The organism is Streptomyces sp. NPDC013157, assembly GCF_042899865.1.
Lineage (GTDB): Bacteria > Actinomycetota > Actinomycetes > Streptomycetales > Streptomycetaceae > Streptomyces.
Genome location: NZ_JBIBAK010000021.1, coordinates 133,685 through 191,355 on the forward strand (window position 1 = coordinate 133,685; position 57,671 = coordinate 191,355).

47 protein-coding genes, 1 tRNA gene and 1 pseudogene (2 of these 49 running past the window's edge) are annotated in these 57,671 nt (G+C 71.3%); 20 read left to right on the plus strand and 29 right to left on the minus strand.

Annotation, left to right across the window (positions count from 1 at the left end; genetic code table 11):
- The 9 genes from ACFY6U_RS44250 to bldG form a co-directional block, all read right to left on the minus strand.
- On the minus strand, window positions 1-1,071 hold the 5' portion of the coding sequence (locus ACFY6U_RS44250; RefSeq protein ID WP_390047668.1) for a DNA polymerase III subunit delta'. 135 nt of this gene lie to the left of the window's left edge; 1,071 of the gene's 1,206 nt are visible here — the first part of the coding sequence; the start codon lies at window positions 1,069-1,071; its stop codon lies off the left edge, out of view.
- Between the two features lie 174 nt (window positions 1,072-1,245).
- On the minus strand, window positions 1,246-4,488 hold the full coding sequence (tmk, locus tag ACFY6U_RS44255) for a dTMP kinase (protein ID WP_390047669.1): 3,243 nt from the start codon (window positions 4,486-4,488) through the stop codon (window positions 1,246-1,248).
- A gap of 188 nt (window positions 4,489-4,676) precedes the next feature.
- On the minus strand, window positions 4,677-7,511 hold the full coding sequence (gene topA / locus ACFY6U_RS44260) for a type I DNA topoisomerase (protein ID WP_390047671.1): 2,835 nt from the start codon (window positions 7,509-7,511) through the stop codon (window positions 4,677-4,679).
- Window positions 7,512-7,767: 256 nt separating this feature from the next.
- Window positions 7,768-7,965 carry a hypothetical protein gene (locus ACFY6U_RS44265; protein WP_390047673.1) on the minus strand — a complete coding sequence of 66 codons (198 nt, stop codon included), beginning with the start codon at window positions 7,963-7,965 and terminating at the stop codon, window positions 7,768-7,770.
- 290 nt (window positions 7,966-8,255) lie between these two features.
- Window positions 8,256-9,785, minus strand: a complete 1,530-nt coding sequence (locus tag ACFY6U_RS44270; protein ID WP_390047675.1) for a methyltransferase — start codon at window positions 9,783-9,785, stop codon at window positions 8,256-8,258.
- Between the two features lie 147 nt (window positions 9,786-9,932).
- Window positions 9,933-10,589, minus strand: coding sequence for a small secreted protein (locus ACFY6U_RS44275; protein ID WP_390047677.1), 657 nt, complete (start codon window positions 10,587-10,589; stop codon window positions 9,933-9,935).
- A 280-nt stretch (window positions 10,590-10,869) separates the two neighbouring features.
- Window positions 10,870-13,281 carry a sodium-translocating pyrophosphatase gene (locus tag ACFY6U_RS44280; protein ID WP_390047679.1) on the minus strand — a complete coding sequence of 804 codons (2,412 nt, stop codon included), beginning with the start codon at window positions 13,279-13,281 and terminating at the stop codon, window positions 10,870-10,872.
- 349 nt (window positions 13,282-13,630) lie between these two features.
- Window positions 13,631-14,065, minus strand: coding sequence for an ATP-binding protein (locus ACFY6U_RS44285; RefSeq protein ID WP_390047681.1), 435 nt, complete (start codon window positions 14,063-14,065; stop codon window positions 13,631-13,633).
- 249 nt (window positions 14,066-14,314) lie between these two features.
- Entirely contained in the window at window positions 14,315-14,656 is a 342-nt protein-coding gene (bldG, locus tag ACFY6U_RS44290) for an anti-sigma factor antagonist BldG (protein WP_010986038.1), read from the minus strand.
- A 162-nt stretch (window positions 14,657-14,818) separates the two neighbouring features.
- Between bldG and ACFY6U_RS44295 the strand changes: the two genes are divergently transcribed.
- On the plus strand, window positions 14,819-17,191 hold the full coding sequence (locus tag ACFY6U_RS44295; protein ID WP_390047683.1) for a DEAD/DEAH box helicase: 2,373 nt from the start codon (window positions 14,819-14,821) through the stop codon (window positions 17,189-17,191).
- On the opposite strand, the gene ACFY6U_RS44300 is transcribed toward ACFY6U_RS44295, so the two are convergent.
- The 7 genes from ACFY6U_RS44300 to ssd form a co-directional block, all read right to left on the minus strand.
- Window positions 17,157-17,699, minus strand: coding sequence for an Rv3654c family TadE-like protein (locus ACFY6U_RS44300; protein WP_390047685.1), 543 nt, complete (start codon window positions 17,697-17,699; stop codon window positions 17,157-17,159). The genes ACFY6U_RS44295 and ACFY6U_RS44300 overlap by 35 nt on opposite strands.
- Window positions 17,696-18,025 carry a TadE family type IV pilus minor pilin gene (locus ACFY6U_RS44305; RefSeq protein WP_390047687.1) on the minus strand — a complete coding sequence of 110 codons (330 nt, stop codon included), beginning with the start codon at window positions 18,023-18,025 and terminating at the stop codon, window positions 17,696-17,698. The genes ACFY6U_RS44300 and ACFY6U_RS44305 overlap by 4 nt, the downstream gene beginning before the upstream one ends.
- A gap of 28 nt (window positions 18,026-18,053) precedes the next feature.
- Window positions 18,054-18,242 carry a DUF4244 domain-containing protein gene (locus ACFY6U_RS44310; protein WP_361286157.1) on the minus strand — a complete coding sequence of 63 codons (189 nt, stop codon included), beginning with the start codon at window positions 18,240-18,242 and terminating at the stop codon, window positions 18,054-18,056.
- A gap of 65 nt (window positions 18,243-18,307) precedes the next feature.
- Window positions 18,308-19,096 carry a type II secretion system F family protein gene (locus ACFY6U_RS44315; protein ID WP_390047689.1) on the minus strand — a complete coding sequence of 263 codons (789 nt, stop codon included), beginning with the start codon at window positions 19,094-19,096 and terminating at the stop codon, window positions 18,308-18,310.
- Window positions 19,093-19,953 carry a type II secretion system F family protein gene (locus ACFY6U_RS44320; protein ID WP_390047691.1) on the minus strand — a complete coding sequence of 287 codons (861 nt, stop codon included), beginning with the start codon at window positions 19,951-19,953 and terminating at the stop codon, window positions 19,093-19,095. Before ACFY6U_RS44320 ends, ACFY6U_RS44315 begins: the two co-directional genes overlap by 4 nt.
- Before the next feature lie 52 nt (window positions 19,954-20,005).
- Complete coding sequence (locus ACFY6U_RS44325) at window positions 20,006-21,187, minus strand: TadA family conjugal transfer-associated ATPase (RefSeq protein ID WP_390047693.1); 1,182 nt, start codon at window positions 21,185-21,187, stop codon at window positions 20,006-20,008.
- On the minus strand, window positions 21,184-22,284 hold the full coding sequence (gene ssd / locus ACFY6U_RS44330) for a septum site-determining protein Ssd (protein ID WP_351498960.1): 1,101 nt from the start codon (window positions 22,282-22,284) through the stop codon (window positions 21,184-21,186). The genes ACFY6U_RS44325 and ssd overlap by 4 nt, the downstream gene beginning before the upstream one ends.
- A gap of 582 nt (window positions 22,285-22,866) precedes the next feature.
- On the opposite strand from ssd, the gene ACFY6U_RS44335 reads away from it, so the two are divergent.
- Window positions 22,867-23,691, plus strand: a complete 825-nt coding sequence (locus ACFY6U_RS44335) for an HAD family hydrolase (protein WP_390047695.1) — start codon at window positions 22,867-22,869, stop codon at window positions 23,689-23,691.
- A 390-nt stretch (window positions 23,692-24,081) separates the two neighbouring features.
- Here the strand turns inward: ACFY6U_RS44335 and ACFY6U_RS44340 are convergent, their stop codons facing one another.
- On the minus strand, window positions 24,082-24,906 hold the full coding sequence (locus tag ACFY6U_RS44340; protein WP_390047697.1) for an oxidoreductase: 825 nt from the start codon (window positions 24,904-24,906) through the stop codon (window positions 24,082-24,084).
- A gap of 100 nt (window positions 24,907-25,006) precedes the next feature.
- On the opposite strand from ACFY6U_RS44340, the gene ACFY6U_RS44345 reads away from it, so the two are divergent.
- Window positions 25,007-25,987: an ATP-binding protein gene (locus ACFY6U_RS44345; protein WP_390047699.1), complete on the plus strand. Its 981-nt coding sequence runs from the start codon at window positions 25,007-25,009 to the stop codon at window positions 25,985-25,987.
- Between the two features lie 25 nt (window positions 25,988-26,012).
- On the opposite strand, the gene ACFY6U_RS44350 is transcribed toward ACFY6U_RS44345, so the two are convergent.
- A complete protein-coding gene (locus ACFY6U_RS44350; protein WP_390047701.1) occupies window positions 26,013-27,275 on the minus strand; it encodes a hypothetical protein in 1,263 nt (420 codons plus the stop codon).
- A gap of 281 nt (window positions 27,276-27,556) precedes the next feature.
- Between ACFY6U_RS44350 and ACFY6U_RS44355 the strand changes: the two genes are divergently transcribed.
- The 6 genes and pseudogenes from ACFY6U_RS44355 to ACFY6U_RS44380 all read left to right on the plus strand — a co-directional run bounded on the left by ACFY6U_RS44355 (window position 27,557) and on the right by ACFY6U_RS44380 (window position 35,558).
- Window positions 27,557-29,911, plus strand: coding sequence for a SulP family inorganic anion transporter (locus ACFY6U_RS44355; RefSeq protein ID WP_390047703.1), 2,355 nt, complete (start codon window positions 27,557-27,559; stop codon window positions 29,909-29,911).
- A 238-nt stretch (window positions 29,912-30,149) separates the two neighbouring features.
- Window positions 30,150-32,108, plus strand: a complete 1,959-nt coding sequence (gene acs, locus ACFY6U_RS44360; RefSeq protein ID WP_351498948.1) for an acetate--CoA ligase — start codon at window positions 30,150-30,152, stop codon at window positions 32,106-32,108.
- A 192-nt stretch (window positions 32,109-32,300) separates the two neighbouring features.
- Window positions 32,301-33,752: pseudogene (gene nhaA, locus ACFY6U_RS44365) on the plus strand (Na+/H+ antiporter NhaA).
- A gap of 93 nt (window positions 33,753-33,845) precedes the next feature.
- Window positions 33,846-34,334, plus strand: coding sequence for a phage holin family protein (locus ACFY6U_RS44370; protein ID WP_390047705.1), 489 nt, complete (start codon window positions 33,846-33,848; stop codon window positions 34,332-34,334).
- Window positions 34,331-35,251 (plus strand): alpha/beta fold hydrolase, encoded by a 921-nt coding sequence (locus ACFY6U_RS44375; protein ID WP_390047707.1) that lies wholly within the window; start codon window positions 34,331-34,333, stop codon window positions 35,249-35,251. Before ACFY6U_RS44370 ends, ACFY6U_RS44375 begins: the two co-directional genes overlap by 4 nt.
- 127 nt (window positions 35,252-35,378) lie before the next feature.
- Complete coding sequence (locus ACFY6U_RS44380) at window positions 35,379-35,558, plus strand: hypothetical protein (protein WP_293998863.1); 180 nt, start codon at window positions 35,379-35,381, stop codon at window positions 35,556-35,558.
- Between the two features lie 24 nt (window positions 35,559-35,582).
- On the opposite strand, the gene ACFY6U_RS44385 is transcribed toward ACFY6U_RS44380, so the two are convergent.
- From ACFY6U_RS44385 to nth, 3 genes are all read right to left on the minus strand, one after another.
- Complete coding sequence (locus ACFY6U_RS44385) at window positions 35,583-36,782, minus strand: MarP family serine protease (protein ID WP_390047709.1); 1,200 nt, start codon at window positions 36,780-36,782, stop codon at window positions 35,583-35,585.
- Between the two features lie 13 nt (window positions 36,783-36,795).
- Window positions 36,796-37,503 carry an NUDIX hydrolase gene (locus ACFY6U_RS44390; RefSeq protein ID WP_390047711.1) on the minus strand — a complete coding sequence of 236 codons (708 nt, stop codon included), beginning with the start codon at window positions 37,501-37,503 and terminating at the stop codon, window positions 36,796-36,798.
- A gap of 97 nt (window positions 37,504-37,600) precedes the next feature.
- Entirely contained in the window at window positions 37,601-38,641 is a 1,041-nt protein-coding gene (nth, locus tag ACFY6U_RS44395; protein WP_390047713.1) for an endonuclease III, read from the minus strand.
- A 276-nt stretch (window positions 38,642-38,917) separates the two neighbouring features.
- Between nth and ACFY6U_RS44400 the strand changes: the two genes are divergently transcribed.
- Both ACFY6U_RS44400 and ACFY6U_RS44405 read left to right on the plus strand, forming a co-directional pair.
- Window positions 38,918-39,592 (plus strand): Crp/Fnr family transcriptional regulator, encoded by a 675-nt coding sequence (locus tag ACFY6U_RS44400; protein ID WP_018547939.1) that lies wholly within the window; start codon window positions 38,918-38,920, stop codon window positions 39,590-39,592.
- A gap of 91 nt (window positions 39,593-39,683) precedes the next feature.
- Window positions 39,684-40,514: a nucleotidyltransferase domain-containing protein gene (locus ACFY6U_RS44405; protein ID WP_390047715.1), complete on the plus strand. Its 831-nt coding sequence runs from the start codon at window positions 39,684-39,686 to the stop codon at window positions 40,512-40,514.
- Between the two features lie 62 nt (window positions 40,515-40,576).
- On the opposite strand, the gene ACFY6U_RS44410 is transcribed toward ACFY6U_RS44405, so the two are convergent.
- Genes ACFY6U_RS44410 through ACFY6U_RS44425 form a run of 4 tightly spaced genes read right to left on the minus strand, consistent with a single transcriptional unit; the run spans window position 40,577 to window position 42,968 of the window.
- Window positions 40,577-41,419 carry an MBL fold metallo-hydrolase gene (locus tag ACFY6U_RS44410; protein ID WP_390047717.1) on the minus strand — a complete coding sequence of 281 codons (843 nt, stop codon included), beginning with the start codon at window positions 41,417-41,419 and terminating at the stop codon, window positions 40,577-40,579.
- 2 nt (window positions 41,420-41,421) lie between these two features.
- A complete protein-coding gene (locus ACFY6U_RS44415) occupies window positions 41,422-42,297 on the minus strand; it encodes an NUDIX hydrolase (protein ID WP_390047719.1) in 876 nt (291 codons plus the stop codon).
- 51 nt (window positions 42,298-42,348) lie between these two features.
- Window positions 42,349-42,813 (minus strand): RidA family protein, encoded by a 465-nt coding sequence (locus ACFY6U_RS44420; RefSeq protein ID WP_390047721.1) that lies wholly within the window; start codon window positions 42,811-42,813, stop codon window positions 42,349-42,351.
- Window positions 42,813-42,968 carry a DUF4177 domain-containing protein gene (locus ACFY6U_RS44425; RefSeq protein ID WP_181806301.1) on the minus strand — a complete coding sequence of 52 codons (156 nt, stop codon included), beginning with the start codon at window positions 42,966-42,968 and terminating at the stop codon, window positions 42,813-42,815. The genes ACFY6U_RS44420 and ACFY6U_RS44425 overlap by 1 nt, the downstream gene beginning before the upstream one ends.
- 107 nt (window positions 42,969-43,075) lie before the next feature.
- Here ACFY6U_RS44425 and ACFY6U_RS44430 point away from each other — a divergent pair, with 107 nt between their 5' ends.
- Window positions 43,076-44,053: an ArsA family ATPase gene (locus tag ACFY6U_RS44430; protein WP_390047723.1), complete on the plus strand. Its 978-nt coding sequence runs from the start codon at window positions 43,076-43,078 to the stop codon at window positions 44,051-44,053.
- Window positions 44,050-45,441 carry an ArsA family ATPase gene (locus tag ACFY6U_RS44435; RefSeq protein WP_390047725.1) on the plus strand — a complete coding sequence of 464 codons (1,392 nt, stop codon included), beginning with the start codon at window positions 44,050-44,052 and terminating at the stop codon, window positions 45,439-45,441. Before ACFY6U_RS44430 ends, ACFY6U_RS44435 begins: the two co-directional genes overlap by 4 nt.
- Window positions 45,442-45,463: 22 nt before the next feature.
- On the opposite strand, the gene wblA is transcribed toward ACFY6U_RS44435, so the two are convergent.
- Window positions 45,464-45,802: a transcriptional regulator WblA gene (gene wblA, locus ACFY6U_RS44440; protein WP_132856581.1), complete on the minus strand. Its 339-nt coding sequence runs from the start codon at window positions 45,800-45,802 to the stop codon at window positions 45,464-45,466.
- Window positions 45,803-46,340: 538 nt separating this feature from the next.
- On the opposite strand from wblA, the gene ACFY6U_RS44445 reads away from it, so the two are divergent.
- On the plus strand, window positions 46,341-48,623 hold the full coding sequence (locus ACFY6U_RS44445) for a transglycosylase domain-containing protein (RefSeq protein ID WP_390047727.1): 2,283 nt from the start codon (window positions 46,341-46,343) through the stop codon (window positions 48,621-48,623).
- Window positions 48,624-48,720: 97 nt separating this feature from the next.
- Here ACFY6U_RS44445 and ACFY6U_RS44450 read toward each other — a convergent pair whose 3' ends face one another.
- On the minus strand, window positions 48,721-49,188 hold the full coding sequence (locus ACFY6U_RS44450) for a GatB/YqeY domain-containing protein (protein ID WP_351960854.1): 468 nt from the start codon (window positions 49,186-49,188) through the stop codon (window positions 48,721-48,723).
- 103 nt (window positions 49,189-49,291) lie between these two features.
- Between ACFY6U_RS44450 and ACFY6U_RS44455 the strand changes: the two genes are divergently transcribed.
- The 3 genes from ACFY6U_RS44455 to ACFY6U_RS44465 all read left to right on the plus strand — a co-directional run bounded on the left by ACFY6U_RS44455 (window position 49,292) and on the right by ACFY6U_RS44465 (window position 51,238).
- Complete coding sequence (locus ACFY6U_RS44455) at window positions 49,292-50,218, plus strand: metallophosphoesterase (protein ID WP_390047729.1); 927 nt, start codon at window positions 49,292-49,294, stop codon at window positions 50,216-50,218.
- Window positions 50,219-50,328: 110 nt separating this feature from the next.
- Window positions 50,329-51,090, plus strand: a complete 762-nt coding sequence (locus ACFY6U_RS44460) for a Pr6Pr family membrane protein (protein ID WP_390047731.1) — start codon at window positions 50,329-50,331, stop codon at window positions 51,088-51,090.
- Between the two features lie 74 nt (window positions 51,091-51,164).
- Window positions 51,165-51,238, plus strand: a tRNA-Pro gene (locus ACFY6U_RS44465).
- 336 nt (window positions 51,239-51,574) lie between these two features.
- On the opposite strand, the gene ACFY6U_RS44470 is transcribed toward ACFY6U_RS44465, so the two are convergent.
- Both ACFY6U_RS44470 and ACFY6U_RS44475 read right to left on the minus strand, forming a co-directional pair.
- Window positions 51,575-52,315 (minus strand): TIGR03943 family putative permease subunit, encoded by a 741-nt coding sequence (locus ACFY6U_RS44470; RefSeq protein ID WP_390047733.1) that lies wholly within the window; start codon window positions 52,313-52,315, stop codon window positions 51,575-51,577.
- Window positions 52,312-53,232, minus strand: a complete 921-nt coding sequence (locus ACFY6U_RS44475) for a permease (protein ID WP_390047735.1) — start codon at window positions 53,230-53,232, stop codon at window positions 52,312-52,314. The genes ACFY6U_RS44470 and ACFY6U_RS44475 overlap by 4 nt, the downstream gene beginning before the upstream one ends.
- Before the next feature lie 537 nt (window positions 53,233-53,769).
- On the opposite strand from ACFY6U_RS44475, the gene ACFY6U_RS44480 reads away from it, so the two are divergent.
- The 3 genes from ACFY6U_RS44480 to ACFY6U_RS44490 all read left to right on the plus strand — a co-directional run.
- A complete protein-coding gene (locus ACFY6U_RS44480; protein ID WP_390047737.1) occupies window positions 53,770-54,882 on the plus strand; it encodes a 3-hydroxyacyl-CoA dehydrogenase NAD-binding domain-containing protein in 1,113 nt (370 codons plus the stop codon).
- A 78-nt stretch (window positions 54,883-54,960) separates the two neighbouring features.
- Window positions 54,961-55,833, plus strand: coding sequence for a 3-hydroxyacyl-CoA dehydrogenase (locus ACFY6U_RS44485; RefSeq protein WP_390047738.1), 873 nt, complete (start codon window positions 54,961-54,963; stop codon window positions 55,831-55,833).
- A 392-nt stretch (window positions 55,834-56,225) separates the two neighbouring features.
- Window positions 56,226-57,671, plus strand: the 5' portion of a protein-coding gene (locus ACFY6U_RS44490) for a long-chain fatty acid--CoA ligase (protein WP_390047740.1). The gene runs 57 nt beyond the window's last position; the window shows 1,446 of its 1,503 coding nt (coding positions 1-1,446); it begins with the start codon at window positions 56,226-56,228; its stop codon lies beyond the right edge, outside the window.

Consider the following 57,671-nt stretch of genomic DNA (forward strand, 5'->3'; position numbering starts at 1 on the left):
TCGCTCCAGGGAGTCCTCGGCGTCCGCGTTGGCGATAGCGACCCTGGAGCCCAGCTGGATCGCGAGGACGTCGCGGTAGAAGCCGGTCAGGTCGGTGAGGGCGACGTCGAGGCTGTCGCGCTGGGTCCTCGTGCGGCGGCGCTTCTGCATGTCCTCCAGGTCCTTCATCACACCCGCCGTACCCCGCGGCAGACGCCCGCCCTGGGCCGCGCCGAGCGCCGCCTTCAGCTCCTCGGTCTCCTTGCCGTCCATCTCCTCGGCGAGCTGCTTGGCGTCCTCCGCCGCCGCGTCCACCAGCTCCTGGGCGGCCTTCAGGCACGCGCCGATCTCGTCCAGCCGCAGCGGCAGCTTCAGTACGGCCGCGCGGCGCTCCCGGGCGGCCGGGTCGGTGGCCAGTCGGCGGGCCCGATCGACGTGTCCCTGGGTGGCGCGGGCGGCGGCCGCGGCCAGCTGGGGCTCGATGCCCTCGCGCCGCACGAGCATGTCGGCGACCGCGTCCACCGAGGGCGTGCGCAGGTTCAGGTGGCGGCAGCGGGAGCGGATCGTGGGCAGCACGTCCTCCAGCGAGGGCGCGCAGAGCAGCCAGACCGTGCGGGGGGCGGGCTCCTCCACGGCCTTGAGGACGGCGTTGGCCGACTTCTCGTTCAGCCGCTCGGCGTCCTCGACCAGGATGATCTGCCAGCGGCCGGTCGCCGGGGCCGTGTACGACTTGCGGACCGTGTCGCGCATGTCCTTGACCAGGATCTCGGCGCCGACGGCGGCGACCGTGTTGACGTCCGCGTGGGTGCCGACCAGCGCGGTGTGGCAGCCGTCGCAGAAGCCGCAGCCGGGGGCGCCGCCCAGGGCGCGGTCGGGGCTCACGCACTGGAGGGCGGCGGCGAAGGCCCGCGCCGTCTGGTTGCGGCCGGCGCCGGGCGGGCCGGTGAACAGCCAGGCGTGCGTCATCTTCGACGCCTCCGGCGGCGGCTGGTCGGTCGCGGCGGCGGTGACGAGGGCGTCGGCGTCCCGGGCGGCGGCGGTGAGCACCTCACTCACCCGCTCCTGCCCGACGAGGTCGTCCCACACGGTCATGGGTCACGCCGCCCTTTCGCCATACGTACCGGTTCGAGGATTCCGGTGGTCCGGACTGCGCCGGTTCCGTGGTCCGGTCTCCATTGTGCGGGTGCCCACTGACAACGGCGGGGGCGCACCGGCCGGACCCCGACCCGCACCGCCCCCGCCGCACCCGAGCTTCCGGCCGCGCTGTCAGCCGCGCCGACCGCGACCCCGGCGGCCCCGCTCGTCGTCGTACCCCGGCTCCTCGTAGGACCCCAGCAGTTCGTCCGCCAGCGAGGGCAGGTCGTCCAGCGGGGTCTCCTCGGCCCAGTCGGGCCGGGGGCGCCGGCGCCGGGCGGGGCCGTCGGCGCCGGCGTCCGCGTCCACGTCGACCTGGGGCATCTCGCGGGTGCGGTCCTCGGAGCCGTCGGGGTTCCCGCCCGCCCGCTCGTCCCGGAAGAAGCCGGGCGGCATCCGGTCCGCCGGGGCGTCGGTGGGCGCCTCGGCGTCGTCACGCACGGGCGGCAGGACGGCGGTCTCGTCGGCCGCGCCCACGGGAGGCAGCACCGCTGTCTCGTCGACGGCGCCCGGCGGCACCGGCGGCAGCACCGCTGTCTCGTCGGCCGCCCCCGCAGGCCGCACCGGCGGCTGCGGCAGCTCCGCGGTCACCTCGGCGTCGGACTCCTGGGCCGCGGGCGCCTGCTCGTCCCGCACCGGGCGGAGCACCTTCGTCTCGTCGTCCCGGGCGGCCGGCTGCACCACCGGCGTCGGCATGGTCGTCGCCTCCGGTGTGACGCCGGGAGCCGTCGGCTGCCGTGCGGCGGACTGCTGGGCGGCCACGTCGGCCGCTGCCGCCGCCTCCGCCGCGGCGCGCCGGGCCTGCTCGGCCTTGAGCAGGGCCTCCTCGGCCTTGCGCTGCTTCTCCAGGCGTCGTTCCTCGGCCTCGGCGCGCAGCCGGGCCTCCTCCTCGGCCTGCCTGCGGCGCTGTTCCTCCTCGGCCTTGCGGCGGGCCTCGGCCTCCGCGCGGGCCTTCTCCTCGGCGAGCAGCCGGGCCTGCTCCTCCTCGGCCCGCTTACGCGCTTCCTCGGCCCGCAGCCGGGCCTCCTCCGCCTGCCGTTCGGCCTCGCGGCGCTGCGCCTCCTCCAGCTCGCGGCGCTTGCGCTCCTCCTCCTCGGCACGGAGCTTGGCGAGCTGTTCCTGGCGCTCGCGCTCCAGGCGCTCCTCCTCGGCCTTGCGCGCGGCCTCTTCCTCGGCCTTGCGGCGGGCTTCCTCCTCGGCCTTCTTGCGTGCCTCCTCGGCGGCCTTGATCTCGGCCTCGGACAGCGGCAGCACGGTGTCGAGCCGGGCCCGGATGACGGTGGTGACCGACTCGGGCTCCTGACCGGCGTCGACCACCAGGTAACGGCCGGGGTCGGAGGCGGCGAGGGTGAGGAAACCGGCCCGTACGCGCGCGTGGAACTCGGCGGGCTCGGACTCCAGCCGGTCGGGCGCCTCGGTGAACCGCTCGCGGGCGGTCTCCGGGTCCACGTCCAGCAGGACGGTCAGGTGCGGGACGAGTCCGGCGGTCGCCCAGCGGTTGATGCGGGCGACCTCGGTCGGTGACAGGTCACGACCCGCGCCCTGGTAGGCGACGGAGGAGTCGATGTACCGGTCGGAGATGACGACCGCGCCCCGCTCCAGGGCGGGACGGACGACGGTGTCGACGTGCTCCGCGCGATCGGCGGCGTAGAGCAGGGCCTCCGCGCGGTGCGACAGACCGGCGGACGAGACGTCGAGCAGGATCGAGCGGAGCCGCTTGCCGACCGGCGTGGCGCCCGGCTCGCGCGTGAGGACGACCTCGTGGCCCTTGGCGCGGATCCACTCGGCGAGGGCCTCGGCCTGGGTGGACTTGCCGGCGCCGTCGCCGCCCTCCAGGGCGATGAAGAAGCCGTTGGCCGTGGGTGCCTGCGCCGGGTCGTCGCCGCCGAGCAGCGCGTCCCGCAGGTCGTGGCGGAGCGGTACGCCCGCGCGGTCGTCGACCTTGGCGAGCACCAGGGCAGCGACCGGCAGCAGCAGCGCGCCGACCAGCATCAGCGTGAACGCGGCGCCGCCGTGCGCGAACACGAACTTGCCGTTCTCCAGGCGGTGCGGTCCGATCAGCGCGGCCACCAGGGGGGCGATCAGCGCGCCGAGAGCTATGGCGACCCGGACCACCGCGTGCAGGTGCTCGGTCGTCCGTGCCCGGCGGGAGTCCTCGGTCTCCTGGTCGAGCAGGGTGTGCCCGGTGTTGGCGGCCACACCCGCGCCGATGCCGGCCAGCGCGACGATCAGCAGCACGCTCGTGACGTCCGGAACCAGACCCGCGGCCAGCAGTGCGATGCCGGTGAAGGCGATGGCGAGCGACAGCAGCCGGCGGCGGGAGAGCGTCGGGAGCAGCGAGGGCGCCGTGCGGATGCCGACGGCGACCCCGCCGGTCAGGGCGAGCACCAGCAGGCCGTAGAGCACGGGGCCGCCGCCCAGGTCCTTGGCGTGCAGCACGGAGACGGCGACGGCGGCGGAGATCGCCCCGGCGACCGCGGCGCAGGCCAGCACCAGGAGCGGGATGGCGCCGGTGCGGCCCGTGTCGGTGCCGGCGGCGGTCCTGGGGCGGCGCAGGCCCTCCAGCGGCGACCGGGCGCGCGGGGTGCGGGTGCCGGGCACCTCCAGGTAGACCAGCACCGAGAGGGACGCGGCGAACAGGCCGGCGGCCACGTACGAGCCGAGGGCCGCCTGGTGCTGGGCGAACCAGGCGATGCCCGTGCCCAACAGGTTGTTGACCAGCGACGCGACGACCAGCGCGGCGGCCGCGAGCGGGACCGTGAGGAACGTCGTCCGCAGCGAGAGGCGGCGCAGGGCGTCCAGGTGGTCGGGCAGCGGTCGTACCGTGGCGCCCTCCAGAGGCGGGGCGGGCAGCAGCGCCGGGGCCGCGCTCTCCTTGCACACGGTCCAGAAACGCTCGGCGACTCCGGTGACGAAGGCCGTCACCAGGACGAGCGTCAGGGCGTTCGCCGGCGTCCAGTCGATCCACAGGGGCGCGATGATCAGCAGAATCGTGCGCAGGCCGTCGGCGCCGACCATGGTCCAGCGGCGGTCGAGCGGGCCGCCCTGCGCGGTCAGTGTGGTGAGCGGGCCCAGCAGGACCGCGCCGAAGAGCAGGGTGGCGAGAATGCGCGCCCCGAAGACGACCGACACCGCGAGCGCCGCACCGCGGTAGCCGCCGCCGAACGAACCCTGGGCCACGGCCGCCCGGAGCGTGAGCACGACAAGCACCAGCAACGCCAGGCTGTCGCCGATCCCGCTCACGAGCTGGGCGCTCCACAACCGCCTCAGTTCGGGGCGGCGCAGCAGCGAGCGGACGGCGCGCTCGCGGGAATCCGCTACCAGCGCGTCGTCCGGATCTGTCTGGGGGGCCGTTGGCTGCTCGGCTCGCGTCATGCTTTCAGCCTATCGGCAGCCGCCGACAGCCCGCGGCGGCCGTCCACAGGTACGCACGCCCCGACACCAAGTTGATGCCGGGGCGTGCACAATGCGAAGCCGATGTGAGGACCTGAGGGCGCCTCGGCCGTCTCTGGACGGCCGGGTCGGTCATTCACGGCCGGCTCTCAGTCCTCCGTGGCCGGCTCTCAGTCCTCCGCGGCAGTCTTGGAGGCCGTCGCCTTCTTGGCGACCGTCTTCTTCGCGGCCGTCGTCGTCTTCTTGGCGGCGGTCTTCTTGGCCGCCGTCTTCTTCGCCGGCGCGGCCTTCTTGGCGGTCGCCGTCTTCTTCGCGGGCGCCTTCTTGGCCGTCTTCTTGGCGGGCGCCTTGGCCCGCTTCTCGGCGAGCAGCTCGTAGCCGCGCTCCGGGGTGATCGTCTCGACGCTGTCGCCGGAGCGCAGCGTCGCGTTGGTCTCCCCGTCGGTGACGTACGGCCCGAAGCGGCCGTCCTTCACCACCACCGGCTTCTCGCTGACCGGGTCGGTGCCCAGCTCCTTCAGCGGCGGCTTGGCGGCGGCCCGGCCGCGCTGCTTGGGCTGAGAGTAGATCTGCAGCGCTTCTTCGAGGGTGATCGTGAAGAGCTGGTCCTCGGAGGTGAGCGAACGCGAGTCCGTGCCCTTCTTCAGGTACGGCCCGTAGCGCCCGTTCTGCGCGGTGATCTCCTGGCCCTCGGCGTCGGCGCCGACGACGCGCGGCAGCGACATCAGCTTGAGCGCGTCCGCCAGCGTGACCGTGTCCAGGGACATGGTCTTGAAGAGCGAGGCCGTGCGCGGCTTGACCGCGTTCTTCCCGGTCTTCGGGGTGCCCTCGGGGAGCACCTCGGTGACGTACGGGCCGTAACGGCCGTCCCGGGCGATGATCTGGTGGCCCGTCTCCGGGTCCGCGCCCAGCTCGAAGTCGCCGCTCGGCTTGGCGAGCAGCTCCTCCGCGAGCTCGACGGAGAGCTCGTCGGGGGCCAGGTCCTCCGGCACGTCGGCGCGCTGGTGGCCCTCGGAGTCCTTCTCGCCGCGCTCGATGTACGGGCCGTAGCGGCCGACCCGCAGCACGATGCCGTTGCCCACCGGGAACGACGACACCTCGCGCGCGTCGATCGCGCCCAGGTCGGTCACCAGCTCCTTGAGGCCGCCGAGGTGGTCCCCGTCGCCGTTGCCGGCGTCGGCCGCGCCGCCGGGGGCCGTGTCCTCGCCGCCCTCGCCGAAGTAGAAGCGCTTCAGCCACGGCACGGCCTGGGCCTGGCCGGCGGCGATGCGGTCGAGGTCGTCCTCCATCCGGGCGGTGAAGTCGTAGTCGACCAGCCGGCCGAAGTGCTTCTCCAGGAGGTTGACCACGGCGAAGCTCAGGAAGGAGGGCACCAGGGCCGTCCCCTTCTTGAAGACGTAGCCCCGGTCGAGGATGGTGCCGATGATCGACGCGTACGTCGACGGGCGGCCGATCTCGCGCTCTTCCAGCTCCTTGACCAGCGACGCCTCGGTGTAGCGGGCCGGGGGCTTGGTGGCGTGCCCGTCGACCGTGATCTCCTCGGCGCTGAGCGCGTCGCCCTCGCTGACCTGGGGCAGCCGGCGCTCGCGGTCGTCCAGCTCGGCGTTCGGGTCGTCGGCGCCCTCGACGTAGGCCTTGAGGAAGCCGTGGAAGGTGATCGTCTTGCCGGAGGCGCTGAACTCGACGTCCCGGCCGTCGGCGGCGGTGCCACCGATCTTCACCGTGACGCTGTTGCCGGTCGCGTCCTTCATCTGGGACGCGACCGTCCGCTTCCAGATCAGCTCGTAGAGCTTGAACTGGTCGCCGGTCAGGCCGGTCTCGGCGGGAGTGCGGAAACGATCACCCGAGGGGCGGATCGCCTCGTGCGCCTCCTGCGCGTTCTTGACCTTCGCGGCGTACGTCCGCGGGGCCGAGGGCAGGTAGTCGGCGCCGTACAGCTGCGTGACCTGGGCGCGGGCGGCCGTGATCGCGGTGTCGCTCAGCGTCGTGGAGTCCGTACGCATGTACGTGATGTAGCCGTTCTCGTACAGCTTCTGGGCCACTTGCATGGTGGCCTTCGCGCCGAAGCCGAGCTTGCGCGAGGCCTCCTGCTGGAGCGTGGTCGTACGGAACGGGGCGTAGGGCGAGCGGCGGTACGGCTTGGACTCGACCGAGCGGACCGCGAACCGGGTGTTCTCCAGGGCGGCGGCGAGCGCGCGGGCGTTCGCCTCGTCGAGGTGGAGGGTGTTCGCGGTCTTCAGCTGCCCGAGCGAGTCGAAGTCACGGCCCTGGGCCACGCGCTTGCCGTCGACGGCCTGGAGGCGGGCGACCAGGGACGACGGGTCGCTCGGGTCGCCTGCCCGGCCGGTCCCGAAGGTGCCGGTCAGGTCCCAGTACTCGGCGGACCGGAACGCGATGCGCTCGCGTTCCCGCTCCACCACGAGCCGGGTCGCGACGGACTGGACACGGCCGGCCGACAGGCGCGGCATGACCTTCTTCCACAGGACCGGCGAGACCTCGTAGCCGTAGAGGCGGTCGAGGATGCGGCGGGTCTCCTGGGCGTCGACGAGCTTCTGGTTGAGCTGGCGCGGGTTGGCGACGGCAGCCCGGATCGCGTCCTTGGTGATCTCGTGGAAGACCATCCGCTTGACGGGGATCTTCGGCTTGAGGACCTCCTGGAGGTGCCAGGCGATGGCCTCGCCCTCGCGGTCCTCATCGGTGGCGAGGAAGAGCTCGTCGGACTCCTTGAGCAGGTCCTTGAGCTTCTTGACCTGCGCCCTCTTGTCGGCGTTGATCACATAGATGGGCTGGAAGTCGTGCTCGACGTCCACGCCGAGTCGCCGGACCTCGCCGGTGTACTGCTCGGGCACCTCCGCGGCGCCGTTGGGAAGGTCACGGATGTGCCCGACGCTCGCTTCGACGACGTATCCGGGGCCCAGATAGCCCTTGATCGTCTTCGCCTTGGCAGGGGACTCGACGATGACGAGTCGGCGGCCGCCCTGTGCGGTCTCGCTGGTCGGGGACAACTTCGCTCTTCTCTCCGGTCGACGCTGGGGCCTCCCCAGGCCTTGCTCCCGGGGTCGTGGCACGGGCACGGATGCCCGCTCACTTGGTGACGCTGCGGAGTGTGACGGTACATCCCGCCCCCGTGTCAAACGGGAAAAGCTCACAACGGCCACTCGAACGGTAACCCGACTACCGCCATTCCTGCCGCCCGGAGTCCCCGGTCGCCCTTCTGGGCCCTGTCCGGAGCGTGACGCTCCGATTACCGGAGGGGCATCCTCAGAGGCGGGTCAGGCAGTACGCACCGAGGCCCAGCGAGATCACTGCGGCGACGCTCGCGAGGGTCGCCGATGCGACCTGACTCACACCCTGGGCGACGGGTTCGCCACGCCGGAGCCGGACGCCGGTCCACACCAGCAGCGCGCCTCCGAACAGGGCGAACACCGCCCCCGCGAAGATCGCCGGTCCGCTCTCCATGGCCCGCGCGCCCCTTCCCTGCCGCCCGTGACTGCCCAGCGCCCGGAGAGTGGCACGCACGGGCGGCGGGCGGGAGGCCGACGGGCGAAATCGAGGTGAACGGGCGGCCGTAACCTCCTCGAACGTTCGATCGACGGACGAGCGGTGGACCAGTGGTCGACCGGCGGTCGACCGGCGATGGACCGCGGGGCGAACGTTCCCGCCAGATTTTTCCGGCCTTTTTCTTCTCCCGGCGTGTCCCGCAGGCCCGCCCATGGGTCCTCCCCCGGCCGGGCGTGCCTTCCGGTCCGTCAGACCGCCGGCTCCAGGAATCCCTGCTCCACCAGCAGCCGGATCTGCGCGGGCGTGCGGTCGCGCAGCAACACCGGGTCCTCGCCCGTCAGTTGTGCGATGGCGTCGAGAATCCGACCGGCGCTCAGCGTGCCGTCGCACACCCCTGCGAACCCGGCACCCACCGTGTCCACCTTGGTCGCGCGGCGCATCCCGCGGTGCTGACGCAGCACCACGTGCTCCGGGTCCTCCGCGCCGGGCAGCCCGACCTGCTCCTGGACCACCTCGACGGCGAGCCTGAAGTGACCTTCCAGAAGGTCCGCGTCGTCGTGGTCACGGAGGTAGTCGAGGCGGTCGAAGTGCGCGCGGATCGTCTCGCCGAGCGGCTGTTCGATCGGATGCGGCCACTCCTCGACGGTGACGGAGGGCACGGCGGCGCCCGTCCTGCGCAGCGTGATCCAGCCGAATCCCACCCCCTTCACCTTGCGCGCCTCGAACTCGTCGAGCCACGCGTCGTACCGCGCCTGGTACTCCGCCGGGTCTCCGCGGTGGTCGCCGGCGTCCCTGAGCCACAGCTCGGCGTACTGGTTGACGTCCTGCACCTCGCGCTGCACGATCCACGCGTCGCAGCCGCGCGGCACCCACGACCTGACCCTGTCCTGCCAGTCCTCCCCCGCGACGTGCTGCCAGTTGGCGAGGAACTGCGCGAACCCGCCCTCGTTCAGCCGCTCCCCGGCCTGTTGAACGAGCGACCGGCACAGATCGTCCCCGCTCATCCCGCCGTCCCGGTAGGTCAGCCGGGCCCCCGGAGAGATCACGAACGGCGGGTTGGACACGATCAGGTCGTACGTCTCCCCCTCCTTGACCGGCTCGAACAGCGAGCCCTCGCGCAGGTCGGCCGCCGGTGCGCCGGAGAGTGCCAGCGTGAGCGCCGTGATGTGCAGGGCGCGCGGGTTGAGGTCGGTCGCCGTCACGCGCGTGGCGTGCTGGGCGGCGTGCAGTGCCTGGATCCCGGAGCCGGTGCCGAGGTCCAGGGCGGCGGCGACGGGCGTGCGGACGGTGATGCCGGCGAGGGTCGTGGACGCGCCGCCGACCCCGAGGACGACTCCTTCGTGCCCCTGGCCGATGCCGCCCGCACCGCCGACAGCGCATCCGAGGTCGGAGACGATGAACCAGTCCTCACCGTCGGGCCCGCCGTACGGCCGTACGTCCACGGTGGCCGCGACCTCGTCGCCGCCCACCCGGGTCAGCCAGCCGCTGTCCAGGAGGTCGTCGACGGGCAGGACGCCGGCCACGCGCGCGTGCGGCACGGGCTGCTGGAGGAGGAACAGCCGGACGAGCGTCTCCAGGGGCGTGTCCCCGCGGGTCGCCCGCAGCGCGGGCACCGTCTCGCTGCGGGCCAGCGCCGCGTAGGCGGGCGCGCCGAGCAGGTCGAGCAGGCCGTCGGCGGTGAAGGAGGAGCCCAGCAGGGCGGTGCGCAGCCGGGCGGCGACGTCGGGGCGGTCGGAGGCGGGCAGGGTGGCGAGGCCGGAGTCAGTCACGCCCTCCATTGTGGCCCGCGGCCGGGCCCGACCACGGGCTCAGCACACGGCCGCGGGCCACCGAACTCCGCCCGGCGCACGGCCACCGGCCACCGGCCACCGGCCACCGGCCACCGGAACCGGCATCGCCCCGGCCACCGAGGCTCGGCCCCTGCCTCAGCCCGCGGTCGACGAGGCCGACGACGAAGCCGTCGACGCCGGAGCCGAAGCCCCGGTCGACGTCGTCGAAGAGACCTTCTTGCAGCTGGCCTGCTCGGCGATCGCGTCCTTGACCTCGCCCTGCTCCAGGGCGTTCAGCGCCGCGGTGCCGCTCTTGCTCTGCGCTTCCAGCTGCGTCGTCTGGGAGGCGATGTCCTGCAGACCGGAGGCGAACTTCGCCTGGTTCTTGGTGTTGAGCGCGTCGACCTTCTTCTTCAGGTCGGCGTAGGACGCGGAGAGGCTGTTGAGGGTCGTGACGACGTTCTGCTGACGCTTGGCGCCGTCGTCCACCCCGGGTGGCGCGCCGGCGCTGCTGATGGCCGCGGCGAGCGCCTTGTAGCCGTCGGACATGTCCTGGAAGGCCTGGGAGTCGGTCTTCTGGATGGTCGCGGCCGAACTCGTGGTGTCCGAGGCCGTCGTGGAGATCGCCTCGTTCGCCGCCTTGATCTTCGCGTCCTGCGCCGGCACCGCGTCGCACACGGTCTTGGCCCAGGCGATCAGCTTGGGGTCGGGGCCCTTGTCACCGCTGCTGCACCCGGACAGCGCCCCTGCCAGTACCGCACCGCCGGACAGTGCGGCCGCGAGCTTCTTGTTCACCGGATCGGTCCCTTCCATGGCTCTCGGCCCCCGGAATCTACACGGCGGACGGCCTCCACCCTCACGATCGGCACCTTTTAGTCCGCTTTTAGGATGTTTTGCTCAGGGGAGAGAAGGCTCACGACGAAACAGCGCACACGGGACGCTTACCCTACGAATCGGGCACTGGGTGCGAAGGGCGGGAGTCGTGCCCGGCCCCGAGAACACGAAACGGGCGGACGGCGCGTCAACACGCGCCATCCGCCCGCTCGTTGTCCGGGACCTCTCGCGAGCGCCCCGGTGGGCGTCGTAAGACCGCCTACGAGACCACCGCGGGATCGGCCGGCTTGGCCACCCGTTCGGCGCTGTCCTCGTCGTCGCCGACGGCGATTCCGCGCCGCTTGGAGACGTACACCGCGCCGACGATCACGATCAGCGCGAAGACCGCGATCAGGATCCGGATGCCGATGCTCTTGTCATGCCCGTAGGAGAACTTGATCACCGCGGGGGCGATGAGCAGGGAGACCAGGTTCATGACCTTGAGCAGCGGGTTGATCGCGGGGCCCGCGGTGTCCTTGAAGGGGTCGCCGACCGTGTCGCCGATGACCGTGGCGGCGTGGGCCTCGCTGCCCTTGCCGCCGTGGTGGCCGTCCTCGACGAGCTTCTTGGCGTTGTCCCAGGCACCACCGGAGTTGGCCAGGAAGACGGCCATCAGGGTGCCCGCGCCGATCGCGCCCGCGAGGTAGGAACCGAGCGCGCCGACACCGAGCGTGAACCCGATGAAGATGGGCGCCATCACGGCGAGCAGTCCCGGCGTGGCCAGCTCGCGCAGGGCGTCCTTGGTGCAGATGTCGACGACCTTGCCGTACTCGGGCTGCTCCGTGTAGTCCATGATCCCGGGGTGCTCGCGGAACTGCCGCCGCACCTCGAAGACCACCGAACCCGCCGACCGCGACACGGCGTTGATGGCCAGTCCGGAGAAGAGGAAGACGACCGCCGCGCCGGCGATGAGGCCGACCAGGTTGTTGGGCTGCGAGATGTCCATCGACAGGGTCAACGGCGAGCCCGCACCGCTCAGTTTGACGCCCACGTCCTGCACGTTCGTGGTGATCGCGTCCCGGTACGACCCGAAGAGCGCCGACGCCGCGAGGACGGCGGTGGCGATCGCGATGCCCTTGGTGATGGCCTTGGTGGTGTTGCCGACGGCGTCCAGGTTGGTGAGCACCTGCGCGCCCGCCCCCTGGACGTCGCCGGACATCTCGGCGATGCCCTGGGCGTTGTCGGAGACCGGCCCGAAGGTGTCCATGGCGACGATGACTCCGACGGTGGTGAGCAGGCCGGTGCCGGCCAGCGCCACCGCGAACAGCGCGAGCATGATCGACGTACCGCCGAGCAGGAACGCGCCGTAGACGCCGAGGCCGATCAGCAGGGCGGTGTAGACGGCCGATTCGAGACCGACCGAGATACCGGCGAGGACCACGGTGGCCGGACCGGTCAGCGAGGTCTTGCCGATGTCCATGACGGGACGCCGGTTGGTCTCGGTGAAGTAGCCGGTCAGCTGCTGGATGACGGCCGCGAGCAGGATGCCGATCGCCACCGCGACGAGCGCGAGGATCCGCGGGTCGCCGTCCTTGGCCCGGATGGCCGCGTCGGTGATGCCGTTCAGATCGGAGTACTTCCCCGGCAAGTACACGAAGACCGCGATCGCGACCAGCACCAGCGAGATCACCGCGGAGATGAAGAACCCGCGGTTGATGGCGCTCATGCCGCTGCGGTCGCTGCGGCGCGGGGCGACCGCGAAGATGCCGATCATCGCGGTGAGCACGCCGATGGCCGGTACCAGGAGCGGGAAGGCCAGTCCGGAGTCGCCGAAGGCCGCCTTGCCGAGGATCAGCGCGGCGACCAGGGTCACGGCGTACGACTCGAAGAGGTCGGCCGCCATGCCCGCGCAGTCGCCGACGTTGTCGCCCACGTTGTCGGCGATGGTCGCGGCATTGCGCGGGTCGTCCTCCGGAATGCCCTGCTCGACCTTGCCGACCAGGTCGGCGCCGACGTCGGCGGCCTTGGTGAAGATGCCGCCGCCGACACGCATGAACATGGCGATCAGGGCGGCGCCGAGGCCGAATCCTTCAAGCACCTTCGGCGCGTCGGCCGCGTACACCAGCACCACACAGGAGGCGCCGAGCAGGCCGAGCCCCACCGTGAACATGCCGACGACGCCGCCCGTGCGGAAAGCGATCTTCATGGCTTTGTGCGAGACGGCGGTGAGATCCTTTTCCGGTTCGCCTTCCGCCGGGGTGGCCTCCCGGGCCGCCGCGGCGACCCGCACATTGCTGCGTACGGCGAGCCACATGCCGATATAACCGGTGGTCGCCGAGAAGGCCGCGCCGATCAGGAAGAAGATCGATCGGCCGGCGCGCTGATTCCAGTCGTCCGCGGGCAGCAGCAGGAGCAGGAAGAACACCACGACGGCGAATACGCCCAGGGTGCGCAACTGCCGGCCCAGATAGGCGTTGGCGCCTTCCTGGACCGCCGCCGCGATCTTCTTCATGCTGTCGGTGCCCTCGCCCGCCGCGAGTACCTGGCGCACCAGGATCCAGGCGACCACGAGCGCGGCCAGCGCCACGGCGGCGATGACCGCCACCAGGACCCGGTTGTCGTCGGTCAGGACTGCGGCTGCCAGGGTTGTGGGGTGGTGGCCCAACTGATGAGGGGTAGAAAGCCCCGCCATTCGTCCTCCTTGACGCTTGGGCTGAGCTCAAGATGTGGACGGATTCTAGGTACCCGCGAGTGATCTAAACAGGGGACGGTAAACGGAATTAGCCTTCTCGTGCTCTTCAGCAAATGATCGAGGTCACGCCGGGGAACCCGAAAGCGGTAATGCCCTAAAAGCGTTGACGACGGCGTTTACTTGATCGAATTACGGCCTGATTGATCGTGAATGAATTCACTAAACCCATAGCAATAGATCACTGTACGACCGGCCGTGGGCGATACGGGCGGCGGACGTGCGGACATGCCGAAGGGCCCCACTCAGGGGGCCCTTCGGCACACGTACAGGATGAGCGCGTGGGGGGCTCTCAGGTGAGCGCGACTCCGGGCGGGGTCGTCGGCCAGGTCATGCGGATCAGCCCGCCGTGCTCCCCTGCCGTGACCTCCACGTCGTCCACGAGGCCGCTGATGACCGCGAGGCCCATCTCGTCCTCCTCGGTCTCCACGTCCGCGTCCGCCGCGCCACCGGACGCCCGGTCGCCGGGAACGGAACGGGGTGCCTCGTCGCCGACCTCGATGGAGAACTGTTTCTCCTCCTCGACCAGCGCCACCCGCACCGGCTCGGTGATGCCGGCGGCCTGGTGCAGGCCCACGGCACGGGAACAGGCCTCGCCGACGGCCAGCCGGACCTCGTCCAGGACGGCCTCGTCCACTCCGGCCCTGCGCGCCACCGCCGCCGCCACCAGTCGGGCGGTGCGGACGTGCTCGGGCAGCGCGCTGAAGCGGAGTTCAACGGTGGCCATACGTCCCCCTCGGAACTACGGGCGTGCGGTGAGGGGCCGGGCAGCCGAAGAACCCGGAACCCCCCGATGAATTGCGTCCGCCGCGGGCACTGCGGCCCGTACACGGCTGCCGGAACGGGCACGCGGGCCCGAACGGGCGGGGGTTGGCACGGACGTCCGTACGGCGCATGACGCGTACGGGCCCGTGCCGAGGGCCGGCCGGACGGCACGGACCGATCGGCGGTCCGGGGTACGTCGGCCGGCCCGGGGTCAGTCGGTGGCCGCCACCGCTTCCTCGACCGAGGTGTGGATCGGGAACACCTTGGTGAGGCCGGTGATACGGAAGATCTTCAGAATGCGCTCCTGGTTGCAGACCAGGCGCAGCGAGCCCTCATGGGCACGCACCCGCTTCAGGCCGCCGACCAGCACGCCGAGCCCGGTGGAGTCGAGGAAGTCCACGCCCTCCATGTCGACGACGAGGTGGAAATTCCCGTCGTTCACCAGCTCGACCAGCTGCTCGCGCAGCTTGGGCGCGGTATATACGTCGATTTCGCCACCGACCTCGACGACCGTACGATCGCCGACTGTACGAGTCGACAGGGACAGGTCCACGGATCCTCCAGCACCTTGCTATCGAGCGGTCGCCCCTTGGGACACCTCGGCTTGCGGCCCCCGGGACGGTTCGCCAGCCGCGATGGCATTCAATCACTTACGGCAGGCGTGCACGACGCCTTGGCCCCATTGTCCGCCATGCCAGTGACACACTCGGTCCCGATGGCCATAAATCACCGATCCGATCGACCGCCGGTTCCGGCCGGGTCCGGGTTCTCTCCGGGCACGGTCCTGGACCGGCTCGCCTCCGGGCCGAGCCGGGCTTCGCGCATCACTCATACGGAGCACTTGCCCCCGCGTGCGGGTCGGCATGCCGTCTGGCCTGACCGGATTCGTTCGGAGGTCGTCGCGGCCGTGCAGGAGTGCGGCATCGAGCATCCCTGGGAGCACCAGGCGCTGGCCGCCGAGCACGCCCTGGACGGCGACTCGGTGGTGGTGGCCACCGGCACCGCCTCCGGCAAGTCCCTGGCCTACCTCGTACCGGTCCTGTCCACCCTCCTGGAGGGCTCCGAGGCCGCCAACGGCCGCGGCGCCACCGCCCTCTACCTGGCGCCCACCAAGGCGCTCGCGGCCGACCAGTGCCGTGCCGTGAAGGAACTTTCACAACCCCTGGGAAACTCGGTGCGCCCCGCGGTGTACGACGGCGACACCCCGTACGAGGAACGGGAGTGGATCCGCCAGTACGCCAACTACGTGCTCACCAACCCCGACATGCTGCATCGCGGGATCCTGCCCGGGCACGCCCGCTGGTCCTCCTTCCTGAAGTCGCTGAAGTACGTCGTGGTCGACGAGTGCCACACCTACCGGGGCGTCTTCGGCTCGCACGTCGCCCAGGTGCTGCGCCGGCTGCGCCGCCTGTGCGCCCGCTACGGCGCCTCCCCGGTCTTCCTGCTCGCCTCCGCGACGGCCGCCGAGCCGGCCGTGGCCGCCGGCCGCCTCACCGGCCTGCCGGTCGTGGAGATCGCCGACGACGCCTCCCCGCGCGGCGAGCTGGTGTTCGCCCTCTGGGAGCCGCCGCTGACCGAGCTGCACGGCGAGAAGGGCGCCCCCGTCCGCCGTACGGCCACCGCCGAGACCGCCGACCTGCTGACCGACCTCGCCGTGCAGGGCGTGCGCTCGGTCGCCTTCGTGCGCTCCAGACGCGGCGCGGAGCTGATCTCCGTCATCACCCAGGAACGGCTGGCCGAGGTGGACCGTTCCCTCGCCCGGCGTGTCGCGGCCTACCGGGGCGGCTACCTCCCGGAGGAGCGGCGCGCCCTGGAACGCGCGCTGCACTCCGGGGAACTCCTCGGACTTGCCGCCACAACGGCCCTGGAGCTGGGCGTGGACGTCTCCGGGCTGGACGCCGTACTGATCGCCGGGTACCCCGGCACGAGGGCCTCTGTGTGGCAGCAGGCGGGCCGGGCGGGCCGCGCCGGACAGGGTGCCCTCGCGGTCCTGGTCGCCCGCGACGACCCGCTGGACACCTTCCTCGTCCATCATCCCGAGGCCCTGTTCGACCAACCGGTGGAATCGACCGTCCTCGACCCCGACAACCCGTACGTCCTCGCGCCCCACCTGTGCGCCGCCGCGGCCGAGATCCCGCTCACCGACGACGACCTCGACCTCTTCGGCCCCGCCTGCAAGGAGCTGCTGCCGCAGCTGGAGGCCGCGAAGCTGCTGCGCCGCCGGACGAAGGCCTGGCACTGGACCCGCCGGGAGCGGGCCGCCGAGCTGACCGACATCCGCGGCGAGGGCGGCCGCCCGGTGCAGGTCGTCGAGACGGGCACGGGACGCCTGCTGGGCACGGTGGACGCGAGCGCCGCGCACTCCACGGTCCACGAGGGCGCGGTCCACCTCCACCAGGGCCGCACCTACCTCGTACGCTCCCTCGACCTGGAGGACTCGGTGGCCCTGGTCGAGCAGGCCGAGCCGCCGTACTCCACGGTCGCCCGCGACACCACGGCCATCTCCGTCCTGGAGACCGACACCGAGATCCCCTGGGGCGACGGCCGCCTCTGCTACGGCTCCGTCGAGGTCACCAACCAGGTGGTCTCCTACCTGCGCCGCCGGCTCATCACCGGCGAAGTGCTGGGTGAGACGAAACTCGACCTCCCTCCTCGCACCCTGCGCACCCGTGCGGTGTGGTGGACCGTCACCGAGGACCAGCTCGACGAGGCCCGGATCAACCCCGAGATCCTCGGCGGCGCCCTGCACGCCGCCGAGCACGCCTCCATCGGCCTGCTCCCGCTCTTCGCGACCTGCGACCGCTGGGACATCGGCGGCGTGTCGATCCCGCTGCACCCCGACACGCTCCTGCCGACCGTCTTCGTCTACGACGGCCACCCCGGCGGCGCCGGCTTCGCGGAACGCGCCTTCCACACCGCCCGCACCTGGCTGACGGCCACCCGGGAGGCGATCGCCGCGTGCGAGTGCGAGGCCGGGTGCCCGTCCTGCATCCAGTCGCCCAAGTGCGGGAACGGGAACGAGCCGTTGCACAAGCGGGGGGCGGTGCGACTCCTCACGGTGCTGTTGAGGGGGGCGCCGGCGGGGTAGTCGTTCGGCCGCGGGCTGGTCGCGCAGTTCCTCCCCCAGCCTTCGGCCGGGGGTGCCCCCAGCGCCCCTTCGGGGCGCGTTGCCAGGGGCTCGTTGCAGCAGAACCGGCTCTGGCCCGGACCTCTGCCGTGAACGGCCCGCCGACCGAGGCCGCCGAGACATCCGAGACGTCACCGACGATCACACACCGCGCCAGCCGCGTGCCCTGTGCCCGTGCCACACGGTCCGCCAGGGCGCAGGCGGCTGTCCTGCCTTCGGCCCAGTGGTCCGCCGCGGCGAGGGCGGCCAAGTCGGCGCCGCCCGCCGCCCGATGCCGGACGACCACGGCCTGCCCCAGCCCGAGCACAACCCCGAACGCCACGCACAGCACGGCGATCGCCCCGACGCTCCACACAGTGGCAGAGCCCTGATCACGCGCCCCGCCGAAGCGCGCCCCGAAGGGGCGCGGGGAACTGCGCGACCAGCCCCCACGCAGCGGCAGCCACCCGACCACCGCACGCCCCCTCACGGCCCGGCCTCCGTCGGCCCCTCCGCCAAGGCGACCGCCGACTCCCGTACCTCGAACGGCAACGCGCCCAGCACCGGCGGCCTCGCCACCACCGTCACCCGTACCTCGTCGCCCTCGCGGCCCACCGTCACCGCCGCCCCGTCCGGCGCCGCCTCCTTCGCCACCGCGATCACCGCGTCCTCGGCGTCCTGCCGCGCCGCGGCCCGGGCCCCGGTGCGGGCGGCGTCCACGCACCGGATCTGGGTGGCCACCACGAGCAGCCCCCACACCAGCGCCATCGTGAACGCCACCAGCACCGGCAGCACCACTGCCGCCTCCGCGGTCACGAACCCCCGGTCCGCCCCGCGCCCGCGCTCACATCCGCGCACTGAGGGCTCGTTTCACGATGGCCTGGAGCTCCGCGCTGACCTGCCCGCTCGTCACGACCGCGTAGAGGACCGCCGCGAACCCGACGGCGGCGATGATCCCCATTGCGTACTCGGAGGTGACCATTCCGGCGTCCCGGCGTACGAGCTTCCACATCTTCCAGCACATCTCGCGCATTTCGACTTCCTTTGATTCGCTTGGATTTGAGTTCGGTTCCTGTCCGCGGCCCGCTATCGCGCCTTTCATCCACCACCCCCTCTCAGGACCCCGCCCGCGAGTCCGATCACGACGGGCAGTACACCGACCGCGATGAACGCGGGCAGGAAGCACAGCCCCACCGGCGCCGAGATCAGCACCGCGGCCCGTCGTGCCCGCGCGGTCGCGCTCCTTGCCCACTCGGCCCGGGCGTCCGAGGCGAGGCGGGCGACGGGCGCGGCCGCCGGCATCCCCGACTCGTCCGCGCGTTCCAGCAGCCGGGCCAGGGCGGCGGCACCCGGCAGTCCGGCCAACCGCCGCCAGGCGGCTGCCGGTTCGCCGCCCAGCCGCACCTCCGCCGCGCCCCGCGCCAGCCCCTCGCCGACGGGTCCGCCGAGGGCCTCTCCGACAGCCTGGGCCGCGACCACCGGACCGGCCCCGGCAGCGATGCAGGCCGCCAGGAGGTCGGCGGCGAGCGGGAGTTGGCGCGTGGCCTCGGCCGCCTCCGCCTCGACCGCCCGGTCTCCGTCGCCCGCCCGGCTCCGCCACCGCCACAGCCCCACCGCGACGCCCAGCCCCAGCAGCGCCCCGACGACCCCGCCGACCAGCACCCAGCCGCCGCACACCACCCCGCCGAGCGGCAGCCACCTGCGGACGGCACCGCCGACGGCGGAGTGCCTCTCCGCTTGCTCCAGCCTCTCCAGCCCGAGCAGTTCGGCCACCTTCCGCCGGGCCCAGCGCCTGCGCCTGGCCCGCTCCAGCCGCCATGCCGGCCAGCCCACGGCCGCCAGCACCACGACCGTCGCCCCCAGCCTGTGGACAACCTCCGCGCTCACGCCGCCTCAGCTCCCCGCACGATCCGGGCCGCCCACCACATCCCGGCTCCCTCGAACACCGCGCCGACGGCCAGGCAGCCCAGGCCGGCCCCGGTGTGCAGCAGCACCCGCAGCGGGTCGGCGCCCATGGCCGAGCCGAGCAGGAGGCCGAGGGCGGGCAGCGCGGCGAGCATCACCGCGGTGGCCCGGGCGCCCGACAACTGGGCCCGCAGGTCGGAGCGTTGGTCGCGTTCGGCGCGCAGGGCGGCGTCCAGGCGGTCGAGGCCGGCCGCGAGTCCGGCGCCCTGGTCGACCGCCACCCGCCAGCAGGCCGCGAGCCCCAGCAGGCCGTCGGCGCCGGGCTGCCGCGCCGCCAGCGCCAGCGCACCCGGCACGTCCCCGCCGAAGCGTGCCGCCGCGACCACGGCCGGCCGGGCCTCACCGAGCCCGCCGGAGTCCCGTGCGGCCCGCAGCAGCGCCTCACCCGGCTGCCGTCCCGCGCGGACCTCACCGGCGAGCGCCCCGCACAACGCGATCACCGCATCGGCGCGCGCCTGCCGGGTCCGCCGCGCCTGGCGGGCCAGCCGCACCCGGCGCAGCACCGGCACCCCGGCCGTTCCCGCGACGACCGGAAGGACCGAGGCGGCAAGGAGGGCGAGCGCGACGCCGGCGGCCAGGGCCCACCACTCCCCCCGCCAACGGCCGCGCAGCCGCCGTAGTTCGCCGAGCGCCTGCTCCCAGGAGGGTGGGCCGGTGGTCACCACCCCGCCGCAGGCCAGCAGTTGCCGCGTCCGCCGCACCTCACGCTGCCGCTCGGCCAGCAGCCAGGCCATCACCCCACCGCACACCACGGCCGCACCGATCGTCGTCTCACCCATCACACGCACCCCTTTCAAGTCATGGATCACTGTCGTCACTTCGGACCGGAGCTCACGGCTCACCCGCGTCACCGCGCAGCAACTCCCGCAGCCGCTCCCACCCCTGCTCCCGCGCGAACGCCGTCGCGTCCCAGCGCAGCGCCGGCACCGTCCGCACCAGCCCGGAGGAGTCCCGCTCCAGGACGTGCACCTCGGCGATCCGCCGCCGGCCCGCGCGGTCCCGTACGAGGTGCAGCACCACCGACAGCGCGGCAGCGAGCTGGCTGTGCAGGGCGGCCCGGTCGAGCCCGGCGGCCGTGCCGAGGGCCTCCAGGCGGGCCGGTACGTCCGCGGCCGCGTTGGCGTGCACGGTGCCGCAGCCGCCCTCGTGGCCGGTGTTGAGGGCGGCCAGCAAATGGACCACCTCGGGCCCGCGGACCTCGCCGACGACGAGCCGGTCGGGCCGCATCCGCAGGGCCTGCCGGACCAGGTCCTCCAGGGTGACGAGGCCGGCGCCCTCCTGGTTGGCGGGTCTGGTCTCCAGCCGTACGACGTGCGGGTGTTCGGGCCTGAGCTCCGCCGAGTCCTCGGCGAGCACGATCCGCTCGCCCGGGCCGACCAGACCGAGCAGGGCACTGAGGAGGGTCGTCTTTCCGGTACCCGTGCCGCCGCTGACCAGGAAGGAGAGCCGGGCCGCGATGAGGGCCCGCAGGATCCGGTCGCCGCCCGGGGGCACGGTCCCGGCCGCGACGAGTTCGCCGAGGGTGAACGCCCGCGGACGGACCACCCGCAGGGACAGGCAGGTGCAGCCGACGGCCACCGGAGGCAGGACCGCGTGCAGGCGGGTACCGTCGGGCAGCCGGGCGTCCGCCCAGGGACGCGCGTCGTCCAGGCGCCGGCCGGCCACCGCGGACAGCCGCTGCGCGAGGCGCCGTACCGCCGCCGCGTCCGGGAAGGCGACCGGGGTGAGTTCCAGGCCGCCGCCGCGGTCCACCCAGACCCGGTCCGGTGCGGTGACCAGGACGTCGGTGACGGTGGGGTCGGCGAGCAGCGGCTCCAGGGGGCCGCTGCCGACCAGTTCGGAGCGCAGTCGTTCGGCCGCGCCGAGAACTTCCGCGTCGCCCAGGACCCGCCCCTGGGCGCGCAGGGCCTGTGCCACCCGCGCGGGTGTCGGTTCGGCGCCGCTCTCGGCGAGCCAGCGCCGTACCCCGTCGAGCAGGGCCGGGCCGTCCGCGCCCGTGGTGCCGGGCCTCATGCGACACCGCCCGCCTCGACGAGCGTGCGCTCCCAGAAGCCCTTGCAGAAGCGGGCCAGCGGTCCGCGTGCGACGGACCCCGGCGGTTTCCGGTCGGGGCGGGACAGGCCTGGTTCGGCCGGTACCTCGCCGGCCAGCGGCAGGCCGAGCAGCCGGGCCACCTCGCGGTCGTCCAGTCCCGGCGGGTACGGCCCCCGTACCGCCACCCTGAGGTCGCGCACGACCATGCCGACGGTGGCCGCCACCCGTCCGGCCGCGGCGAGGGCGCGGAGTTCGGCGGGGACCACCAGGACGGCGAGGTCGAGCTGGGTGAGGACCTCGGCGACCTCGTCGTCCAGGCGGCGCGGCAGGTCGACGACGACCGTGCCGCCGCGCCGCCGGGCGGCGGCGAGCACCGCGCGGACGGCAGGTGGCGGGATCGCCACGCAGTCGCCGCGGTCCCAGCTGAGGATCCGTAGCGAGTGCAGCTCGGGCAGGGACTCCTCCAGGGCGCCGCTGCCGAGCCGGCCGCGCGAGGCGGCGAAGGCGGGCCAGCGCAGACCCTCGGCGGTCTCACCGCCGAGGAGTACGTCGATTCCGCCGCCCAGCGGATCCGCGTCCACGAGCAGGGTGCGCAGTCCCTCCCGCGCGGAGGTGACGGCGAGGGCGCAGGCCAGCGTGGAGGCGCCGGCCCCGCCCCGGCCGCCGATGACGCCGACGGTGAGGGCCGGGCGGCCCACGCCCTCGACGACGTCGGCGATCCGGTCCACGAGCCACTGCTCGCCGTCGGGCAGCATCAGGACATGGTCCGCGCCGATCTCCACGGCCCGTTTCCACACGTCGGGGTCGTCCTGGTCGAGGCCCACCAGCACCACCCCGCGTCGGCGGGCGGCCCCGCGCACCCGTCGTGCGGCGTCGTCGCCGACCAGGACGAGCGGGGCGGACTCCCAGCCGCCGCCGCGTTCCGGCGGACCGTGGTGGACCTCAGGTTTGGCACCGGCCGCCGCGCACAGGCGCAACAGGTCGTCGAGGAGTTCGGCGTCCTCGGTGACGATCATCGGGCGTCCGGGCCGTCCCGAGGCGGCGGACGGCGGGTCCTGGGTGACAGTTCCGGCCACGTGAGCTTCCCCCTTGGCTGCGTTCTCCCGCATGGCCCCTGCGGCCACGCGATTCCCAAACGTGTGAAGAACCGGCAAGCGGCTCCATATGCACGGCCGGCAGAAACCGGCCCATGGCGTCCGACAAACGGAACCGGCCATGAACTAGCCGCCGCCGGAGCGCGCTGGAATCACGGTGCAGCGAACCCGGAAATCGTGTGGATCTTGGTCCAAAACTGTGGACAACTCGATGGTTGTGAATATCGCCGTCACCCTTACCGGTGAGGCCCGTTCTGGGCTCTGTGCGACTTCCACAGCGCAGCGCTACGACTACCCGCAGTGACGGATCATGGGCAGGCGAGAAGACGGGCGAAGCCGCCCGACCAAGGCCTCACGGCCCGCGAGAGAGGAGGAAAAACCCGTCCGGACATGCGACGACCCCCACCGGGGGGGAGAGTGGGGGTCGTCTCCACGGCCGACTCGGGGGGGGAGGAGCCGGACCGGGTTAGCACGGTCGCGAACGATCCGTGACTTCCATGGTGTACCCGAGAGCCCTCTCAGGCAAACCCACGCGCCCCACCTTACGCCGAATGGTGGGCGCCTATGCTCAGGGGCGTGGAAAGCCACTCCTTGCCCCGCACAGCAGCCTTCTTCGACCTGGACAAGACGGTCATTGCGAAGTCGAGCACGCTCACGTTCAGCAAGTCGTTCTACCAAGGCGGTCTGATCAACCGCAGGGCGGCGCTGCGCAACGCGTACTCCCAGTTCGTGTTCCTGGTCGGCGGTATGGACCACGACCAGATGGAGCGCACGCGCGCGTACCTGTCCGGTCTCGTCCGTGGCTGGAATGTCCAGCAGGTCAAGGAGATCGTCGCCGAGACCCTGCACGACCTGATCGACCCGATCATCTACGACGAGGCCGCCTCCCTCATCGAGGAACACCACAGGGCCGGCCGGGACGTCGTCATCGTCTCCACCTCGGGCGCCGAGGTGGTCGAGCCGATCGGCGCGCTCCTCGGCGCCGACCGGGTGGTGGCCACCCGCATGGTCGTCGGCGACGACGGCTGCTACACGGGCGAGGTGGAGTACTACGCGTACGGGCCGACCAAGGCCGAGGCCGTCCGGGAGCTGGCCGCCTCCGAGGGGTACGACCTCGACCGCAGCTACGCCTACAGCGACTCGGCGACCGACGTGCCGATGCTCCAGGCCGTCGGGCATCCGCACGCCGTGAACCCGGACCGCGCGCTGCGCCGCGAGGCCCTCGCCCGCGGGTGGCCGATCCTGAACTTCAACCGGCCGGTACGGCTCAAGCAGCGGATCTCCGCACCCCCGCGCCCGGCCCTGGTCGCCGCGGCGGCCATAGGCGCGGCGGCCGCCACCGCCGGCCTGGTCTGGTACGCGAGCCGGCGCCGGAGCACGGTCGCCTGAACCGGCCACCCCGGCCCCATTCACCCGTTCGGCCGGTAGGCGCCCCTTTGGTACGTCTTTGAACCTAAAAGTAAAGAACCGTAGGCAGGACTTCCGCTTGCTCCGGGCTTGCAGTACAAAGGGGTTAGCGGCCCGCGAGACCGAAGGACATCCGCGAGGATCACCTTTAAAACGCATTTGGCCCCACGGACCCAGCATGGACACTGAGCACCCACGCGACGTCGACCCGTCGATTACGGGCCAGCCGCACCAGGTGACGGGCAAAGTACCCGACCTGATGGGCGACATATCGAGGACGCTTGGTAACCCGGTGAACATGCCAGCGGCGGTACGAGAACTCGTACCGCCGCAACCCTTTCCCCGGGACCTCCGCCGCTCCTCGCCCGGGCTCTACGCCGCCCCGCGCTGCAGCGCCTCGCAGACCGCCGTCGACTCGCGCACGCCGAGCTCGACCGCGCGCCCGCAGTGCGCGATCCAGGCCGCCATCCCTTCCGGAGTGCCGGAGACATAGCCGTCCAGCGCCGCCATGTAGGAGGCACGGCCCAGTTCGGCGTGGCCGACCTCCGCGGGGCAGATCGCCTTGGGGTCGAGGCCGCTGCCGATCAGCACGATCCGCTCGGCCGCGCGGGCGACCAGCCCGTTGCACGAGGTGAAGGGCCGCAGCGCGAGCAACTCGCCGTGCACCACGGCGGCCGTCACCAGCGCGGGCGCCTCACTCCCCGCGACGATCAGTTCACAGAGCCCCTCCAGGCGCCCCGACACCTCGCCGGCGTCCGGCAGCTCCAGTTCCACCAGCGGCTCGTCGACGCCCTCGCCGGCCCGGCGCGGCCTGCCGACCTCGTCGCCGCCCGTCGCGGCCGCCACCAGGTGCAGCCGGGCCAGCACCCGCAGCGGCGACTGCCGCCAGATCGACAGCAGCTGGCCCGCCTCCGCGGTCAGCCGCAGGGCCGCCCCGACCACGCGCGCGTCGTCGTCCACACCGAAGTCGGAGCGCCGCCGCACCTCCTCCAGCGCCCAGTCGGCACCGGACAGCGCGGCGCTGCCCCGGGCGGCCCGCAGCGCGGCCTCCGAAGTGACGGCGTTGCTCCGGCGCCGCATGACCCGGTGCCCGTAGACCCGGTCCACGGCCTTGCGCACGGACTCCACGGACTCGGCCACCCCGGGCAGCGAGCCCAGGGCCGCGAGCGGATCGGCGGTCGCACCTGTCGTACTCATGAGTACGACAGTACGCACCCCGCCCCGAGGCTCCACGAAGGAGTGGTCTTCTTCACTCCATGTGCCACGCAAAGCTACCAACCGACTACCCTTCGTGAACATGAAAATTGCTTTCGTCGGAAAGGGCGGCAGCGGCAAGACCACGCTCTCCTCCCTGTTCATCCGCCACCTCGCGGCCGCCGGCGCACCGGTCGTCGCCGTCGACGCCGACATCAACCAGCATCTGGGCACCGCGCTCGGCCTCGACGAGACGGAGGCGGAGGCACTGCCCGCGATGGGCGAGCGGCTCTCCCTGATCAAGGACTACCTGCGCGGACACAACCCGCGCATCGCCTCCGCCGCGACCATGATCAAGACCACTCCGCCCGGCGAGGGGTCGCGGCTGGTCCGGGTGCGGGAGCCCAATCCGGTCTACGACGCCTGCGCGCGGCCGGTGGAACTCGACGGCGGCGCCGTCCGTTTGATGGTCACCGGGCCGTTCACGGACGCCGACCTGGGGGTCTCCTGCTACCACTCCAAGACGGGAGCGGTGGAGCTGTTCCTGAACCACCTCGCCGACGGCCCCGACGAGTACGTCGTGGTGGACATGACGGCGGGCTCGGACTCCTTCGCCTCCGGCATGTTCACCCGCTTCGACATCACGTTCCTCGTCGCCGAGCCGACCCGGAAGGGGGTCTCCGTCTACCGCCAGTACAAGGAGTACGCCCGGGACTTCGGCGTCGTCCTCAAGGTCGTCGGCAACAAGGTGCAGGGGCAGGAGGACATCGACTTCCTGCGCTCGGAGGTCGGGGACGACCTGCTGGTCACGGTCGGCCACTCGGACTGGGTGCGCGCCATGGAGAAGGGCCGCCCGCCCCGGTTCGAGCTCCTGGAGAACGCCAACTCCCGCGCCCTGCGCGCCCTCAAGGTGGCCACCGACGCGACGTACGAGCTGCGGGACTGGGAGCGCTACACCCGGCAGATGGTCCACTTCCACCTGAAGAACGCCCTGTCGTGGGGCAACGAGCGCACCGGGACCGACCTGGCGGCGCAGATCGACCCCGGCTTCGTGCTCGGCGAGGGAGTGGCCGCCCCTGCCTGAAGGGCGGCCGACTCCGGCCCTGCGCCTACGACTTGACGGCCGGCGCCCCGGGCACCCCCTTCGGTGCCGGGGCAGGACGGCCGGAGAGGAAGGACTCCCAGCCCTGCCGCGGAGCCTCACCCACGTTCAGGGTCCGCAGCCTCGCCAGTACCTGCGGGTCCTGGGCGTCCAGCCAGTCGGCCAGCTGATGGAAGGAGACGCAGCGCACTTCGGGCTTGTTGCAGACGTTCTGGACGACGTCGTCGAGGGCACGCATGTAGGTGCCGCCGTTCCAGGACTCGAAGTGGTTGCCGATCACGAGCGGTGCGCGGTTGCCGTTGTAGGCCCGGTTGAAGCCCTGGAGCAGCCCGTCGCGCATCTGGTCGCCCCAGTAGTCGTACTTGTCGGGGTCACCCTGGGTCGACGTGCCGGACTGGTTGACCATGAAGTTGTAGTCCATGGTCAGCTGCTCGTAGGTGTGGCCGGGGAAGGGGACGAGCTGCATGGACAGGTCCCACAGCCCTTCTCTCTTCTTGGGCCAGATCTGGTCGTTGACACCGCTGGTGTCGTAGCGGAAGCCCAGCTGGCTCGCCGCCTTCACGAAGTTCTTCTGCCCCTCCAGGCAGGGGGTGCGGGCGCCGATGAGCTCCTTGTCGTAGTCGAAGGGCAGCGGTGCGGCGTTCTTCATGCCGGTGTTGGTCTTCCAGGTCTTCACGAACTGCTTGGCCTGGGCGATCTCGCTCTTCCACTCGGCCACCGACCACTCGCCGACCCCGCCGTCGGGGCCGCAGAAGTGCCCGTTGAAGTGGGTGCCGATCTCGTTGCCCTCCAGCCAGGCCAGCCGTAGCTGTCTGACCGTGTCGGTGATGCCCTGCTCGTCGTTGAAGCCGATCTCGGAGCTGCCGGGCGAGTGCTGCGGGGGCCGGTAGAGGTCGCGTTTCTCCTCGGGCAGCATGTAGACGCCACTGAGGAAGAACGTCATGTTCGCGTGGTTGTCCTTGGCGACCTTGCGGAAGTGCGAGAACAGCTTCTGGCTGTCCTCGCCCGCGCCGTCCCAGGAGAACACCACGAACTGCGGGGGCTTCTCACCGGCCTTGAGCCGCTCGGGCCGGGGCAGATGCGGCTGCGCCCCGGTGTAGGCGGTGGACCCGTCGCCGATCAGACGGACCACGCTCTGGGGCGCCGGCGCTCCCTTCTGCGGTCCGGACGCCCCTTGTTCGGAGTTGGTACCGGTCGCGCAACCGGCGACCGACGCGGCACAGGCCGCGGCGGCCACGGCACCGACCGCAATCCTCTGGGTGGCGGCCAATTCCGCTCACCTTCTTCCTTCTCTCGGCTAACGCCGATGACGGCGTTTCATGGCGATGTGCCGGGTATCTGCCGACAGCGCGGCCAAGATCGCATAGGACCGAGAGAGGGATTAATACGACAAGCCGATGAACTGCCCACTTCACCCATTGAGGTGAGCACATACCCCATTTGCGCAGTAAATCCATGTCTGATCTTTACTCTGCATTACGATTCGTTTACTGAACGTTGATTCATCCCGCCCAGATCCGCGACCGCGCTGCCCCGGAGGAGACGGGAAACATGTCGTCAGCCTGCGTACCCACCCACCCCGAGAGCCTCGGCCTCGCCCGAGCCACAACTCCCCCCGCCGTCACCGGCACTGACCGGCCGCACCACCCGCCCTCACCCCCGCGTCGCCGCCTCCCCCTCGCGGGCGCCGACCTGTCCGCGTCCGTCGCGGTGTTCCTGATCGCCCTCCCGCTCTCCCTCGGCATCGCCCTCGCCACGGGCGCCCCGCTCCAGGCCGGCCTGGTGGCGGCGGCCGTCGGCGGACTGGTCGCCGGACGGCTCGGCGGCTGCCCGCTCCAGGTCAGCGGCCCCGCCGCCGGACTCACCGTGGTCACCGCCGACCTGATCCACCGGTACGGCTGGCGGGCCACCTGCGGCATCACCGTTCTCGCCGGGCTGGCCCAACTGGGCCTGGGCTGCCTGCGCGTGGCCCGCACGGCGCTCGCCGTGAGCCCGGCGGTGGTGCACGGCATGCTCGCCGGCATCGGCGTCACCATCGCCGTCGCCCAGCTGCACATCGTCCTCGGCGGCACCCCGCAGAGCTCAGTCCTCGCCAACGTCCGGGCGCTGCCCGCCCAGTTGGCGAACCTGCACCCGGCCGCCGTGGCGATGAGCACGCTGACCCTGGCCCTGCTGCTGGGCTGGCCCCGGATCCCGGGCCGAGCGGGCCGTCTGCTCGGCACGGTTCCGGCCGCCCTGGTCGCCGTCGCCGGTGCCACCGCGACCGCCTCGCTCACCGGTCTCGCCCTGCCCCGGGTCGACCTGCCGTCCTGGAGCAGCCATGCCCTGGCAGGACTGCCCGCGGGGCCGGTGCTGGGCATCGTCGCCGCCGTGCTCACCACCACGCTGGTGTGCAGCGTGCAGTCGCTGCTGGGCGCGGTCGCCGTCGACAAGCTGGTGGCAGGCCGCACCGGACCCCAGTCCCGGCTCGGCCGCTCCGACCTGGACCGGGAGCTGCTCGGCCAGGGTGCGGCCAACGTCGTGTCGGGGGCACTCGGCGGACTGCCGGTCGCGGGGGTGGCGGTGCGCAGTTCGGCGAATGTGAAATCCGGTGCCGTGAGCCGGAACTCCACGATGCTGCACGGCGTTTTCGTAGTAGTCGCCGCGCTGCTGATGGTCCCGGTCCTGGATCTCATCCCGCTCGCCTCGCTCGCCGCCCTGGTGATGGCCGTCGGCATCCAGATGGTGTCCCTGCACCACATCCGCACGGTGACCCGCCACCGCGAAGTGCTGGTCTACGCCGTCACCACCCTCGGGGTGGTTCTCCTCGGCGTCCTGGAGGGCGTGGTCCTCGGGGTCTGCGTGGCCGTCGCCGTCGCCCTGCACCGCCTCGCCCGCACCCGCATCACCCACGAAGAAGAGGGAGGAGTCCATCACGTACACGTAAGAGGACAGCTGACGTTCCTCGCGGTGCCCCGGCTCAGCAGAGTCCTGCATCTCGTGCCCCGAGGCGCCCACGCCGTCGTGGAGTTGCACGGCTCGTTCATGGACCACGCGGCGTACGAGTCACTGCGGGACTGGCGCCGGGCCCACACCGCCCAGGGCGGCTCCGCCGAACTGACCGGCTGCCGCGCGGGCGTCCGCTCACCGGAGTACGGCAACGGGCCGGAGCACGGCCGCCCCGAGCCGCACCTGAGCCACCGTGGTGGTCCCAGGCACCGGCTCGGGAGATCGGCCGGCGCGGGTCATGAACTCGCCCGCGGGATCAGCGCGTTCCAGCGCGACACCGCGCCCCTGGTGCGGGAGGAGCTGGCCCGGCTGGCGCGCGAGGGGCAGCGGCCGTCGCAGCTCTTCCTCACCTGCGCCGACTCCCGGCTCGTCACCTCGATGATCACCTCCAGCGGTCCGGGTGACCTGTTCGTGGTCCGCAACGTCGGCAACCTGGTCCCTCTTCCGGGTGAGGAGAACGGCGACGACTCGGTGGCGGCCGCGATCGAGTACGCGGTGGACGTGCTGAAGGTGCGGTCCATCACGGTGTGCGGACACTCCGGGTGCGGGGCGATGCAGGCGCTGCTCGGCTCCGGGACCGGGGGTGCGGCGACCCCCCTCGGACGGTGGCTGCGGCACGGGCTGCCGAGCCTGGCGCGGCTGGCCGACGAGGGCGGAGTGGGGACCCGGCTGGCCGGGCGCGCGGCGGCGGACACGGTGGAGCGGCTGTGCCTGACCAACGTCGTCCAGCAGTTGGAGCACCTGCGGGCGCACGACTCGGTGGCGCGGGCGCTGGCGGCGGGCGCGCTGGAGCTGCACGGGATGTACTTCCACGTGGGCGAGGCGCAGGCGTACCTGCTGAGCGTTGGCGGTGCGGACGGAGAGGGAGGGGTGTTCCAGGGGGTACCCGGTACGGAGGAGCTGCCCAGCCCGGCGTGAGCGAGAGGACCGCCGGGCCTGCCGGTGCCGCACGGGCCGGCACCGGCGGATCCGGCGTGCCACGGTGCACGGGAGACCGGCAGGCTCGGCACACCCGACCGCGGCACCCCCGCCGCACCCCGCCTCGCCGCACCCTGATAGGTCTAAACCAATTATTCGGCGGCCCTTGTCACCGGGGCCCCAGGTCTGATGAGCTGTGGCCTGGGACACAACGGACACCCTTCGAAAGGGAGATGTCGTGAGCAACGAAAGCCTGGCCAACCTCTTGAGGGAGGAGCGACGCTTCGCGCCGCCCGCTGACCTGGCCGAGAACGCCAATGTCACGGCCGAGGCGTACGAACAGGCCAAGGCTGACAGGCTCGGCTTCTGGGCCGAGCAGGCCCGCCGGCTGACCTGGGCCAAGGAGCCGACCGAGACGCTGGACTGGTCGAACCCGCCGTTCGCCAAGTGGTTCAAGGACGGCGAGCTCAACGTCGCGTACAACTGCGTGGACCGGCACGTGGAGGCCGGGCACGGCGACCGGGTCGCCATCCACTTCGAGGGTGAGCCCGGCGACAGCCGCGCGATCACCTACGCCGAGCTGAAGGACGAGGTCTCCAAGGCGGCCAACGCCCTGCTGGAGCTCGGAGTTCAGAAGGGCGACCGGGTCGCGGTCTACATGCCGATGATCCCGGAGACGGCGATCGCGATGCTCGCCTGCGCCCGGATCGGCGCCGCGCACTCCGTCGTCTTCGGCGGCTTCTCGGCGGACGCGCTGGCCACCCGTATCCAGGACGCGGACGCCAGGGTCGTCATCACCTCCGACGGCGGATACCGGCGCGGCAAGCCGTCCGCGCTCAAGCCGGCGGTGGACGAGGCGGTCGGCAAGGCGGGCAACGTCGAGCACGTGCTGGTCGTGCGCCGCACCGGGCAGGAAGTGGCCTGGGACGCCTCGCGGGACGTCTGGTGGGACGAGATCGTCGAGCGGCAGTCGGCCGAGCACACGCCGGAGGCGTTCGACGCCGAGCACCCGCTCTTCATCCTCTACACGTCCGGCACGACGGGTAAGCCGAAGGGCATCCTGCACACCTCGGGCGGCTACCTCACCCAGGCGTCGTACACGCACTGGGCGGTGTTCGACCTCAAGCCGGAGACGGACGTGTACTGGTGCACGGCCGACGTCGGCTGGGTGACCGGCCACTCGTACATCGTGTACGGGCCGCTGGCCAACGGCGCGACGCAGGTGATGTACGAGGGCACCCCGGACACCCCGCACCAGGGCCGGTTCTGGGAGATCGTGCAGAAGTACGGGGTGACGATCCTGTACACGGCGCCCACCGCGATCCGCACGTTCATGAAGTGGGGCGACGACATCCCCGCGAAGTTCGACCTGAGCAGCCTGCGGGTGCTCGGTTCGGTGGGCGAGCCGATCAACCCCGAGGCGTGGATCTGGTACCGCAAGCACATCGGTGCCGACCGGACGCCGATCGTGGACACCTGGTGGCAGACCGAGACCGGCGCGATGATGATCTCGCCGCTGCCGGGCGTCACCGCGACCAAGCCCGGTTCGGCGCAGACCCCGCTGCCCGGCATCTCGGCGACGGTCGTCGACGACGAGGCGCACGAGGTACCGAACGGCGGTGGCGGCTACCTGGTGCTGACCGAGCCGTGGCCGTCGATGCTGCGCACGATCTGGGGCGACGACCAGCGGTTCCTGGACACGTACTGGTCGCGGTTCGAGGGCAAGTACTTCGCCGGTGACGGCGCGAAGAAGGACGACGACGGCGACATCTGGCTGCTCGGCCGGGTGGACGACGTCATGCTCGTCTCCGGGCACAACATCTCGACGACCGAGGTGGAGTCGGCGCTGGTGTCCCACCCGTCGGTCGCCGAGGCGGCCGTGGTCGGCGCGGCGGACGAGACGACCGGTCAGGCGATCGTCGCCTTCGTGATCCTGCGCGGCACGGCGAACGCCGAGGACGAGAACCTCATCGCCGACCTGCGCAACCACGTCGGCGCGACGCTCGGCCCGATCGCCAAGCCCAAGCGGGTCCTGCCGGTGGCGGAGCTGCCGAAGACCCGCTCCGGCAAGATCATGCGCCGGCTGCTGCGCGATGTCGCGGAGAACCGGCAGCTCGGCGATGTCACGACCCTGACCGACTCGACGGTCATGGACCTCATCCAGGCGAAGCTGCCCGCGGCGCCCAGCGAGGACTGACCCCGACCGGCACGGCCCTCACAGGGCGCCCGGCGCGAAACGCGCCGGGCGCCCTTTTTGCACCTACCGTGAGACTCACCTGGCAACTCCCGTCACATTTAGGTAAACTAAGCAAAGTAGCGTGATCCAAAGGTGTGCCGGGAAGTCTGGTCGGCAAGTAGCCCTGTCCTGCCCACCGACCGGAGGTTCCCCGTGTCCGCGCCCCGCACCGCACCCGTCCGGAAGGTCCTCGGGCGGCTCTCGCTGCCCGAGCGGACCATCGTGGCGGACGCGCTGCGGACCGAGACCGTCGGCGGTGTACTGCTCCTCGTCGCCGCGATAGCCGCGCTGGTCTGGGCGAACATACCCGCGCTCCATCGCAGCTACGAGAGCGTCGCCGACTTCCACTTCGGCCCCGGGGCCCTCGGCCTGAACCTCTCCGTCGCCCACTGGGCCGCCGACGGCCTGCTCGCCGTCTTCTTCTTCGTCGCCGGCATCGAACTCAAGCGGGAGCTGGTGGCGGGCGACCTGCGGGACCCGAAGGCGGCCGTCCTCCCGGTGATCGCCGCGCTGTGCGGTATGGCCGTACCGGCGCTCGTCTACACCCTCACCAACCTCACGGGCGGCGGCTCCACGCAGGGCTGGGCGGTGCCCACGGCCACCGACATCGCCTTCGCGCTCGCCGTGCTGGCGGTGATCGGCACCTCGCTGCCGGGCGCCCTGCGCGCCTTCCTGCTCACCCTTGCGGTCGTCGACGACCTGTTCGCCATCCTGATCATCGCGATCTTCTTCACCGAGCGGATCGACTTCGCCGCGCTCGGCGGCGCGGTCCTCGGCCTCGCCGTCTTCTGGCTGCTGCTGCGCCGGGGCGTGCGCGGCTGGTACGTGTACGTCCCGCTCGCGGTCGTGATCTGGGCGCTGATGTACAACAGCGGCGTGCACGCGACCATCGCCGGTGTCGCCATGGGCCTGATGCTGCGCTGCACCACCCGCGAGGGTGAGCAGCACTCCCCCGGCGAGCACGTCGAGCATCTGGTGCGGCCGTTGTCGGCGGGGCTGGCCGTGCCCCTGTTCGCGCTCTTCAGCGCCGGCGTGAAGGTGTCCGCAGGGGCGCTCGGCGACGTCTTCACCAAGCCGGAGACGCTCGGGGTCGTCCTCGGCCTGGTGGTCGGCAAGGCGGCGGGGATATTCGGCGGGACCTGGCTGACCGCCCGCTTCACCCGGGCCTCGCTCAGCGAGGACCTCGAATGGGCGGACGTCTTCGCGGTGGCCTCGCTGGCCGGCATCGGCTTCACGGTCTCGCTGCTCATCGGCGAACTCGCCTTCGCCGGCGACGCGGTGCTCACCGACGAGGTGAAGGCCGCCGTCCTCACCGGCTCGCTCATCGCGGCCCTGTGCGCCACGGTGCTGCTGAAGATACGCAACACCCGCTACCGCAGGCTGGTCGAGGCCGAGGAGCGGGACGACGACCTCGACGGCATCCCGGACGTGTACGAGCAGGACGACCCGGCGTACCACCTGCGGATGGCGGAGATCTACGAACGGAAGGCCGCCGAGCACCGCAGGATCGCGGAGGAGAAAGCCGCCTCCTAGGGGGTCGGCGGGCGGGACGCGGTTGCCGAAGTGCCGGGCGGGGCAGGCGGGCAGGGCGACCGTCCGGCATGATCTGACGAGACGGTACAAAAGGACCGGCGCAAAAGGGCCGGTACCAAGAGACCGGTGCAGAAGACGACGACGAAGACGCAGAGGGAGACCGCGATGAGCGCACCCGACGGCAGCCCGGTCGGTGCCGAACGCAGCATCGGCCAGCTGTTCGCCTCGGCCACGGCCGAGATGTCGGCGCTGGTGCACGACGAGATCGCGCTGGCCAAGGCCCAGCTGAAGCAGGACGTCAAGCGGGGCGCGACGAGCGGCGGCGCGTTCTCGGCGGCCGGGGTGCTGCTGCTGTTCTCCCTGCCGATGCTCAACTTCGCGCTGGCGTACGGCATTCGGACCTGGAGCCACTGGAATCTCGCGATCTGCTTCCTGCTCTCCTTCGCGGCGAACGTCCTGGTGGCCGTCGTCCTCGCGCTGGTCGGCGTGGTCTTCGCGAAGAAGGCCAAGAAGGGTCAGGGCCCGCAGAAGGTGGCCGCGTCCATGAAGGAGACGGCGGGCGTGCTGCAGAACGCCAAGCCGCACCCGCGCCCGGAACTCCCCCGGGACGACGTACGCGCCATCGAGGCCGCTGTGGGACGCTCGTCGTCATGACGGACCCCGCTCCCTCGGCCGTACGGCTGGAGGGCCCCTGGACGCACCGGGACGTCGCCGCGAACGGCGCCCGCTTCCACATCGCCGAGCTCGGCGACGGACCGCTGGTCATGCTCGTGCACGGCTTCCCCCAGTTCTGGTGGGCCTGGCGGCACCAGCTGGTCACGCTCGCCGACGCGGGCTTCCGGGCCGTCGCCATGGACCTGCGCGGCGTCGGCGGCAGCGACCGCACGCCGCGCGGCTACGACCCGGCGAACCTCGCCCTCGACATCACCGGCGTGATCCGCTCCCTCGGCGAGCCGGACGCCGCGCTGGTCGGCCACGACCTGGGCGGCTACCTGGCGTGGACGGCGGCCGCGATGCGCCCCAAGCTGGTACGGCGCCTCGCCGTCGTGTCGATGCCGCACCCGCGGCGCTGGCGCGCGGCGATGCTGCGGGACCGCCGGCAGACCGCCGCCGCCTCCTACATCTGGGGCTTCCAGCGGCCCTGGATCCCCGAGCGGCAGCTCACCGCCGACCACGGCGCGCTGGTCGGCCGGCTGATCCGGGACTGGTCCGGGCCGCGGCTGCCGGACGACAAGGCCGTGGAGACGTACCAGCGGGCCATGTGCATCCCGTCCACCGCGCACTGCTCGATCGAGCCGTACCGCTGGCTGGTGCGCTCGCTGGCGCGCCCGGACGGCATCCAGTTCAACCGCAGGATGAAGCGCCCGGTGCGCGTCCCGACCCTCCATCTGCACGGCTCCCTGGACCCCGTCACCCGCACCCGCAGCGCGGCCGGCTCCGGCGAGTACGTCGAAGCGCCGTACCGCTGGCGGCTGTTCGACGGGCTCGGGCACTTCCCGCACGAGGAGGATCCGGTCGCGTTCTCCGCCGAGCTGGTCAACTGGCTGAAAGACCCCGAACCCGATCGGTGACCGCGCCGATGCGCCCGGTATCCGGATCTGTACACCTGTTCTACGAACGGCCACATGCCCGGCGCATAGGCCGATTGGGGAGCGTGCGGGAGGTTATCGACCTTGGGGCAGGGGCAGACGTCGGGGTATGGGCTGGACGCACGACTACAGTGACGCACCCCGCAACCGCCGTACGACAGGCGGCCCGAACCCTTACCGAGGGGGCGCCCCGCAGCTGCCGGGCACGGACCTCAGGGTGGGGATTCCGCACATCCTGCGCCGCCGGGCCCGCTGGGTCTCGGTACGTCTGCGCCACACCCGCGGCTGACCCCCTCAGAGCCCGCACGGGCCTCTAGAGGGCGCAGCTGTCGGTGCCCACCTGCTGGCTCGCGGCACGGCCCCGGGCGATGTCCACCTGGATCTCGTGGGCCGTGAGGGCGTACCCGGTGTCGGCGTCGTCCAGCGACTTCGCGAAGACGACCCCGTACACCCTGCCCTGCGGCGTGAGCAGCGGGCCGCCGGAGTTGCCCTGGCGGACGGTCGCGTACAGCGAGTAGACGTCACGGCGGACGGTGCCGCGGTGGTAGATGTCCGGGCCGTTGGCCGTGATCCGGCCGCGCACCCGGGCGGGCCGGACGTCGTACGACCCGTTCTCCGGGAACCCGGCGACGATCGCGCTGTCGGTCGTCGCCGCGTCCTTGGCGGAGAACTTCAGCGCCTTGGCCCGCAGGTCCGGCACGTCCAGTACGGCGATGTCGCGCTGCCAGTCGTAGAGGACGACCCTGGCGTCGTACTTGCGGCCCTCGCCACCGATCTGGACGGTGGGCTCGTCGACGCCGCCGACCACGTGGGCGTTGGTCATGACGCGGCGGTCGGCGAAGACGAAGCCGGTGCCCTCCAGGATCTTGCCGCAGCTCTGCGCGGTGCCCGTCACCTTGACGATGGACTGCTTGGCGCCGGTCGCCACCGCGCTGTTCGCGAGGGCCGGGTCGGGCGGCGAGACGTCGGTGATCGGTTCGTGGGCGAAGGGGCTGAAGACCTGCGGGAAGCCGTTCTGCGCGAGGACCGTGGAGAAGTCGGCGAACCAGGTGTTGGCCTGTTTGGGCAGCGCTCTGGACACCCCGAGCAGCACCTTGGAGTTGCGCACCTCCTTGCCGAGCGTCGGCAGGGTGGTGCCCGCGAGGGCGGAGCCGATCAGCCAGGCGACCAGCAGCATCGCCACCACGTTGACCAGCGCGCCGCCGGTGGCGTCCAGGGCGCGGGCCGGGGACCAGGTGATGTACCGGCGCAGCTTGTTGCCCAGGTGGGTGGTCAGGGCCTGGCCGACGGAGGCGCAGACGATGACGACGACCACGGCGACGACCGCGGCGGTGGTGCCCACCTCGGCGTTGCCGGTCACCGCGTCCCAGATCACCGGCAGGACGTAGACGGCGGCAAGTCCGCCGCCCAGGAAGCCGATCACCGACAGGATGCCGACGACGAACCCCTGGCGGTAGCCGACGATCGCGAACCACACGGCGGCGACCAGCAACAGGATGTCCAGCACATTCACGGTGGACACCCTGTCATGACCGCCAGTCGAGCGGGACCAGCTTCTCGCGGTCCCAGGAGCGCTCCCATCCCGCATAGTGCAGCAGTCGGTCGATCACCCCGGCCGTGAACCCCCACACCAGGGTCGATTCGACCAGGAATGCCGGACCTCGGTGACCGCTGGGGTGCACGGTGGTGGCCCGGTTGCCCGGATTCGTGAGATCCGCCACGGGGACCGTGAAGACCCGCGCCGTCTCGTTCGGATCGACCACGCCCACCGGCGTCGGCTCGCGCCACCAGCCCAGCACCGGGGTGACCACGAACTTGCTCACCGGGATGTACAGCCTGGGCAGCACCCCGAACAGCTGGACACCGGCCGGATCCAGCCCGGTCTCCTCCTCGGCCTCGCGGAGAGCGGCCCGCAGCGGCCCGTCGGCCTTCGGATCGCCGTCCTCGGGGTCGAGGGCACCACCGGGGAAGGAGGGCTGCCCGGCGTGCGAGCGCAGCGAACCGGCCCGCTCCATCAGCAGCAGCTCGGGCCCCTGTTCTCCCGTGCCGAACAGGATCAGCACGGCCGACTGCCGCCCCGCCCCGTTCTCCGGCGGCAGGAAGCGGCTCAGCTGGAGCGGCTGGACCGTCTCGGCGGCCCGCACCACCGGGCCCAGCCACTCGGGCAGGCCGTCCTTGCTGAGCGCCACGTCCCCGCGCGGACCGCCCGTCTGTGCCCTGCTGCTGTGTGTCACGGCATCCCCCGTCCCGCCCTGCTCCCCCGTCCTGCCCGTTCCAACGCCCGAAGTCTCCTTGATCGTTCCGCTCTCCGTCCCTGAGAAGGCCCCTGGGTCATGTCCCTGATACGGCGCCCAGCGGCGGCGCCGGCCGGCCGCCCGCGTCCAGGTACGCCTGCGGCGGCTTGAGCCGCTGGCCGGGGAAGCCGCCCTTCTCGTACTTGAGCAGCTTCTTCGCCTTCTCCGGGTCGGTCTCGCCCTCGCCGTAGGCCGGGCAGAGCGGCGCGATGGGGCAGACCCCGCAGGCGGGCTTGCGGGCGTGGCACATCCGGCGGCCGTGCCAGATGACGTGGTGCGAGAGGTCGGTCCAGTCGCTCTTGGGGAACAGCGCGCCGACGGCCGCCTCGATCTTGTCGGGGTCGGTCTCCGCGGTCCACCGCCACCGCCGGACCAGGCGCTGGAAATGCGTGTCCACGGTGATGCCGGGGCGCCCGAAGGCGTTGCCGAGCACGACGAACGCGGTCTTGCGGCCGACGCCGGGCAGCTTGACGAGGTCTTCGAGCCGCCCCGGCACCTCACCGCCGAACTGCTCGACCAGCCCCTTGGAGAGCCCTGTCACCGACCGGGTCTTGGCCCGGAAGAACCCGCACGGCCGCAGGATCTCCTCGACCTCCTCCGGGTTGGCGGCGGCCAGGTCCTCGGGAGTGGGGTACTTCGCGAAGAGCGTCGGGGTGGTCTGGTTGACCCTGAGGTCGGTGGTCTGGGCGGACAGCACCGTGGCGACCAGGAGCTGGAAGGGGTTCTCGAAGTCCAGCTCGGGGTGGGCGTACGGGTACACCTCGGCGAGCTCGCGGTTGATCCGGCGGGCCCGGCGGACGAGGGCGGTCGGCGACTCGGGCTTCCCGGCCGACTGCGGCTGCTCGACGGCGGCCTTCTCGACGGCCGTTTTCCTGGCCGCGGACTTCTTGGGGACGGCCTTCTTGGCGGCGGCCTTCTCGGGCGCGACGCGCTCGGCCGCGGTCTTCGCCGGCGCCGCCTTCTTCACCGCGGTCTTCTTCGCGGCGGTCTTCTTCACCGCCGCCTTCTTCACAGCTTTCGCCGCTCTTGTCGCCTTTTTCGGTTCACCGGAGGCGGTATCGGACCCTTGTTCGCCCACAGCGGAATCACCTCGTACAACCACCCGCCCAGCCCCCTTGGCCTGTGCTCTCACCGGCGATTTGGACACCCGGCCAGCCTAAAGCCCGGCACCGACATCCGCCCCGGACCCGGAAGATCAGCCCCCGATTGGACCCCTGCCGCTTACCTCGGCACACCTGTGCGGCATCCTTGTGACAGATCACACTGTTTGGACGGTCCGGCAAAATGGGGAGCACGGTCCCCTGGTACCAAGGGGGAGCAAGATCCCCTGAGCAGGTCGACAAGGAGAGAACTCGTGGACGACGTTCTGCGGCGCAACCCGCTCTTCGCGGCGCTCGATGACGAGCAGTCCGCGGAGCTGCGTGCCTCCATGAGTGAGGTGACCCTCGCGCGTGGCGACTCCCTGTTCCACGAGGGCGACCCGGGCGACCGGCTCTACGTCGTCACCGAGGGCAAGGTCAAGCTCCACCGCACCTCCCCCGACGGCCGCGAGAACATGCTCGCCGTGGTCGGCCCCGGCGAGCTGATCGGCGAGCTGTCGCTGTTCGACCCGGGCCCGCGCACCGCGACCGCGACCGCGCTGACCGAGGTCAAGCTGCTGGGCCTCGGCCACGGCGACCTCCAGCCCTGGCTGAACGCGCGTCCCGAGGTGGCCACCGCCCTGCTGCGTGCCGTCGCCCGCCGGCTGCGCAAGACCAACGACGCCATGTCCGACCTGGTCTTCTCCGACGTGCCGGGCCGGGTCGCGCGCGCCCTGCTGGACCTCTCCCGCCGCTTCGGCGTGCAGTCCGAGGAGGGCATCCACGTCGTCCACGACCTCACCCAGGAAGAGCTGGCCCAGCTGGTCGGCGCGTCCCGCGAGACCGTGAACAAGGCGCTGGCGGACTTCGCCCAGCGCGGCTGGCTGCGGCTGGAGGCGCGGGCCGTGATCCTGCTGGACGTCGAGCGTCTGGCGAAGCGCTCCCGGTAAACACCGTCTCCGGGGGCGCTGCCCCCGGACCCCGTTTGTCGGCCTGCGGCCTCGTCCTCAGTCACCGGACAGGCTCAGATGCGGTTGGTCCATGCCCGAAACGGTCCCGTCCAGAGGTCTCGACCCCCTGGGCTTCATCGAGCGCGAGGGCACGCACGCGCGCGTGCCGCACCTCTTCCGCCCCGTCGTCGCCGCCGCCCGCGACCGGCTCCTGGACGCCTTCGGGGCGCGGCTGGACAGCGCCTACCTCTACGGCTCCATCCCGCGCGGCACCGCGCGGCCGGGCCACAGCGACCTGGACCTCGTGGCCGTCCTGCGCGAGGAGCCGGCCGACGCCGACCGGGACGCGGCTCGTGCCCTCGGCGAGGCCGTCGACAAGGAGTTCCCGCAGATCGACGGGGTCGGAACCCTGCTCTACTCCCGCGCGCGCGTGCTCAGCGAGGTGGAGCGCTACGACATCGGCTGGTTCGTCGCCTGCCAGTGCACCCCGTTGCTCGGCGAGGACCTCGCCGAGTTCCTGCCCCGCTACCGCCTCGACTCGCTGCTCGCCCGCGAGACCAACGGCGACCTGGCCCGCTTGCTGCCGCGCTGGCGGGAGCGGATCGCGGCCGCGGGCGACACCGAGGAGGCCCTGCGGCCCCTGGTGCGCTTCATGTCACGGCACCTGGTCCGCACCGGCTTCACCCTTGTCATGCCCCGCTGGAACGGCTGGACCAGTGACCTGCGGGAGATGGCCGAGGCGTTCGCCGGCTACTACCCGGAGCGGGCCGGGCAGCTGCGCCGCGCCGCCGAGTCGGGGTACGAGCCGGTCGGCGACCGTGCGGTGCTGCGCTCGTACGTCGACGACCTGGGCCCGTGGCTCGCGGCCGAGTACGCGCGCATGCACGGCGTGAAGGCGCCCCGGCCGGAGGGCTGGGACTAGCGGTCGTCCGGCCCCTGGAGCGCGAACCAGATCCGGCGCTGGATCTCGAACCGGACCCGACGCTAGATCTCGGACTGGATCAGCCCGTGCTCGGTCAGGTAGTCCAGCTGGGCGCGTACCGACAGTTCCGCCGCCGGCCACAGGGAGCGGTCCACGTCGGCGTAGACGTGGGCGACGACCTCGGCGGGGCTGCGGTGGCCGTTCTCCACGGCCGTCTCGACCTGCGCCAGCCGGTGGGCGCGGTGGGCCAGGTAGAACTCGACGGCGCCCTGGGCGTCCTCCAGGACCGGTCCGTGGCCCGGCAGGACGGTGTGGACGCCGTCGTCGACCGTGAGTGAGCGCAGCCGTCGCAGCGAGTCCAGGTAGTCGCCCAGACGGCCGTCCGGGTGCGCCACGACCGTCGTGCCGCGCCCCAGGATGGTGTCACCGGTCAGGACCGCGCGGTCGGCCGGCAGGTGGAAGCACAGGGAGTCCGCGGTGTGGCCCGGGGTCGGTACGACCCGCAGCTCAAGCCCGCCGGTCGTGATCACGTCACCGGCGGCCAGGCCCTCGTCGCCGAGCCGCAGCGCCGGATCGAGCGCACGCACGCGCGTGCCGGTCAGTTCCGCGAACCGTACGGCGCCCTCGGCATGGTCCGGGTGGCCGTGGGTGAGCAGGGTGAGCGCGACGCGCCTGCCGGCCTTCTCGGCCGTGTCGACGACGTTCTGGAGGTGGCCGTCGTCCAGCGGGCCCGGGTCGATCACCACGGCCAGGTCGGAGTCGGGCTCGGCGACGATCCAGGTGTTGGTGCCGTCCAGGGTCATCACGGAGGCGTTGGGCGCCAGCACGTTGACGGCCCGCGCGGTGGCGGGCCCCGGGAGGACTCCGCCGCGCGGCTGGCCGGGCAGGGCTGCTGCGTCCGTCATGGTCAGGCTCCACCGGTCGTCAGGTCGGTCGGTATGTGCTTGGTGAACTCGTCGTGGCCCGGCCAGGTCAGGACGATCTCACCGTCCGCCAGCCGGGCGCGGGCCAGCACCGGGGTCATGTCCCGCGCGGGCGCCGCGGCGAGCGTCTCGGCGGCCGTGGCGTACGGCAGGAGCTGGCGCAGGGTGGCGATGGTGGGCGGCATCATCAGGAGCTCGCCCTTGTCGTAGCCGTCGGCGGCCTCCGCCGGGCGGATCCACACCGTGCGGTCGGCCTCGGTGGAGGCGTTGCGGGTGCGCTGGCCCGCGGGCAGGGCGGCGACGAAGAACCAGGTGTCGTAGCGGCGGCTCTCGAACTCCGGGGTGATCCAGCGCGTCCAGGCGCCCAGCAGGTCCGAGCGCAGCACCAGGCCCCGCCGGTCGAGGAACTCGGCGAAGGACAGGTCACGGGCGACCAGGGCCGCACGGTCGGCCTCCCAGTCGTCCCCGGTGGTGTCCCCGACGACGGCGTCCGGGGCCGGTCCGGCGAGCAGGACGCCCGCCTCCTCGTATGTCTCCCGGACGGCCGCGCAGACGATCGCCTGGGCGCCCGCCTCGTCGGCGCCGAGCCGGTCGGCCCACCACGCGCGCGTGGGGCCCGCCCAGCGGACCTGGTGGTCGTCGTCGCGCGGGTCGACACCGCCGCCCGGATACGCGTACGCGCCTCCGGCGAAGGCCATGGAGGCGCGTCTGCGCAGCATGTGGACGGCGGGACCGTCCGGTGTGTCCTTCAGGAGCAGCACGGTGGCCGCCCGCTTCGGGGCCACCGGCACGAGGGTGCCCTCCGCGTGTGCGCGGATGCGGTCCGGCCACTCGGGGGGATACCACTGTCCATCGGCCATTACCGGAGGCTATCCCGTAGGGAGCGAATGTTCGAGGGGGGCTTCGGCGGGCTACGGCTGCAGCTCGACCTGGACCTCGACCTCGACCGGCGCGTCCAGCGGCAGCACCGCGACGCCCACCGCGCTGCGCGCGTGCACGCCCTTGTCGCCGAGGACCTCGCCGAGCAGCTCGCTGGCGCCGTTGATCACGCCCGGCTGCCCGGTGAAGTCGGTCGCGGAGGCGACGAAGCCGACGACCTTCACCACGCGCGCGATCCGGTCCAGGTCACCGGCGACGGACTTCACGGCGGCCAGGGCGTTCAGCGCGCAGGTGCGGGCCAGCTCCTTGGCCTCCTCGGCGGTGACCTCGGCGCCGACCTTGCCGGTGACCGGGAGCTTGCCGTCCACCATCGGCAGCTGGCCTGAGGTGTAGACGTACGCACCGGACCGCACGGCCGGCTGGTAGGCGGCGAGCGGCGGGACGACCGCCGGCAGCGCGAGACCGAGTTCGGCCAGCTTGGCCTCCACGGCGCTCATCAGGGCTTCTCCCGCTTCAGGTAGGCCACGAGCTGCTCGGGGTTGGGCCCGGGCACCACCTGGACGAGCTCCCAGCCGTCCTCGCCCCAGGTGTCCAGAATCTGCTTCGTGGCATGGACGAGCAGCGGCACGGTTGCGTATTCCCACTTCGTCATGTGGCCGACTGTATCCGCTGTGACGGACGGGACACGTGGCCCACCGCACGCACGGTTATCCACAGCCTCCCGCGTGAGTGTCCGGCCGACTGGTTAGTCTCGAAGATGTGAGCAGGCTCCAGGTCGTCAGCGGCAAGGGCGGGACCGGAAAGACGACGGTCGCCGCCGCACTCGCGCTGGCCCTCGCGACCGAGGGGAAGCGGACGCTTCTCGTGGAGGTCGAGGGCCGGCAGGGCATCGCCCAGCTCTTCGAGACGGAGGCGTTGCCCTATGAAGAGCGGAAGATCGCCGTAGCGCCGGGGGGCGGTGAGGTGTACGCGCTCGCCATCGATCCCGAACTGGCCCTTCTGGACTACCTCCAGATGTTCTACAAGCTCGGCGGGGCGGGCCGGGCGCTGAAGAAGCTCGGCGCGATCGACTTCGCCACCACCGTCGCGCCCGGCCTCAGGGACGTGCTCCTGACCGGCAAGGCGTGCGAGGCGGTGCGCAGGAAGGACAAGGCCGGGCGGTTCATCTACGACTACGTCGTCATGGACGCCCCGCCGACCGGCCGCATCACCCGCTTCCTCAACGTCAACGACGAGGTGGCCGGGCTCGCCAAGATCGGCCCGATACACAATCAGGCGCAGGCCGTGATGCGGGTGCTGAAGTCCAAGGAGACGGCCGTGCACATGGTCACGCTGCTGGAGGAGATGCCGGTCCAGGAGACCGCCGACGGCATCGCCGAACTGCGGGCCGCGCGGCTGCCGGTGGGCCGGGTCATCGTGAACATGGTCCGGCCGGAGGTGTTGGACGCCGCCGATCTGGAACTCGTACGGACCGTGCCGCGCAGCGCCGTGGCACAGACGCTGTCGGCGGCCGGGCTCGGCGGGGCACGGCGCGGCGGGAAGGCCGAGCAGCTGGTGGACCCGCTGCTCGCGCAGGCCGCCGAGTACGCCGAGCGGTACGCGCTGGAGCACGAGCAGCGCGCGGTCCTCGCCGAGCTGGACCTGGAGCGGCACGAGCTGCCGTTGCTCGCCGAGGGGATGGACCTGGCGGGCCTGTACGAACTCGCCCGCGAACTGCGGAAACAGGGGATGTCATGACTCCGGACCCGGCCGAGGCGCAGAACGACGCCCGTCGCCTGTCGCCCGCGCCCGCGCTCGACGTCGATCCGCTGCTCGACGACCCGGCCACCCGGATCGTGGTGTGCTGCGGCTCGGGCGGCGTCGGGAAGACCACCACCGCGGCGGCCCTGGGCCTGCGGGCGGCCGAGCGCGGCCGCAAGGTGGTGGTGCTGACCATCGACCCGGCCAAGCGGCTCGCCCAGTCCATGGGCATCGACTCGCTGGACAACGTGCCGCGGAGGGTGAAGGGCACCGAGGGCCCCGGCGAACTGCACGCCATGATGCTCGACATGAAGCGCACCTTCGACGAGGTCGTGGAGGCGCACGCGGACGCCGAGCGGGCGGCCGCCATCCTGGCCAACCCCTTCTACCAGTCTCTCTCGGCCGGCTTCGCGGGCACGCAGGAGTACATGGCGATGGAGAAGCTGGGCCAGCTGCGGGCCCGGGACGAGTGGGACCTGATCGTGGTCGACACCCCGCCCTCCCGCTCCGCCCTGGACTTCCTGGACGCGCCGAAGCGGCTCGGCTCCTTCCTGGACGGCCGGCTGATCCGCCTGCTGACGGCCCCCGCGAAGCTCGGCGGCCGCGCGGGCATGGCCTTCCTGAACGTCGGCATGTCGATGATGACCGGCACGCTCGGCAAGCTGCTCGGCGGGCAGCTCCTGAAGGACGTACAGACGTTCGTGGCGGCGATGGACACGACGTTCGGCGGGTTCCGCACGCGCGCGGACGCGACGTACAAGCTGCTTCAGGCGCCCGGTACGGCGTTCCTGGTGGTGGCGGCTCCGGAGCGGGACGCGCTGCGCGAGGCCGCGTACTTCGTGGAGCGGCTGGCCGCGGAGGACATGCCGCTGGTCGGTCTGGTCCTCAACCGGGTCCATGGCAGCGGCGCCGCCCGGCTGTCGGCCGAGCGTGCGCTCGCCGCCGCGGAAAATCTTGAGGAGCCCCGCATTGTGGATCAGGGGGGCGGGAAAGCTGGACTTCGTAACTCTCCCGACACGTACGGCAGTTCTGAATCACCCGCGCCCGCGCCGTCCGAGTCCCGGCCCGACGAATCCCCCTCGTCAGGGCCCGCGGACAGGACTGCAGACACGACTGCGGACACCATCGCGGACACGACTGACGAATCCCCCTCGTCAGAGAGTCCGGACCGCACCGTCGACCAGCTCACCGCAGGCCTGCTGAGGCTGCACGCCGAGCGCATGCAGCTGCTCTCCCGCGAGCAGCGCACACGTGACCGCTTCACCGCGCGCCACCCCGAGGTGGCCGTGGTGGAGGTGGCCGCGTTGCCCGGCGACGTGCACGACCTCACGGGGCTGCGGGACATCGGTGACCGGCTCGCGGCCGGCCGACCGGAGTTGCCGTAGACCTGTCGTAGACCTGTCCGGACTAGCTCACGGCCGCGTAGTTCTCGTACACCTCGTCGCTGTCGAGGGGGACGATTCCGGTCCCCCGCTCGTACTCCGAGCGCGCTGTCTCCAGGAGCCTGCGCCAGGAGGTCACGGTGGGCCGCCTGCGCAGCAGTGCGCGACGCTCCCGCTCCGTCATGCCTCCCCACACGCCGAACTCGACGCGATTGTCCAGCGCATCGGCCAGGCATTCGGTGCGTACCGGACATCCGGTGCACACCGCCTTGGCCCTGTTCTGCGCTGCTCCTTGAACGAACAGTTCATCCGGATCGGTAGTGCGGCAGGCAGCCTGCGCACTCCAGTCGGTTACCCAGCCCATACCGGCGCCGTCCTCTCCCGAATCGAGGCTCCCCCACGGCGGCAGCGGCATATTCACCGCCGCCAGTTGAGGACGTTACGGAAGGTGGGCACAGCGCAACACCCCCTTCGGGCCCAATCTTGAATGGCCCGAACGGACTATGGGTAAGCGGCAGATCACCCGCGGGAGTGAGCTGACGACATGCGTGATGATCGCGGCAAACCCGGACAGCTGTGGTGCGTCACAACGGACGCCGAGTGACACACGAGGCGGATTCGGACACGCCATCAACACCTCACCCGAAAAAAAGTGGGCAGGTTCCGAAACGATTCGGGGTCGCCGGACGTATTGATACGTGGCCGCACTGCTGTGACAGTTGAGAGCAGCTTAGGCCAAGGCCTGTACGCGTGTCCGGCGAATGGCAAGGTAGACCGTTCATGTCGTCGTGCCGTCGGCCAGGGTGATCCGGGCTGCCCTCTATGTCACGATCCGGCACTTGAACATCCCGAGAGCAGCCCGCTCTCCCGGAATGCTCATCCCTACGGATTAGGCTGCCCCCATGCCAAAGAAGCGCTCGGGCGGCGGTCTGTCGACCACGCAGCAGGCCGCCAAGTTCCTCGGTGTCAGTGTGCTCGCGGGAGCCGTGATGGCGGGCATCGCGCTGCCCGCGGCCGGGGCCCTGGGGCTCGCGGCCAAGGGGTCGGTACAGGGCTTCGACGAGATCCCGGCCAACCTGAAGAGCCCGCAGCTCAGCCAGCGCACCACGATCCTCGACAGCAAGGGCAACCAGATCGCCCAGGTCTACTCCCGTGACCGTACGGTGGTGGACCTCAAGGACATCTCGCCCTACATGCAGAAGGCGATCGTCGCGATCGAGGACTCGCGCTACTACCAGCACGGCGCCATCGACCTGAAGGGCGTGCTGCGCGCGCTGAACAAGAACGCGCAGAGCGGCGGGGTCGCCCAGGGCGCGTCCACGCTCACCCAGCAGCTGGTGAAGAACTACTTCATCGAGGAGGCCGGCGACGACCCGACGAAGGTCGCCGAGGCCACCCAGCAGACCCTCGGCCGCAAGGTCAAGGAGCTGAAGTACGCGATCCAGCTGGAGGAGAAGCTCGGCAAGAAGAAGATCCTCGAGAACTACCTGAACATCACCTTCTTCGGCGAGCAGGCCTACGGCGTCGAGGCCGCCTCCCAGCGCTACTTCTCCAAGCACGCCAAGGACCTGAGCCTCCCGCAGGCCGCGCTGCTGGCCGGCATCGTCCAGTCGCCGAGCCGCTACGACCCGGTCAACGACGAGGCCGAGGCCACCAAGCGGCGCAACGTCGTGCTGGAGCGCATGGCCCAACTGGGCGACATCTCCCAGGCGGAGGCCGACAAGGCCAAGGAGGCGCCGCTCGGCCTGCACGTCACCCAGCCGAAGAACGGCTGCATCACCGCCGTCAAGGGCGCCGGGTTCTTCTGCAAGTACGTCGAGAACGTCTTCCTGACCGACCCGACCTTCGGCAAGACCCGCGAGGCGCGCGCCAAGCTCTGGAACCAGGGCGGCCTGACCATCCGTACGACGCTGGACCCGCAGGCCCAGGACTCGGTGCAGGCCTCGATCAAGGACCACGTCTACAAGTCCGACTCGGTCGCGGCCGCCGCCACCCTCGTGGAGCCCGGCAGCGGCAAGATCCTGGCGATGGGCCAGTCGAAGCCGTACGGCTACAACAAGAACGAGACCGAGTACAACTTCTCGGTCGACCGGGACTACGGCGGCTCCAACTACGGCTTCCCGACGGGTTCGACGTTCAAGCCGTTCGTGGCCGCGGCCGCCATCGAGGGCGGCAAGCCGGCGACGCAGGAGTACTCGTCGCCGTACAAGATGAACTACCCGAGCCCCGTGCAGCAGTGCGACGGCAAGCAGTGGGTCAACACGACGGGTGAGGAGGTCGAGAACGAGAACGAGTCCGAGGTCGGGCCGTACCAGATGAAGAAGGCGATGGCGAAGTCCATCAACACCTACTTCGTCCAGCTGATCTCCGACATCGGCCTGTGCCCGGTCGTCAAGATGACCGACTCGCTCCACGTCCACCAGGGCGACGGCTCGAAGCTCCCGCAGACGCCGGCCATCGCCCTCGGCGCGATCGGCCTCTCCCCGCTGACCATGGCGAGCGCGTACGCCGCCTTCGCCGACCGGGGCATGTACTGCACGCCGGTCGCGATCGAGTCGATCACCCAGAAGGTCGGCAACGAGCAGAAGTCCATCCCCGTCCCCAAGTCGACCTGCTCGCGCGCGATGAGCGAGAAGACCGCGGACACGATCAACACCCTGCTGCGCGGTGTGATCGACTCCGGTACCGGTCAGCAGGCCGGCCTGGACGACCGGGAGAGCGCGGGCAAGACGGGTACGACGGACTCCCGCAAGAACGCCTGGTTCGTCGGCTACACGCCCAACCTCGCGGGCGCGGTCTGGGTCGGCAGCGCCAAGCAGAACATCGAGATGACCAACATCACCATCGGCGGCGTCTACCACTCCGAGGTCTTCGGCGCCGACACCCCGGGCCCGATCTGGAAGGACGCCATGACGGGCGCCCTGGAGGGCAAGCAGTCCGAGGACTTCAACCTCGTCGACATCCCGGACGAGAAGGACAACAACCGGGGCCACGGGAACGACAACGGCGGCAACGACAACGGCGGCAATGACAACGGCGGCCTGATCGGCGGTCTCATCGGCGGCACCGACGGCGGCACGACGGACGGCGGCACCAACCCGACCCCGACCTTCTCCCTCCCCGACGGCTTCATCCAGGGGAACACGAACGGGGGCCGCAACGGGAACGGCGGCAACCGGGGCTGATCCTCTCCCGGTCCGATCCGGCTCCGACCAGGTACGACGGTGGGGCCCCACCTCTCGGAAGAGGTGGGGCCCCACCGTCGTACCGCCTGCCGCTCTCTCAGCCCTGGAGCCGCTTCTTCACCGCGGCGGCGACGCGGCCGCCCTCGGCCAGGCCGGCCACCTTCGGGTTCACGATCTTCATCACGGCGCCCATGGCCCGCGGCCCCTCGGCACCCGCCGCCTTCGCCTCCTCGACGGCCTGGGCGACGATCCCCTCCAGCTCCTCGTCGCTGAGCTGCTTCGGCAGGTAACCGGCGAGGACCTCGCCCTCCGCCTTCTCACGCTCGGCGCTCTCGGCACGGCCGCCCTGGGTGAAGGCCTCGGCCGCCTCGCGGCGCTTCTTCGCCTCCTTGGCGATCACCTTGAGCACCTCGTCGTCGGAGAGCTCACGCTTCTCCTTGCCCGCGACCTCTTCGTTGGTGATCGCGGCGAGCGTCATCCGGAGCGTGGCCGAGCGGAGCTCGTCGCGTCCCTTGATCGCGGCGTTGAGGTCGTCCTGCAGCTTCGACTTGAGCGTGGTGGTCATGGCACCGATTGTCGCAGGTGCCGCACGCCCGACGCCCGCCCATTTACCCACCTCACGTACCGCCCGGTCTCTGAGCGCTCGCTCGGTCTGACACGATGGTCGTATGCGCGCTCGATACGGAGTACCCCTGGGAATCGCGGCGTTCGGCGCCGCGGGTGTGTTGTACGCGGCCGGCTTCGAGGCCCGTTCCTTCCGCCTGCGCCGGGTGACGGTCCCGGTCCTCCCGCCGGGGATGCGCCCGCTGCGCGTGCTCCAGGTCTCCGACATCCACATGGTGAGCGGCCAGCGCAAGAAGCAGCGCTGGCTGCAGTCGCTGGCGGGCCTGCGCCCGGACTTCGTGATCAACACGGGCGACAACCTGTCCGACCCGGAGGGCATCCCCGAGGTCCTGGACGCGCTGGGCCCCCTGATGGAGTTCCCGGGTGCGTACGTCTTCGGCTCCAACGACTACTACGGCCCCAAGCCCCGCAACCCCGCCCGCTACCTGCTGGAGAAGGTGAGCGGCAAGCACGGCCTGAACGGCAACCCGCCGGTCGTCGGCGCGATCCACCTGGACTGGGAGGAGCTGCGGGACGGCTTCGACGGGGCGGGCTGGCTGAACCTGACGAACACGAGGGGCACCCTGAAGATCGAGGGCGTCTCGGTGGAGCTGACGGGACTGGACGACCCGCACATCAAGCGCGACCGCTATCCGCAGGTGGCGGGCGGTCCGTCCGGTACGGCGGACTTCTCGATGGGCGTCGTGCACGCCCCGTACCTGCGGGTCCTGGACTCCTTCACGGCGGACAACTACCCCCTGGTCCTGGCCGGCCACACCCACGGCGGCCAGCTCTGCGTCCCCTTCTACGGTGCGCTGGTCACCAACTGCGACCTGGACGCGGACCGCGTGAAGGGCCTGTCCACGCACACGGCCGAGGGCCGGACGTCCTACCTGCACGTCTCCGCGGGCTGCGGCACGAACCGCTACACCCCGGTCCGCTTCGCCTGCCCGCCGGAGGCGACGCTGCTGACTCTGGTGGGGCGGGAGTAGAAGAGGACTCGACCGCGGGTCCCCGCCCGCGCGGGGACCCGATGGCCGGAATAACCCACCCGGCCTAGACCAACATGCCGGACATGCCCCTTTCTCCCTAATTTGAGGGCATGACGACTCCTCCGATACCCAGGGACATCCCCGACCTCCCCGCGGTCCCGGGCACGCCCGTACTCATGCCCGGGTACGTTCCGGCGACGGCGGTGGTCGCCCCCGTCCCCCGCCCCGTGACCGCGGCGTTCCGGCTCCTGACGGCCGTGCTGGCGTCGGCGGGCGTGGCGCTGGAGCTGCTGCTGGGCAGCCCGGACCGGATCCTGAGCTACTTCGGAGTCCAGGCGGCGGTACTCCTGACCCTGGTGAGCCTCGCCTCGGCCCGCCGGGCCTGGCAGGCGGCCCGCCCCCTGCCCTCGTTCCTGACCGGCGCGGCACTCCTCTACGCCGTGGTCTCGTCCCTGGTCTACCACCTGCTCCTGGGCCACACGACCCCGCCGTTCTCGATGACGGGCTCGACGCACCTTCCGGTGGCGTGGCACGGCCAGTGGCTGGCCCTGCAGCTCCTCTACACGGCGGCCCCCGCGGCAGCACTCGTGGACTGGCTCGTCCTCACGCCCCCGGCCCGCCTCCACCTCCGCCACACGCCGGCGTGGATGCTGTACCCGCTGGCCTACCTGACCTTCACCCTCGTCCGGGCGGAGCTGGTCCTCCCCGGCACAGCGGGCCGCTACCTCTACCCCTTCCTCGACGCCGAGCAGCACAGCTACCGCGCCACCCTCGCCAACGCCCTCCTCCTGGGCCTCGCCTGCTACGCCCTGGCAGTCCTCCTGGTAGCCCTGGACCACACCCGCCCGAACCCCGTCGGACGACGCCCCTAAACCGGATTTCGTCTCCAGCCACCAGTGGGCTAAAGTAAACGACGTCGCCGCGACAAGCAGCACAGCAGCGACACCGGGGTGTAGCGCAGCTTGGCAGCGCGCTTCGTTCGGGACGAAGAGGTCGTGGGTTCAAATCCCGCCACCCCGACGCCGTAGTACCAGGTCAGGGGCCTGATCCGCATCGCGGGTCGGGCCCCTGAGTGGTTCCTGGAGATCGCTTGGGAGAAATCTGGGAGAAGATCTTGGTCGGCTTCTCCCGGGAGCAGTCTCCGGTGCCGCACGAAGAGCGGCGCTCACGCGCCCTCGGACCTGCGCGTTCGCGAATCCAGGGCTCGTAGCCGACCAGGAACACCCGTGCGGGCCACCCCAACGGTCGTGAGGAACACCGCACATGGCAGGTCAACGCTCAACGCCTCCCCACGACTGTCGTGCAGTACGTACATGACAGCTTGTTCGGTGACTGACGTGTTCACCACGAGAGTCGCTAGGAAGGCGTGAGCGGCAGGTCGTCCGTAAAGGCGTTGACCGGTTGAGAGACCTGCTCGGTGCGCCTCACGTCGAGGGCTGCTGCTGCGGACTTCGTACCGAGTCTGCCCTGGGGATGCCAGGTTCCGGTGACGGCTACCCAGGTGTTCGCGGGGAGGGCGTCGGTGCCGTACATACGGACCTTGACCGACTGGGCGTCCGCCGCGCAGCAGGTGAAGATGATCCGGGTCAGGTACCAGCCGCCGCCCTGGCCGGCCGGGGTGACGAAGCCGGTCATCCGGACGGTACGGCCTCTGATGCTCAGCTCCCGGTCCTGCTGGACCCTGGCGGTGAATTCGCTGAGCGTCATGGGCAGGGGCGAGGTCGCAGCGGGCAGTGGGTCGAACTCCTTCTGCTTCTTCACCAGCTTGTCCGTGGCGCGCGAGGCCGAGTAGGCGCCGAGGGCGGGCGGGGCGTAGAGGAGGAGGCTGAGCGCGGGGAGGAACAGCAGCCAGGCGATGCGCGGGGCGGTGGAGTGGTCGTGGCCGTGCGCGCTTTCATGGCCGTGATCGTGGTCGTGATCGTTCCGGTCCAGGGCCGCGCCCGCCAGGGCGAGCAGTAGCAGGAGTACGCCGGATGCGATCAGCAGCGGACGCAGACCCTCTTTGACGTAGCGCAGGTAGATGTCCGTGAAGAGGGCGGCGTGCAGCAGACCCAGGCCGGTCAGGGCCAGCAGGACGACTTGGACCGGGCGCTTCACAGCAGTGCGCCTCCGATCAGGACGCTGGTGGCCACGGCCACCACCGTGGTCGCGGTGGAGAAGCGGAGCGCGAACGCCCGGCCGAAGGTGCCGGCCTGGAGGGCGATCAGTTTCAGGTCGACCATCGGGCCGACCACCAGGAAGGCCAGCCGGGCGGTGGGCGAGAAGCCGCTGAGGGAGGCGGCGACGAAGGCGTCGGCCTCCGAGCAGACCGCGAGCAGCACGGCGAGCGCCGTCAGGAAGAGGACGGACAGCCAGGGTGAGCCGGAGAAGGTGTCGAGGACGGTACGGGGCACGGTCACATTGAAGGTGGCCGCCGCCATCGCACCGAGCACCAGGAAGCCGCCCGCGTGCAGGAAGTCGTGCTGGAAGCCACGGCGGAACTCCGTCCAGCGGTGGTGACCCGGCTGGTGGCCGGTGTGGCGGACGCTGGGCCGCAGCCACTCCTCCCGCCCCAGCCAGAGCCACAGCCAGCCCATGGCGGCGGCGGTGGCGAGCGAGGCGAGCAGGCGGGCCACGACCATGGCCGGGCTGCCGGGAAAGGCGACCGCCGTGGCGGTGAGCACGACGGGATTGATCGCGGGCGCCGAGAGGAGGAAGGCGAAGGCCGCGGCCGGGGTGACGCCGCGACGGATCAGGCTGTTCGCGACAGGGACCGAGGCGCACTCGCAGCCCGGCAGGACCACCCCGGCGGCACCGGCAACCGGGACGGCGAGCGCCGGGCGTCTGGGCAGGATCCTGGTGAACAGGTCCGCCGGTACAAAGGCGTTGATCGCCCCGGACAGGACCGTGCCGAGCAGAAGGAACGGCAGCGCCTGGACGCTGATGGCCAGACAGACGGTGCGCCAGGCCGAAACAGCGGGGCTGTTGAGCCACTGGGTGCCGGCGAGCACGAGGGCGAACGCCACGGCGACCATGACAACGCCTGCGGCCCACGGCCACGGGACGGTACGTCGCCCGGGTAGCGCGGCGGGCGCGGTCGCCACTCCGCCCCTCACATCGAGCATTTCATCCGCTTTTGGCATTTTTACTCCGGATGTCGGATGTCGAGGCCGAAGATAGCGAGGAAGCCGCCCCGCACGGCGCCCACACGCCGCCGCAGATGAATGACGAGAATCCGAAGTAACCGTCTCTTTAGGGATCCGCTCACCGGTGGGGCTGCATCTGTCGCTCATGAGGGATCACGCCGACAGTTCGACGACGGCCGGCATCTCGGAGTGTCCGTCAGGGCGGTGTTCCGGCCGATGGTCCCCGAGATGCCCCGGGCGGGCGAGAGCCGCACCCTGGAACGGAGCCACACGAGTCAGGACGGGCCGCGATGGGATGCCCTCGTAGTAGTGGTCACGCGCCAGGCGACCCGACTGGACGAGGAGCCAGAGGCGGGTGGACGGGCTCGGGCCGCAGGTACCGCCCGCGCGAGAGGAGCACCGCAGTGTCCGTGAGCTCCGGCTCCCTTGGCGCCGCGCCACGGACAGCGCGAGCGGCGCGCGAGCCGACAAGGCTGCCGACGACAGGCCGGCCGACCGGCGGCGGCCTCTTGCCACCTGGCCTGGTTCCCCTCGCCCACCGGCACCCGACACCAGGAGCGACGACAAGCCATGAACACTCACGAACCCGTCCATCGCGTAGCGATCGTCGGCACCGGTACCATCGGAGCGAGCTGGGCGACGCATTATCTGGCGCGGGGCTTCGACGTCACAGCGACCGACCCTGGCCCCGGTGCGGAAGAAGCCCTCAGGGCGTATGTGGACGCCGCATGGGACGCGGCGGCCACACTCGGGGCCCAACCCGGAGCCTCACCCGACCGTCTGGCATTCACCACCGACATGCGGCAGGCCGTGGCCGACGCCGATTTCGTGCAGGAGAACGCACCGGAGCGCCCGGAACTGAAGGTCAAGTTGTTCGCCGACATCGACGACGCCACGCCGCCGGGCGCGATCATCGCGTCGAGTTCGTCGGGCATCACGATGAGCGTCATCCAGGCGGAGTGCCGACGTCCGGAGCGCACCCTCATCGGGCATCCCTTCAACCCGCCGCACATCATCCCACTGGTCGAGGTCGTCGGCGGAACGAAAACCGCCCCGGAGACGATCTGGGACGCCTTGTCCTTCTACGCCGCCATCGGCAAGAAACCGATCCACCTCAAAAAGGAACTCCCTGGTCACGTCGCCAACCGTATCCAGGCCGCGCTGTACCGCGAGGTCGTGCACCTGATCGAGCAGGGAGTGCTCGACGTCGCGGACTCCGACGACGCGGTGTCCTGGGGTCCAGGACTCAGGTGGGGCGTCATGGGGCCGAGTCTGCTGTGGCATCTGGGCGGAGGCGAGGGCGGCATCCAGCATTTCATGGACACCCTCATGCCGCGCTTGACCGGGATGTGGCAGGAACTGGGCACCCCGGAACTCACGCCCGAACTCAAGGAGACCATCGTCGACGGCGTCCTGGAAGAAGCGGACGGTCGCTCGGTCGACGACCTGGCCGCCCAGCGCGACGCGATGCTGCTCCGCCTGCTGGCCGTGCGCGCCGCATCCGGCCCACCCGGCAACGCAGCCGGCCGGTCGGCGTGAGACCGCACCCTTGCCCCCGGAACAGCGGGCTCCCACCCGAGAGGAGAGACGGTGACACAACGGCAGGAAAGACTGTTCGTGCTCGAACTCAGTGACGGTCGCGTGTTCTCCGTGAAGCCCGACGGCACCGACAAGAAGACCATCGTCAGCGGATGCAGGTTCCCCGACGGTGTGGCCGTCGATGTGGAGGCGGGGCACATCTACTGGACGAACATGGGATCTCCGCCGGTGAACGACGGATCGATCGAGCGCGTCGACATGGACGGGAGCAACCGGACGACGATCGTTCCCAGCGGTGGCACGTACACGCCGAAGCAGCTGCACCTCGAGGCCACCGGCCGGAAGCTGTACTGGGGTGATCGCGAAGGGATGCGCGTCATGCGCTGCGACCTCGACGGCTCGAACGTCGAGACGCTCGTACAGACGGGGCAGGGCGACAACGACCGCCGCGACCAGACCAGATGGTGCGTCGGAATCGCTGTCGACCCCGGCGGCGGGCACCTGTACTGGACACAAAAAGGCCCGAGCGATGCGGGACTCGGGAAGATCCTGCGGGCCGGAATGGATCTGCCCGCCGGTGAATCCGCAGCAGACCGCAGCGACATCGAGGTGCTGCTCCAGGGGCTGCCGGAGCCGATCGACCTGCAACTCGACCTCACGGAGCGCACGCTGTACTGGACCGACCGCGGGGACCCGCCGCGAGGCAACTCCGTGAACCGCACGCCGGTGGATCCGCCGAACGGACAGCGGGAGCCCGAGATCCTCTGGACCCATCTGATGGAAGGCATCGGCATCGCTCTCGATCTGGACGACAGCCGCATGTTCGTGACCGACATGGCCGGGACCATCTACGCGGCCGATCTCGACGGATCGAACCGCAGAGAGATCCTCATCGCGCAGGGCAACCTCACCGGGATCGCCCATGCCGTGATTCCCACCGAGGAGCCGTAGGTGGGTCAGACCCGTGAACAGTGAGCCGAGATGCGGCACCCAGGCGGTGCGGCAGAATGGACCTCGGATCCTTCGTGCATGCACGTGTGCACGGACGGGATTCGGCCGGCGACCACTCAGGACTCCGACGGCCCGGTCGCACGGTCCCCTGTGAGGTGGACGAGGGGCCGCTTCGTCGGGCCCGTGCCCCGTGCGTCGGTGGGGCCCCCGCCCGCTAGGGACCGCCGACGCCGCCCGTGAGAAGGCCGCAGAACGCGGTCCACAACCAATGAGGTGATCCGGACCGCGATCATCTGCGGGTTCCGTCGGACGCGAGGGCGGCGCGGGTCATGTCGCCACTCCTGCTGACGCTACGCGGCCGGTGAAGGCAAGCAGCTGAAGGGTGCCCTGCCATGAACCTCGCGTCGAAGGTCGTACGAAGCGCCGGTGCCCACCCGGACCGCGCCGCGCTGCGCCTGGGGGATGACATCCTCTCGTACCGCGCGCTCGACCAGGTCAGCGCCCGCATGGCGGGACTGCTCCGTGACCGCGGCGTCAAACCGGGCGACCAAGTCGCGATCATGCTGCCCAACAGTCCGGAATTCGCCATCGCCTACTTCGGCGTGCTCCGCGCCGGCGGCGTCGTCGTCCCGATGAACCCCCTGCTCAAGGCCCGGGAGGTCGCCTACTACCTCGGCGATTCGGGTGCCCGGCTGCTGTTCGCGCGGCCCGCCTTCGCCGACGAGGTACGGACCGGCGCGCAGCAGGTCGAGGCCGATGCGGTGGTCGTGGATCCCGGCGGATTCGACGTACTGCTCGCGTCCGCCCCACTCGCCGAGGACGTGGTCGAGCGAGACGAGGACGACACCGCGGTGATCCTCTACACCTCGGGGACCACCGGTGAGCCGAAGGGTGCCGAACTGACCCACGCCAACCTCACCCGCAACTGCGACATCGTGGCGGCCGACCTGATTCGTCTCACCCCGGACGACGTGATCTTCGGGGGGCTCCCCCTGTTCCACGCGTTCGGGCAGAGCTGCACGCTCAACGCCGCCGTCACCTCCGGTGCGTGTCTGACGCTGCTGCCGCGCTTCGACGCCGAGCAGGCACTGCGGATGCTGGCCGATCACAGGGTCACCATCTTCGCCGGGGTGCCGACGATCTTCAGCAGGCTGGCGCAGACGCCGGACCGCGACGCCCACGACGTCTCCCGGCTCCGGCTGGCCGTCTCCGGTGGCGCGGCCATTCCGGTCGCCGTACTACGCGCCTTCGAGGCCGCGTTCGGCTGTGTCGTGCTCGAAGGGTACGGGCTGTCGGAGACCTCGCCGGTCGCCTCGTTCAGCCGCCTGGACGCCCCACGCAAGCCCGGCTCGATCGGCACCCCGATCCACGGCGTCCGTATGCAGGTGGTCGACGACAGTGGCGATGAGGTCCCGCAGGGCGAAACCGGTGAGATCGTGATCCGCGGGCACAACGTGATGAAGGGGTACTGGCGGCGTCCGCAGGCCACGGCCGCCGCGATCCGCGAGGGCTGGTTCCACACCGGCGATCTCGGCCGGGTCGACCAGGACGGATACTTCTGGATCGTCGGCCGGGAGAAGGATCTGATCAATCGGGGCGGCTACAAGGTCTACCCCCACGAAGTCGAAGACGTTCTGTACGAGCATCCGGCGGTGGCCGATGCCGCGGTCGTCGGCCTGCCCGATCCCGATCTCGGCGAGGAGGTCGGCGCCGCCGTCGTGCTCAAGCCAGGCGCCACCGCCACAGCCCAGGAACTGCGTGACTACGTCAAGCACCAGGTCGCCCCGTACAAATATCCGCGACAGGTCTGGCTCGTGGACGCGCTGCCGAAAGGGTCC

Bases quoted from the DNA above. Each gene is read 5' to 3' on its own strand.
- tmk (WP_390047669.1), bottom strand. From the start codon at position 4,488: ATGACGCGAGCCGAGCAGCCAACGGCCCCCCAGACAGATCCGGACGAC.
- ACFY6U_RS44265 (WP_390047673.1), bottom strand. From the start codon at position 7,965: ATGGAGAGCGGACCGGCGATCTTCGCGGGGGCGGTGTTCGCCCTGTTC.
- ACFY6U_RS44270 (WP_390047675.1), bottom strand. From the start codon at position 9,785: ATGGAGGGCGTGACTGACTCCGGCCTCGCCACCCTGCCCGCCTCCGAC.
- ACFY6U_RS44275 (WP_390047677.1), bottom strand. From the start codon at position 10,589: ATGGAAGGGACCGATCCGGTGAACAAGAAGCTCGCGGCCGCACTGTCC.
- ACFY6U_RS44280 (WP_390047679.1), bottom strand. From the start codon at position 13,281: ATGGCGGGGCTTTCTACCCCTCATCAGTTGGGCCACCACCCCACAACC.
- ACFY6U_RS44285 (WP_390047681.1), bottom strand. From the start codon at position 14,065: ATGGCCACCGTTGAACTCCGCTTCAGCGCGCTGCCCGAGCACGTCCGC.
- ACFY6U_RS44295 (WP_390047683.1), top strand. From the start codon at position 14,819: ATGGCCATAAATCACCGATCCGATCGACCGCCGGTTCCGGCCGGGTCC.
- ACFY6U_RS44310 (WP_361286157.1), bottom strand. From the start codon at position 18,242: ATGCGCGAGATGTGCTGGAAGATGTGGAAGCTCGTACGCCGGGACGCC.
- ACFY6U_RS44320 (WP_390047691.1), bottom strand. From the start codon at position 19,953: ATGGGTGAGACGACGATCGGTGCGGCCGTGGTGTGCGGTGGGGTGATG.
- ACFY6U_RS44325 (WP_390047693.1), bottom strand. From the start codon at position 21,187: ATGAGGCCCGGCACCACGGGCGCGGACGGCCCGGCCCTGCTCGACGGG.
- ACFY6U_RS44335 (WP_390047695.1), top strand. From the start codon at position 22,867: ATGCTCAGGGGCGTGGAAAGCCACTCCTTGCCCCGCACAGCAGCCTTC.
- ACFY6U_RS44340 (WP_390047697.1), bottom strand. From the start codon at position 24,906: ATGAGTACGACAGGTGCGACCGCCGATCCGCTCGCGGCCCTGGGCTCG.
- ACFY6U_RS44345 (WP_390047699.1), top strand. From the start codon at position 25,007: ATGAAAATTGCTTTCGTCGGAAAGGGCGGCAGCGGCAAGACCACGCTC.
- ACFY6U_RS44355 (WP_390047703.1), top strand. From the start codon at position 27,557: ATGTCGTCAGCCTGCGTACCCACCCACCCCGAGAGCCTCGGCCTCGCC.
- ACFY6U_RS44370 (WP_390047705.1), top strand. From the start codon at position 33,846: ATGAGCGCACCCGACGGCAGCCCGGTCGGTGCCGAACGCAGCATCGGC.
- ACFY6U_RS44375 (WP_390047707.1), top strand. From the start codon at position 34,331: ATGACGGACCCCGCTCCCTCGGCCGTACGGCTGGAGGGCCCCTGGACG.
- ACFY6U_RS44380 (WP_293998863.1), top strand. From the start codon at position 35,379: ATGGGCTGGACGCACGACTACAGTGACGCACCCCGCAACCGCCGTACG.
- ACFY6U_RS44405 (WP_390047715.1), top strand. From the start codon at position 39,684: ATGCCCGAAACGGTCCCGTCCAGAGGTCTCGACCCCCTGGGCTTCATC.
- ACFY6U_RS44410 (WP_390047717.1), bottom strand. From the start codon at position 41,419: ATGACGGACGCAGCAGCCCTGCCCGGCCAGCCGCGCGGCGGAGTCCTC.
- ACFY6U_RS44415 (WP_390047719.1), bottom strand. From the start codon at position 42,297: ATGGCCGATGGACAGTGGTATCCCCCCGAGTGGCCGGACCGCATCCGC.
- ACFY6U_RS44420 (WP_390047721.1), bottom strand. From the start codon at position 42,813: ATGAGCGCCGTGGAGGCCAAGCTGGCCGAACTCGGTCTCGCGCTGCCG.
- ACFY6U_RS44425 (WP_181806301.1), bottom strand. From the start codon at position 42,968: ATGACGAAGTGGGAATACGCAACCGTGCCGCTGCTCGTCCATGCCACG.
- ACFY6U_RS44435 (WP_390047725.1), top strand. From the start codon at position 44,050: ATGACTCCGGACCCGGCCGAGGCGCAGAACGACGCCCGTCGCCTGTCG.
- wblA (WP_132856581.1), bottom strand. From the start codon at position 45,802: ATGGGCTGGGTAACCGACTGGAGTGCGCAGGCTGCCTGCCGCACTACC.
- ACFY6U_RS44445 (WP_390047727.1), top strand. From the start codon at position 46,341: ATGCCAAAGAAGCGCTCGGGCGGCGGTCTGTCGACCACGCAGCAGGCC.
- ACFY6U_RS44450 (WP_351960854.1), bottom strand. From the start codon at position 49,188: ATGACCACCACGCTCAAGTCGAAGCTGCAGGACGACCTCAACGCCGCG.
- ACFY6U_RS44455 (WP_390047729.1), top strand. From the start codon at position 49,292: ATGCGCGCTCGATACGGAGTACCCCTGGGAATCGCGGCGTTCGGCGCC.
- ACFY6U_RS44460 (WP_390047731.1), top strand. From the start codon at position 50,329: ATGACGACTCCTCCGATACCCAGGGACATCCCCGACCTCCCCGCGGTC.
- ACFY6U_RS44475 (WP_390047735.1), bottom strand. From the start codon at position 53,232: ATGGTCGCCGTGGCGTTCGCCCTCGTGCTCGCCGGCACCCAGTGGCTC.